General features: G+C 72.1%; 40 protein-coding genes and 3 pseudogenes. 22 read left to right on the top strand and 21 right to left on the bottom strand.

The annotated features are described in order from the left end of the window. Window positions 1-76: 76 nt before the first annotated feature. Entirely contained in the window at window positions 77-523 is a 447-nt protein-coding gene (locus SSP24_RS32780; RefSeq protein WP_141313607.1) for a hypothetical protein, read from the bottom strand. Between the two features lie 268 nt (window positions 524-791). Here SSP24_RS32780 and SSP24_RS32775 point away from each other — a divergent pair, with 268 nt between their 5' ends. From SSP24_RS32775 to fxsA, 4 genes are all read left to right on the top strand, one after another. Continuing rightward, a complete protein-coding gene (locus SSP24_RS32775; protein WP_141313606.1) occupies window positions 792-1,232 on the top strand; it encodes an Lrp/AsnC family transcriptional regulator in 441 nt (146 codons plus the stop codon). Between the two features lie 72 nt (window positions 1,233-1,304). Then, window positions 1,305-2,906 carry an amidohydrolase gene (locus SSP24_RS32770; RefSeq protein WP_141313605.1) on the top strand — a complete coding sequence of 534 codons (1,602 nt, stop codon included), beginning with the start codon at window positions 1,305-1,307 and terminating at the stop codon, window positions 2,904-2,906. A 559-nt stretch (window positions 2,907-3,465) separates the two neighbouring features. After that, window positions 3,466-4,266, top strand: a complete 801-nt coding sequence (locus SSP24_RS32765; RefSeq protein WP_141313604.1) for a polyprenol monophosphomannose synthase — start codon at window positions 3,466-3,468, stop codon at window positions 4,264-4,266. A gap of 125 nt (window positions 4,267-4,391) precedes the next feature. After that, on the top strand, window positions 4,392-4,946 hold the full coding sequence (gene fxsA, locus SSP24_RS32760) for an FxsA family membrane protein (RefSeq protein ID WP_141313603.1): 555 nt from the start codon (window positions 4,392-4,394) through the stop codon (window positions 4,944-4,946). A gap of 133 nt (window positions 4,947-5,079) precedes the next feature. Here fxsA and SSP24_RS32755 read toward each other — a convergent pair whose 3' ends face one another. The 3 genes from SSP24_RS32755 to SSP24_RS32745 all read right to left on the bottom strand — a co-directional run bounded on the left by SSP24_RS32755 (window position 5,080) and on the right by SSP24_RS32745 (window position 7,900). Continuing rightward, complete coding sequence (locus SSP24_RS32755) at window positions 5,080-5,454, bottom strand: RNA polymerase-binding protein RbpA (RefSeq protein WP_003977404.1); 375 nt, start codon at window positions 5,452-5,454, stop codon at window positions 5,080-5,082. A gap of 277 nt (window positions 5,455-5,731) precedes the next feature. After that, the gene (locus SSP24_RS32750; protein ID WP_141313602.1) at window positions 5,732-7,078 is read right to left on the bottom strand and encodes an MFS transporter; all 1,347 of its coding nucleotides are present in this window, start codon (window positions 7,076-7,078) and stop codon (window positions 5,732-5,734) included. 54 nt (window positions 7,079-7,132) lie between these two features. Then, entirely contained in the window at window positions 7,133-7,900 is a 768-nt protein-coding gene (locus SSP24_RS32745; RefSeq protein ID WP_141313601.1) for a glycerophosphodiester phosphodiesterase family protein, read from the bottom strand. A gap of 185 nt (window positions 7,901-8,085) precedes the next feature. Between SSP24_RS32745 and SSP24_RS32740 the strand changes: the two genes are divergently transcribed. Then, window positions 8,086-9,585 carry an SCO1417 family PLP biosynthesis transcription factor gene (locus SSP24_RS32740; RefSeq protein WP_141313600.1) on the top strand — a complete coding sequence of 500 codons (1,500 nt, stop codon included), beginning with the start codon at window positions 8,086-8,088 and terminating at the stop codon, window positions 9,583-9,585. A 272-nt stretch (window positions 9,586-9,857) separates the two neighbouring features. On the opposite strand, the gene SSP24_RS32735 is transcribed toward SSP24_RS32740, so the two are convergent. Continuing rightward, window positions 9,858-11,453 (bottom strand): ABC transporter ATP-binding protein, encoded by a 1,596-nt coding sequence (locus tag SSP24_RS32735; protein ID WP_141313599.1) that lies wholly within the window; start codon window positions 11,451-11,453, stop codon window positions 9,858-9,860. A gap of 55 nt (window positions 11,454-11,508) precedes the next feature. Then, window positions 11,509-11,703: a hypothetical protein gene (locus tag SSP24_RS32730; RefSeq protein ID WP_141313598.1), complete on the bottom strand. Its 195-nt coding sequence runs from the start codon at window positions 11,701-11,703 to the stop codon at window positions 11,509-11,511. Between the two features lie 295 nt (window positions 11,704-11,998). Here SSP24_RS32730 and SSP24_RS32725 point away from each other — a divergent pair, with 295 nt between their 5' ends. The 5 genes from SSP24_RS32725 (at window position 11,999) to SSP24_RS32700 (ending at window position 17,602) form a co-directional block, all read left to right on the top strand. Beyond that, window positions 11,999-12,391: an ankyrin repeat domain-containing protein gene (locus tag SSP24_RS32725; protein WP_141313597.1), complete on the top strand. Its 393-nt coding sequence runs from the start codon at window positions 11,999-12,001 to the stop codon at window positions 12,389-12,391. Window positions 12,392-12,715: 324 nt separating this feature from the next. After that, the gene (locus SSP24_RS32715) at window positions 12,716-14,128 is read left to right on the top strand and encodes a HEAT repeat domain-containing protein (RefSeq protein WP_141313596.1); all 1,413 of its coding nucleotides are present in this window, start codon (window positions 12,716-12,718) and stop codon (window positions 14,126-14,128) included. A gap of 194 nt (window positions 14,129-14,322) precedes the next feature. Then, entirely contained in the window at window positions 14,323-15,450 is a 1,128-nt protein-coding gene (locus tag SSP24_RS32710; protein WP_141313595.1) for a glycosyltransferase family 4 protein, read from the top strand. Beyond that, window positions 15,447-16,610 carry a glycosyltransferase gene (locus SSP24_RS32705; protein ID WP_141313594.1) on the top strand — a complete coding sequence of 388 codons (1,164 nt, stop codon included), beginning with the start codon at window positions 15,447-15,449 and terminating at the stop codon, window positions 16,608-16,610. Before SSP24_RS32710 ends, SSP24_RS32705 begins: the two co-directional genes overlap by 4 nt. Beyond that, window positions 16,607-17,602 carry an SGNH/GDSL hydrolase family protein gene (locus SSP24_RS32700; RefSeq protein WP_141313593.1) on the top strand — a complete coding sequence of 332 codons (996 nt, stop codon included), beginning with the start codon at window positions 16,607-16,609 and terminating at the stop codon, window positions 17,600-17,602. Before SSP24_RS32705 ends, SSP24_RS32700 begins: the two co-directional genes overlap by 4 nt. A gap of 40 nt (window positions 17,603-17,642) precedes the next feature. Here the strand turns inward: SSP24_RS32700 and SSP24_RS32695 are convergent, their stop codons facing one another. From SSP24_RS32695 to SSP24_RS32675, 5 genes and pseudogenes are all read right to left on the bottom strand, one after another. Then, window positions 17,643-18,512 carry a 5-oxoprolinase subunit C family protein gene (locus tag SSP24_RS32695; RefSeq protein WP_141313592.1) on the bottom strand — a complete coding sequence of 290 codons (870 nt, stop codon included), beginning with the start codon at window positions 18,510-18,512 and terminating at the stop codon, window positions 17,643-17,645. Window positions 18,513-18,712: 200 nt separating this feature from the next. Further along, window positions 18,713-19,318: pseudogene (locus tag SSP24_RS32690) on the bottom strand (5-oxoprolinase subunit B family protein); the annotation flags it as partial. Continuing rightward, the gene (locus SSP24_RS32685; RefSeq protein WP_141313590.1) at window positions 19,315-20,073 is read right to left on the bottom strand and encodes a LamB/YcsF family protein; all 759 of its coding nucleotides are present in this window, start codon (window positions 20,071-20,073) and stop codon (window positions 19,315-19,317) included. The pseudogene SSP24_RS32690 and the gene SSP24_RS32685, both read right to left, overlap by 4 nt. A 16-nt stretch (window positions 20,074-20,089) precedes the next feature. Next, window positions 20,090-20,911 carry a putative hydro-lyase gene (locus SSP24_RS32680; protein WP_141313589.1) on the bottom strand — a complete coding sequence of 274 codons (822 nt, stop codon included), beginning with the start codon at window positions 20,909-20,911 and terminating at the stop codon, window positions 20,090-20,092. Beyond that, a complete protein-coding gene (locus tag SSP24_RS32675; RefSeq protein WP_141313588.1) occupies window positions 20,908-22,227 on the bottom strand; it encodes an MFS transporter in 1,320 nt (439 codons plus the stop codon). The genes SSP24_RS32680 and SSP24_RS32675 overlap by 4 nt, the downstream gene beginning before the upstream one ends. A gap of 175 nt (window positions 22,228-22,402) precedes the next feature. Here SSP24_RS32675 and SSP24_RS32670 point away from each other — a divergent pair, with 175 nt between their 5' ends. The 4 genes from SSP24_RS32670 to SSP24_RS32655 all read left to right on the top strand — a co-directional run bounded on the left by SSP24_RS32670 (window position 22,403) and on the right by SSP24_RS32655 (window position 30,642). Next, window positions 22,403-23,098 carry a GntR family transcriptional regulator gene (locus tag SSP24_RS32670; protein ID WP_141313587.1) on the top strand — a complete coding sequence of 232 codons (696 nt, stop codon included), beginning with the start codon at window positions 22,403-22,405 and terminating at the stop codon, window positions 23,096-23,098. A gap of 92 nt (window positions 23,099-23,190) precedes the next feature. After that, entirely contained in the window at window positions 23,191-24,717 is a 1,527-nt protein-coding gene (locus SSP24_RS32665) for a hypothetical protein (protein WP_141313586.1), read from the top strand. A gap of 22 nt (window positions 24,718-24,739) precedes the next feature. Continuing rightward, window positions 24,740-25,612 (top strand): hypothetical protein, encoded by an 873-nt coding sequence (locus tag SSP24_RS32660; protein WP_141313585.1) that lies wholly within the window; start codon window positions 24,740-24,742, stop codon window positions 25,610-25,612. 56 nt (window positions 25,613-25,668) lie between these two features. Continuing rightward, window positions 25,669-30,642: a hypothetical protein gene (locus SSP24_RS32655; RefSeq protein ID WP_141313584.1), complete on the top strand. Its 4,974-nt coding sequence runs from the start codon at window positions 25,669-25,671 to the stop codon at window positions 30,640-30,642. A gap of 13 nt (window positions 30,643-30,655) precedes the next feature. Here the strand turns inward: SSP24_RS32655 and SSP24_RS32650 are convergent. Continuing rightward, window positions 30,656-31,960, bottom strand: a pseudogene (locus SSP24_RS32650) (GMC family oxidoreductase); the annotation flags it as partial. Between the two features lie 256 nt (window positions 31,961-32,216). Continuing rightward, entirely contained in the window at window positions 32,217-32,891 is a 675-nt protein-coding gene (locus tag SSP24_RS32640) for a hypothetical protein (RefSeq protein WP_141313582.1), read from the bottom strand. A gap of 419 nt (window positions 32,892-33,310) precedes the next feature. Between SSP24_RS32640 and SSP24_RS32635 the strand changes: the two genes are divergently transcribed. From SSP24_RS32635 to SSP24_RS32615, 5 genes are read left to right on the top strand one after another with little or no spacing between them, the layout of a single operon-like run. Next, window positions 33,311-36,412, top strand: a complete 3,102-nt coding sequence (locus tag SSP24_RS32635; RefSeq protein ID WP_141313581.1) for a sensor histidine kinase — start codon at window positions 33,311-33,313, stop codon at window positions 36,410-36,412. Beyond that, complete coding sequence (locus tag SSP24_RS32630) at window positions 36,409-36,846, top strand: roadblock/LC7 domain-containing protein (protein WP_141313580.1); 438 nt, start codon at window positions 36,409-36,411, stop codon at window positions 36,844-36,846. The genes SSP24_RS32635 and SSP24_RS32630 overlap by 4 nt, the downstream gene beginning before the upstream one ends. A gap of 9 nt (window positions 36,847-36,855) precedes the next feature. After that, entirely contained in the window at window positions 36,856-37,251 is a 396-nt protein-coding gene (locus SSP24_RS32625; protein WP_141313579.1) for a DUF742 domain-containing protein, read from the top strand. 24 nt (window positions 37,252-37,275) lie between these two features. Beyond that, entirely contained in the window at window positions 37,276-40,959 is a 3,684-nt protein-coding gene (locus tag SSP24_RS32620) for a hydantoinase B/oxoprolinase family protein (RefSeq protein WP_141313578.1), read from the top strand. Further along, window positions 40,940-41,545: a GTP-binding protein gene (locus SSP24_RS32615; RefSeq protein WP_141313577.1), complete on the top strand. Its 606-nt coding sequence runs from the start codon at window positions 40,940-40,942 to the stop codon at window positions 41,543-41,545. Before SSP24_RS32620 ends, SSP24_RS32615 begins: the two co-directional genes overlap by 20 nt. A gap of 84 nt (window positions 41,546-41,629) precedes the next feature. Here the strand turns inward: SSP24_RS32615 and glpK are convergent, their stop codons facing one another. From glpK to SSP24_RS32590, 5 genes and pseudogenes are all read right to left on the bottom strand, one after another. Continuing rightward, on the bottom strand, window positions 41,630-43,150 hold the full coding sequence (gene glpK, locus SSP24_RS32610; RefSeq protein ID WP_141313576.1) for a glycerol kinase GlpK: 1,521 nt from the start codon (window positions 43,148-43,150) through the stop codon (window positions 41,630-41,632). A gap of 29 nt (window positions 43,151-43,179) precedes the next feature. Continuing rightward, window positions 43,180-43,731: pseudogene (locus SSP24_RS32605) on the bottom strand (MIP/aquaporin family protein); the annotation flags it as partial. 413 nt (window positions 43,732-44,144) lie between these two features. Beyond that, window positions 44,145-45,797: a GGDEF domain-containing protein gene (locus SSP24_RS32600; protein ID WP_141313574.1), complete on the bottom strand. Its 1,653-nt coding sequence runs from the start codon at window positions 45,795-45,797 to the stop codon at window positions 44,145-44,147. 153 nt (window positions 45,798-45,950) lie between these two features. Then, on the bottom strand, window positions 45,951-47,141 hold the full coding sequence (locus tag SSP24_RS32595) for a lipid-transfer protein (protein WP_141313573.1): 1,191 nt from the start codon (window positions 47,139-47,141) through the stop codon (window positions 45,951-45,953). Next, on the bottom strand, window positions 47,138-47,563 hold the full coding sequence (locus SSP24_RS32590; RefSeq protein ID WP_141313572.1) for a Zn-ribbon domain-containing OB-fold protein: 426 nt from the start codon (window positions 47,561-47,563) through the stop codon (window positions 47,138-47,140). Before SSP24_RS32590 ends, SSP24_RS32595 begins: the two co-directional genes overlap by 4 nt. Window positions 47,564-47,744: 181 nt before the next feature. Between SSP24_RS32590 and SSP24_RS32585 the strand changes: the two genes are divergently transcribed. After that, entirely contained in the window at window positions 47,745-48,281 is a 537-nt protein-coding gene (locus SSP24_RS32585; RefSeq protein ID WP_141313571.1) for an NUDIX domain-containing protein, read from the top strand. Window position 48,282: 1 nt separating this feature from the next. Here SSP24_RS32585 and SSP24_RS32580 read toward each other — a convergent pair whose 3' ends face one another. Continuing rightward, window positions 48,283-50,640, bottom strand: coding sequence for a glycoside hydrolase family 31 protein (locus SSP24_RS32580; protein ID WP_141313570.1), 2,358 nt, complete (start codon window positions 50,638-50,640; stop codon window positions 48,283-48,285). Between the two features lie 212 nt (window positions 50,641-50,852). On the opposite strand from SSP24_RS32580, the gene SSP24_RS32575 reads away from it, so the two are divergent. Further along, on the top strand, window positions 50,853-52,820 hold the full coding sequence (locus SSP24_RS32575) for an acetoacetate--CoA ligase (RefSeq protein WP_141313569.1): 1,968 nt from the start codon (window positions 50,853-50,855) through the stop codon (window positions 52,818-52,820). A gap of 192 nt (window positions 52,821-53,012) precedes the next feature. Further along, window positions 53,013-53,960, top strand: coding sequence for a DUF8829 domain-containing protein (locus SSP24_RS32570; RefSeq protein WP_229866314.1), 948 nt, complete (start codon window positions 53,013-53,015; stop codon window positions 53,958-53,960). An 82-nt stretch (window positions 53,961-54,042) separates the two neighbouring features. Here SSP24_RS32570 and ptsP read toward each other — a convergent pair whose 3' ends face one another. Together ptsP and SSP24_RS32560 are read right to left on the bottom strand one after the other, a co-directional pair. After that, complete coding sequence (gene ptsP / locus SSP24_RS32565; protein WP_141313608.1) at window positions 54,043-55,713, bottom strand: phosphoenolpyruvate--protein phosphotransferase; 1,671 nt, start codon at window positions 55,711-55,713, stop codon at window positions 54,043-54,045. 79 nt (window positions 55,714-55,792) lie between these two features. After that, window positions 55,793-56,242, bottom strand: coding sequence for a PTS sugar transporter subunit IIA (locus tag SSP24_RS32560; RefSeq protein ID WP_141313568.1), 450 nt, complete (start codon window positions 56,240-56,242; stop codon window positions 55,793-55,795). Window positions 56,243-56,563 lie beyond the last annotated feature (321 nt).

The raw sequence follows: 56,563 nt of genomic DNA, 5'->3' as shown, positions 1-56,563 counted from the left end.
ACTGATCCTGCACCACGGCAGCCTGCGCGCCATGGTGCAGGGCAGTTACTGGGGTTGAGGCGCTGAGCGAGACCTCTCAGGCGGCGTGACGCCGCATGGCCGGGACCCTCATAGGGCGCGAGCCCGGGCCGCCGACGTGTGAGAAGGGCTGCATCCGCCAGTCCAGCCCCTGAGGGAGCGTCAACAGGAGGGCGGTGTCCTGCTCCTGGGGCTCGATGGACTCGTCCGCGGGGCGCGCGTCGGCGGCCCGGCGGCCCGTACCGGCGCAGACCGTGAGTCCGAACGGGTTCCACGGTGAGGCGCACAGCGCGTGCTCCGGGAGGACCTCCTCGTCCGCGAGCAGGGCGATGGGCTGTGCGCAGTCCGGGCAGATCACCCGGTACATCTCGAAGGTGTCGTACGCGTCGAGTTCGTCGACATCCTCGGCGTCGAAGACGTCGGGTTCGACGCCCTCCGGCGCGGGCTCGACAACCGGCTGCTGCCGCTTGGGTGCGGTACGACCAGGGCGCTTAAGACTCTGCATGGGATTCTCCCCCTCGGGCTGGGCCGTGAAGGCGCTGCGGCCTCGACCACAGCAAGCACTTCCCAACCGCTCTCCGGGGTAATCACGAGTTCATTACGGAGAATGTTCGAAGCCTGTGGCGTTCGTCACATGCCGCTCGCAGGTGCCATCCGCGGCGCATCCGTCCCCCGGGTGGCTCACGGGCTGCTCTCGGGGACATCACGAACCGGGCATGACCTGCGCCGCTGAGGTATCCCATGAGGTCAGGCGCACTGTAGGTTCTTGCGCCATGGAGGAGCTGGACCGACAGATCGTGCAGCTGCTCGTCAGGGACGGGCGGATGAGCTACACCGACCTGGGCAAGGCCACGGGGCTGTCCACGTCGGCCGTGCACCAGCGGGTGCGCCGGCTGGAGCAGCGCGGCGTCATCCGCGGGTACGCCGCGGTCGTCGACCCCGAGGCGGTGGGGCTGCCGATGACCGCGTTCATCTCGGTGAAACCGTTCGATCCCAGCGCCCCCGACGACATCGCGGAACGCCTGGCCGGTGTCCCCGAGATCGAGGCCTGCCACAGTGTCGCGGGCGACGAGAACTACATCCTCAAGGTGCGCGTCGCCACTCCGCACGAGCTGGAGGAACTGCTGGCACGGCTGCGGTCGCTGGCGGGGGTGTCGACGCGGACGACGGTGGTGCTGTCCACGCCGTACGAGGCTCGGCCGCCGAGAATCTGAGGGGCTGTGGTCGGAGGGGAGCCGGGGGCCCTGCGTTCACCGGGGCCCGCGTGAGGCGCGAGACTGTCTCTCATGAGTGAGCGCACCGCCCCGGCCAAAACCGTCCTGCTCCGTCGCGGAGAGGTCCACAGTCCCGCCGACCCGTTCGCGACCGCGATGGTCGTCGAGCGCGGCCAGGTCGCCTGGGTCGGCTCCGAGGGCGCGGCCGACGCCTTCGCGGACGGCGTGGACGAGGTGGTCGACCTGGACGGGGCCCTCGTCACCCCGGCGTTCACCGACGCGCACGTGCACACCACCTCCACCGGCCTCGCCCTCACCGGCCTCGACCTGTCCGGCACCGGCTCCCTGGACGAGGCGCTGGCCCGCGTACGGGAGTTCGCCGCGGCCCGCCCCCACGACCGCGTCCTGCTCGGCCACGGCTGGGACGCCGCACGCTGGCCCGGTGGCCGCCCCCCGACGCGCGCCGAACTCGACGAGGCCACCGGCAACCGGCCCCTGTACCTCAGCCGCATCGACGTCCACTCGGCGGTCGTCAGCACGGCCCTGCTCGACCTCGTGCCCGGCCTGGAACGGCAGGACGCCCCCCTCACCCGCGACGCCCATCACTCCGTACGCGCCGCCGCGTTCGCCGCCGTCACCCCGCAGCAGCGCACCGAGGCCCAGCGCGCCGCCCTCGCGCACGCCGCCTCCCTCGGCATCGGCTCCGTCCACGAGTGCGCGGGGCCCGACATCTCCTCCGAGGACGACTTCACCGGCCTGCTGCGGCTCGCCGCCGAGCAGCCCGGCCCGCGCGTCGTCGGCTACTGGGCCGAGCGCGATGTCGACAAGGCGCGCGAGCTGGGCGCGATCGGCGCCGCCGGGGACCTGTTCGTCGACGGCGCCCTCGGCTCGCACACCGCCTGCCTGCACGAGCCGTACGCCGACGCGGGCCACACCGGCACCGCCTACCTCGACGCCGCGGCCGTCGCCGCGCACGTCGTCGCCTGCACCGAGGCGGGCCTCCAGGCGGGCTTCCACGCGATCGGCGACGCCGCCGTGACCACCGTCGTCGAGGGTGTGCGCGCGGCCGCCGAGAAGCTCGGCCTGGCCCGCATCCGTGCCGCCCGTCACCGTGTCGAACACGCCGAGATGCTCACCCCCGACACCATCGCGGCCTTCGCCGAGCTCGGCCTCACCGCGTCCGTCCAGCCCGCCTTCGACGCGCTGTGGGGCGGCGCGGACGGCATGTACGCCCAGCGCCTCGGCGCCGAACGCGCCCGCCTGCTGAACCCCTTCGCGGCGCTGCTGCGCGCCGGGGTCCCGCTCGCCCTCGGTTCCGACAGCCCGGTCACGCCCCTCGACCCGTGGGGCACCGTCCGCGCCGCCGCCTTCCATCGCACGCCCGAGCACCGGGTCTCGGTCCGCGCCGCCTTCACGGCCCACACGCGGGGCGGCTGGCGGGCGATCGGACGGGACGACGCCGGCGTCCTGGTGCCGGGCGCGCCCGCGGACTACGCCGTGTGGCGCACCGGCGAGCTCGTCGTGCAGGCGCCCGACGACCGGGTCGCGCGCTGGTCGACCGACCCGCGCTCCGGCACCCCCGGGCTGCCCGACCTGACCCCCGGCTCCGACCTGCCCGTCTGCCTGCGCACCGTCGTGGGCGGCCGGACCGTGTTCGTGCGGCCGAGCGAGTGATCTCCCGGGGTGGCGCGACAGAGATCGACGCCCGAAACGGTGTCTCAGGACCTGCGTATCCACCGGGCCGACCTGCGCCCGGCGGGAATACCCGCAGGTGAAGCGGCTGTTGACAGGCGGCGGCCCGGGGCGGGTAGGTTCGGCCGAGTCCACCACGGGACGCTCGACCGGGCTACGTCCGCACACTCGTCGCGGCGCCGCTGGGTCAGGGACGGTGTACCGCACCGGGGCACCGCCACTGGGAGCCAGGCACAGCGACCGCGCCACGGCGGGGGAACGTTCCGGCCAGGTCGGCACGGTGTGACCCGGATGGGGCCCGGGCGCTCAGTAGACAACGGCTTCAGGTCGATCCGCAGCCAGCGGGTCCCAGGTCGGCCCGAAGGGCACCGGGCCCCCATCCGCAGCGAGTCCGTGCGCGGGGCGGGCCCGCATAGAGGGTCAAATGCAGATCCTTACCCCGCGCCCGCGGGATCAACACCGTCATACGAACGTCCTATCGCGTCAGCGCAGGCGGCGGCCACTATGGTGGACCTCTGCGTACGGACATGAAGGGGCAGCAGTGAACGACGGCGAGGGGACCCGCGCGGCAGAGGCCCAGGGGAGGCGCTTCGGCCCGCTCGGCACGGCCTTGGTGATCATTCCGACCTACAACGAGGCGGAGAACATCAAGACCATCGTCGGCCGGGTGCGGAAGGCGGTTCCCGAGGCCCACGTGCTCGTGGCCGACGACAACAGCCCCGACGGCACCGGCAAGCTCGCCGACGAGCTGGCCGCCGGTGACGAGCAGGTCCATGTACTGCACCGCACGGGCAAGGAGGGGCTCGGCGCCGCCTATCTCGCGGGCTTCCGGTGGGGCATGGAGCACGACTTCGGCGTACTGATCGAGATGGACGCCGACGGCTCCCACCAGCCCGAGGAGCTGCCCCGGCTGCTGACCGCGCTGAAGGGCGCCGACCTGGTGCTCGGCTCCCGCTGGGTGCCCGGCGGCCGGGTGGTGAACTGGCCCAAGTCGCGCGAGTTCATCTCCCGCGGCGGCAGCCTCTACTCGCGCGTGCTGCTGGACGTCCCGATCCGTGACGTGACCGGCGGCTACCGCGCCTTCCGCCGCGAGACCCTGGAGGGCCTCGGCCTCGGAGAGATCGCCTCCCAGGGCTACTGCTTCCAGGTCGACCTCGCCCGCCGTGCCGTCAAGGCCGGGTACCACGTCGTCGAGGTCCCGATCACCTTCGTCGAACGCGAACTCGGCGACTCCAAGATGAGCCGCGACATCCTGGTCGAGGCCCTGTGGCGGGTCACGTCGTGGGGCGTGGGCGAGAGGGTCGGAAAGCTGCTCGGCAAGGGCGGGCCTGCGCGGCCGTAGGGCACGCGCACACCGGCGTACGGGGCACAACAGGCCCGCCGTAGGCTCGCTGCTTGTCTGGTCGCTGGTCGCCGGGCGTCCCCGCGCTTATCCCGTGCTGAGCGGTCGCCAGGCACACTGGGGGCATGACGACTGGCGCATCCACCCCTCCCTACGCCACGCGGCCCCGGCGGTCGCGGCTGCGTACGTTTCTGCCGTTGGGCATCGCCGCGTGGCTGGTGCTGGAGATCTGGCTGCTGACCGTGGTCGCGGGCGCGGCGAGCGGGTTTACGGTGTTCCTGCTGCTGATCGCCGGGTTCGTGCTCGGCGCTGTGGTCATCAAGCGGGCAGGCCGGCGCGCCTTCCAGAACCTGAACGAGGCGCTGCAGCGCGGCGTGGCGCCGTCCAGTGGCGGCGGCAGCGGCCTGATGATGCTGGGCGGCCTGCTTCTGATGCTGCCCGGCCTGATCTCGGACGCGGTCGGCCTGCTCCTGCTGCTCCCGCCGGTCCAGAAGGCCGTCGGCCGCTACGCGGAGCGCACGGTGGACCGCAAGCTCCGCCGCGCCACCCCCGGCAGCCTCGGCGACGCCTTTCAGCAGGCACGCATTCACCGCCCGGACGGCAAGGTCGTGCAGGGTGAGGTCATCCGGGACGAGCCGGGCGACACTCCGCGGGAGCCGCGACCGCCGCTGAGCCGCTGAACCTGCCAGGCGCCCCGCTGACCGTGGGCGCCTGCCACACACCAATGACCGCGGGCGCCGTACGTCACACTCACGTACGGCGCCCGCGGTCATGTGGCGTGCGCTGTGAAACCCCGCCCAAGCCCCGTGTGAACTACGCGGACTTGCGGCTGTCTCGGGGGTGCACCGCAATGTTCATCGCGCCGGAACGCAGAACGGCGAGCCGCTCCTCGAGGACCTCTTCGAGCTCCTCGCGCGTGCGCCGCTCCATCAGCATGTCCCAATGCGTACGCGCCGGCTTGGCCTTCTTCTCCTCCGGACCGTCGCCATCCACCAGGAGTGCCTGGGCCCCGCAGACCTTGCACTCCCACTCCGGCGGGATCTCCGCCTCGACCGAGAAGGGCATCTCGAATCGGTGCCCCTTCTCGCATGCGTACTCCACGGCCTGGCGCGGGGCCAGGTCGATGCCGCGGTCCGTCTCGTAGCTGGTCACCACGAGGCGCGTGCCGCGAAGAGCTCGCTCACTCATGAATCGTGCCTCCCGGGCTTGTCGCCCACAGGACAGGTGTCGCTGTCGTCGTCATCCGGTCAACGTCCGGTCGGCGGTAAAGATTCCCGTTCGGAGTCCCGTTCCGGGTCATGCGTCGCCGTCGTAGCCGCCCATGTTGTACCCACCAGCGCCCGGTTTGTCACATCTGACAGCAGATGTCACCCAGCGTTTCGGCATCTTTGACGCGCAGTAACGGTACGCCTGGCAGGCCAAACGCGTACACTACAGCCCTTTCGCCGTGAGCGCTAAATCCGTTCTAGATCCGTTCCGGGACCGGGTTCCCCGCATCCGCGACGGCACGCCGCACCGGAACCCGCGCCAGCAGCACGAACCCGAGCACGAAGAACGCCACCAGCGAGATGATCGCGTCCCGGTAGCTCCCGGTCAGCTGGTAGGTGAGCCCGAACAGCAGCGGGCCCAGCCAGCTCATCCCGCGGTCGCTCAGTTCGTACGCCGAGAAGTACTCGGCCTCCTTGCCGGGCGGGACCAGGTGGGAGAACAGCGAGCGGGACAGCGCCTGGCTGCCGCCGAGGACCAGCCCGATCCCGGCCGCCAGCACGAAGAACCACACCGGCGCCCCGGCGGGCAGGAAGTACCCGGCGCCCAGGATGAGCGTCCAGGCGACCAGCGAGCCGAGGATCGTGCGCTGCGCGCCGTACCGCCGGGCCAGCCGCCCCAGTGCCAGCGCGCCGAACACCGCGAGGACCTGCACCAGCAGGACGGCGCCGATGAGCGTGGACTGGGCGAGGCCCAGCTCCTTCGAGCCGTAGACCGACGCCTGAGTGATCACCGTCTGGATGCCGTCGTTGTAGACCAGATACGCCAGCAGGAAGGCCAGCGTGAGCGGGTGGCGGCGCATGTCGCGGACCGTCGCCGCGAGCTGCCGCCAGCCGGTGACCGTCGTCCCGCGCGCGGGGGAGCGGCGGTCGCGCAGTCGTCGTAGCGGAATCAGCGCGAAGGCGCCCCACCACAGACCGGCCGAGGCCAGGCAGATGCGCACGGCCATGCTCTCCGAGATACCGAAGGAGTCGTGGGCGAGGTAGAGGACCAGGTTGGCGACCAGGACCAGCGCGCCCGCCGCGTAGCCGAAGGCCCACCCGCGCGAGGAGACCGCGTCGCGTTCCTCGGGCGCGGCGATCTGCGGCAGGTAGGAGTTGTAGAGCATCATCGCCACGGACTGCGCGGCGTTCGCCACGACCAGCAGGACACCGCCGAGCAGATAGCGGTCGCCGTCCAGCAGGAACATGCCCGCCGTGGCCGCGGCCCCGAGGTAGGCGGCGGCGCCCAGGAGGGGCTTCTTGCGGCCGGTGCGGTCGGCGGCGGCGCCCACCAGGGGCATCACCAGCACGGCCACGATCACCGACAGGGACACCGAGTACGCGAAGAAGGAACCGGCGCGGACCGGGATCCCCAGCGGATGGACGAAACCGTCCGCGTCCGCGGCCGACTCGGCGACCGACGTCAGATAGGGGCCCAGGAACACGGTGAGCACGCTCGTCGAGTAGACGGAGCACGCCCAGTCGTAGAAGTACCAGCCGCGCTGCTCGCGCCGCCGCCCGGCCGCGTCCTCGGCCGACGGTGTCCGCACGGTCTCGGTGCCCACCCGTGCCCCCCTCTTTCCCCATGAAGTGCCGTGCGCGGGGCGCGGCCGGGAGCGTCAGACCCAGACGCCCCGGTCTTCCATGACCTTGCGCAGCGTGTCGATGTGATCGGTCATGATGCCATCGACACCTAGGTCCAGGAGCCGGTGCATCCGCTCCGCCTCGTTGATCGTCCACACGTGCACCTGCAACCCGCGCGCGTGGGCGGCCCGGATGAACCGCCGGTCCACCACCTGGATGCCGGACTGCGTCTCGGGCACCTGGGCGGCGACCGCGGAGCGGCGCAGCGCCGCCGGCACGCCCCAGGAGCGCAGCCGCAGGTTGAGCACGCCACGCGTGCCGTACGACGTCGCCAGGCGCGGCCCGGCCAGGCGCTGGGCGCGGATGACGCGGGCCTCGGAGAAGGAGCCGACGCAGATCCGGTCCCAGGCGTCGGTGCGGTCGATCAGCTCCAGGAAGGGGTGGAGGGCCGACTCGGTCTTCAGGTCGACGTTCCAGCGCACGTCGGGGAAGGTCTCCAGCAGTTCCTCGAAGAGCGGCACCGGCTCGGTGCCCGCCACGCGCGCGTGCCGTACGTCGTCCCAGGGCAGGTCGGCGATCCGGCCGGCCCCGTCGGTTACCCGGTCCAGCGTCGTGTCGTGGAAGGCGACGATCCGTCCGTCCCGCGTGGCGTGGACGTCGGTCTCGATGTACCGGTAGCCCATCTCCACCGCGCGCCGGAACTGCAGCACGGTGTTCTCCAGACCGTCCGCGGCCCCGCCCCGGTGGGCGAAGGCGATCGGGCCCGGATGGTCGAGATAGGGATGACGTATGCGCGTGCTCACGGACGCAGTATGGCGCGCCGGGGTTGACCGGTGGCAACGACGGTGCTGACGCCGGATGCCGAGGGGGCGGCGAACACGTCGGCATGGGCCTCCCCCTGGTGGTGTCAGTGGCCTGGACCGTGGCACCCTGTGGCATGGGGGGAAGCCCCTGACAGGGCCAATTCGGGGAAGGTGGACTGATCACCATGGGGCAGTGGACCTCGGCGGTGGGTGCGGCGCAGCTGGCCCGGCAGCTCAAGTCGCAGCAGGACCGCCCGGCGGGCCCGGGTTCGCGCCGTCCGCCCGCCTATCGCGCGCTCGCCGACGGCATCCGGCTGCTGGTGCTCGAAGGGCGCGTGCCGGTGGCCGCACGGCTGCCCGCGGAGCGGGAGCTGGCGCTCGCCCTGTCCGTCAGCCGTACGACGGTCGCGGCCGCGTACGAGGCGCTGCGCACCGAGGGATTCCTGGAGTCCCGGCGCGGCGCGGGCAGTTGGACCGCCGTACCGGCCGGAAACCCGCTCCCCGCGCGCGGGTTGGAGCCGCTGCCGCCCGAGGCGCTCGGTTCGATGATCGACCTCGGCACGGCCGCGCTGCCCGCGCCCGAACCCTGGCTCACTCGCGCCGTCCAGGGCGCTCTGGAGGAGCTGCCGCCGTACGCGCACACGCACGGCGACTATCCGGCCGGGCTGCCCGCGCTGCGCTCGATGCTCGCCGAGCGCTACACCGCGCGCGGGATCCCCACCATGCCGGAACAGATCATGGTGACGACCGGTGCGATGGGCGCCATCGACGCCATCTGCCATCTCTTCGCGGGCCGTGGTGAGCGCATCGCCGTCGAGTCGCCGTCGTACGCCAACATCCTGCAGTTGATGCGGGAGGCGGGCGCCCGGCTGGTGCCCGTGGCGATGGCCGAGGGGCTCGCCGGGTGGGATGTGGACCGCTGGCGGCAGGTGCTGCGGGACGCCGCGCCGCGCATCGCCTACGTCGTCGCCGACTTCCACAACCCGACCGGCGCGCTCGCCGGCGAGGACCAGCGCCGGCGGCTGGTCGAGGCGGCCCGGTCGGCGGGGACCGTGATCGTCGCCGACGAGACGATGAACGAGCTGTGGCTGGACCCGGACGTCGAGATGCCGCCACCGGTGTGCGCCTTCGACCCGGCCGGGTCCACCGTCATCACCGTCGGCTCCGCCAGCAAGGCCTTCTGGGCCGGGATGCGCATCGGCTGGGTGCGGGCCGCGCCGGACGTCGTCCGCAGCCTGGTCGCCGCGCGCGCCTACGCCGATCTGGGCACGCCGGTGCTGGAACAGCTGGCCGTGAACTGGCTGTTCGGCACCGGGGGATGGGAGCAGGCCGTGGAACTGCGGCGCGCGCAGGCACGGGACAACCGGGACGCGCTGGTCGCCGCGGTGCGCCGGGAGCTGCCCGACTGGGAGTTCGAGATCCCGCACGGTGGGCTCACGCTGTGGGTGCGCACCGGGGGCCTGTCGGGCTCGCGGATCGCGGAGGCGGGGGAGCGGGTCGGGGTACGGGTCCCGTCCGGCCCGCGCTTCGGTGTCGACGGCGCCTTCGAGGGGTATGTGCGGCTGCCGTTCACCGTGGGGGGCGCGGTGGCGGAGGAGGCGGCGGTGCGACTGGCCGCGGCGGCTCGGTTGGTGCGGAGCGGGGGGACGGTGGGGGCGGAGGCGCCGCGGACGTTTGTGGCGTAGCAGCGGCGGATGTTTTGCCGGTGTAGGGCCGCGGAAGTTTGCGACCCGGGGACTGGCTGATCAGGCCCTCCGCCACTGCGGCCTCCGCGGGGACCGGTTCCGGCTCGGCTGCCGCCGGGACTCGGTCCGGCTCCGCGTCCGCCGGGATCGTTCCGGCTCGGGTGCCGCCGGGGCCCGGTCCGGTCCGCATCTGCCGTGGGTCGTGCGGGGCGTAACCGCCGCCGGACCTTCCTGGCGTTGCCGCCCTCCCGTCAGGAGTTCTCGCCGCCGGTTCAGGAGCTCTCCGCCACCGCGGCCTCCGCCGGGACCGGTTCCGCCTCGGGGGTCGTCGGGGCCCGGTCCGGTTCCGCGTCCGCCGGGGTCGTGCGGGGCGGGAGGAGGTCCAGTACCGCCTGGCGGTGGGTCTCGCTCGTGGCGTCGTCGTACGGGTCCGGGGTTGCCGGGACCTGGAGGCGGAGGACGGGGCCCGTGCCCAGGCGGGCGTAGCCGCGGCCGGGTGGGACCTGGGCGACCGGCGTGGTGTGTGGGGGCGCGCCCAGGATCGTCGTGAGCTGTTCCCTGGTGGCGGGGCCGAGGACCACCCGCGCGCGGGTGTGCTGCCGTACGGGGTCGCTCAGGGCGTCCAGGCTGTCGAACTGTTCGGCCACCACCACCGTGACGTTCGCGGCGCGGCCGTGCCGCAGCGGTACCTGGAGCAGGGACTGCGGGTCCGTGCGGCCGTCGGCGGCGGCCACGTGGGCCAGCGCGGTCGGGCGGTCCAGCAGGATCCACAGCGGCCGCTTGGTGTCGTCCGGCGGCGGATGGCCCGCCTGACGCGCGCGGTTGACGGCGATCAGCCGTCGTTCCGTCTCGGTCGCGGCCCACTCCAGGCTCGCCAGCGCCCCGGCCAGCGCGCACTCGACGGCCAGGACACCGTCCCGGCCGGTCAGGCAGGCGTACTCGCCGGTGCCGCCGCCCTCGACGATGAGGACGTCGCCGTACTCCAGGGCCTGGAGCGCCACGCAGCGCAGCAGGGTCGATGTGCCGCTGCCCGGCTGGCCGACGACCAGCAGGTGGGGCTCGGTGGAGCGGGTGCCGGTGCGCCACACAACTGGCGGCACGTCACGCTGCTCCTCGCCGTGGGTGACGGGCAGCGTGCGCTGGACCTCACTCGCGTCGGTGAAACCGAGGACCGTCTCACCGGGTGCCGTCACGAAGCGCTGGGCGGCGATGTCGGTAGCCAGCGGCGCGAGCACCGAGACCGTGAGCCGGTTGCCCTCCTCGTCCCAGACGAAGTGGTACTCGCGGCCGCGGCCCGACTTGGCCGTCAGCAGATGCTCGACACGCGCGCGTGCCTCCGGTTCGCCGTCCGGGAAGTACGCCGGGTACTTGATCACCAGGTGCGCGAACCGGCCCGTGGCGTCGAACTCGTACTCCGGGAACGCCTTCTCCCACTCCCCGCCGTGGGCGTACAGGGGTGCCGGGTCCTCGGCGACGGAGAAGAACGGGATGAGCGCCTCGTACAGCGACTGCAGGCGCTGCGTCTGGGTCTCGTCGGGCCCCTCGGGGGCCGGTGGGGTGCGGTCGCGGCCCTGCCAGGCCGCCGCCGCCATGAGCGTGATGCCGGCGAGCAGCGGGCCGTACGGCGCGAGCGCCACACCGAAGATCACCAGGGCCACCAGGAACAGAAGGGGGCCACGCTTGTCCTTGGGCGTGTCCGTCCACTTGCGCCCTCCCGCCGCCGCCAGCCGGCGCAGACCCCGGAAGATCGTGATCAGCGGGTGGAGGACGTCGGTGGCGCTGTCGGCCGCCGTCCGGGCCAGATCCCGGCTCCGGGCGAGCTGCGCGCCGCCGTTGCTCAGAATGCGGGGGAGGGGGCGCCGGGCCACGGGCTTCTCCTGAACGTGCGTGTGGGCGGGGTGCTGGGTCCGGGCGGGCGGGGCGTCAGAACTTGAGACCGCCCAGCAGGCTCGCCAGGCTTTCGCCGCCCGCCTTGATGCTCGGCGCGACGGCTGTGCTCGCGAGATAGAAGCCGAACAGGGCTGCGATCAGCGCGTGGGACGACTTGAGTCCGTCCTTGCGGCAGAAGATGAAGAGGACGACGCCGAGCAGGACGACGCCTGAGATGGACAGAATCATGAGGTCTCCTGGTGTCGAAGGGGACAGTCACCATGAGTACTTCCAGGATCACAGGATGTATCCATACGATAAAAGGTGCAACTGGGTGAAATCTGGTTGATTTCCTCCGGGCGGCCGAGCCGTGGCGGTTCCGGGGCGCAGGGAGCTTGCGTCCTAGGGGCGCATTGGTGATCTTTGCCTCGGGCGTGGCCCGTCATGTGCTCGCACAGCCAGTACGCTGGCGATTCACCCGTAGAGCCCAGCCGTGCGGTTGGCTGCTGTTCGTACTCGTACGTAGTGAGAGGTGGTCCGGCCGATGACCGAAGCCCCCGACCCCGAGGTCGTGGAGCTCGCGACCAAGATCTTCGACCTGGCCCGGCAGGGGCAGACCGAGGCGCTCGTGGCGTACGTCGACGCGGGCGTTCCGGCCAACCTCACCAACGACCGCGGCGACTCCCTCGTGATGCTCGCCGCCTACCACGGACACGCCGGGACGGTGCGGGCGCTGCTCGCCCGAGGCGCCGCGGCGGACCGCGTCAACGACCGAGGCCAGACCCCACTCGCCGGGGCGGTCTTCAAGGGCGAGGAAGAAGTGATCAAGGCCCTCCTGGAGGGCGGCGCCGACCCGGCCGCGGGCACCCCGTCGGCCGTCGACACCGCCCGGATGTTCGGCAAGACCGAACTGCTGGAACTGTTCGGCGCACACTGATCCGAACGCCCTGATCAGGCAGAAAAGGCTTGCTGGTCAGGTACGACACGGAAAACGGGGGAGGCGGTAAGGGGCCGCCGGAAATTTCGGTCGCGGCATCGAGAAGTGCCGGGTCATCATGACGTCGTGATTTACGGACGCGATGGCTGGGCAGGTGTTGCCGCACCGCGCGGGCCGTGATGCGGCCCGCATGGGCCACTGACGAGAGGCAGAGGAAGATGGTCTACAGCAAGCAGAAGACGGCGGGCGCCCCGACGTGTTGTTACGCGGCCAGGTAGAGCACGTTCCCCGGTTGCGTCGACGCTTGATGTGAGGCTGTTTCCCATGTTCGATCCGGTCATAGCGCCCAGCGGTACGCTGCTCGGCCTGCTTCAGCGGGGCCGCGGCGACGGTACGCTGCACGCGCTCACCGCCCCCCGCGCCGAGGCGCTCGCGGCCCTGAACCACTGTGTGCTGCGCGACCCCCGCCACGACTGGCAGGTGGAGAACCGCTCCCTGTACTACGCCCGCCTCTACCTCGACCTGAACGGCGAGCTGGACGCGATCGAGGCGCATCTCTTCGACCCCGAGGACGTCCTCGACACCGAGGAATCCCGCACCGGGCTCGCCCTCGCCGTCCTCGGCCACCTCGCCTCGTACGGCAGGCGCGACGCGCTCGCCCTGCTGCGCAGGTACGCCGCCCACGGCTCCAACTGGGCCTGGGCCCTGGATGAACTCGCCCTGCGCGACGACGACGCCGGGCTGCGCGCCCTGGCCACACCCGTGCTGGCCCGCTTCCCGGCCGACGCGGAGGGCGAGGCCGAGCTGGCCGCCGCCGTGCGGGACGCCTTCGAACCGAGGCCGTGGCGGCTGTGGGCGGAGGATCCTCGCGAATCGATCGGTACGCGCGTGCGTGCCGCCCAGGAAACCGGCTGCTTCGACCGCTGGCAGCGGCAGATGCGCTCCACCGGGCCCCGTCCGGGGTGGAGCGTGCAGGCCGTGTTCGAGTGGGCCCAGCAGGGCGTCGAACGCGGTGTGGCGCTGCACATCCCCGCTGCCCGCTGCCTCACCGCAGTCGCCGGACCCGAGGACCGGCCCGAGATCGTCCGGGCCGCCCAGGACGGCAGCGAGGGCGCCCGCAGCACCGCGCTGCGCTATCTCGCCGACAGCAACGATCCCGCCGCGCTCGACCTGATCGAGGCGGCCGTCGTCACCGGCCCGGCGCCGGTCGCGGAGGCCGCCGTCGACGCCTTCGAACGGATGCGCAGTATGGCCGCCGTGGACCGGGCGCGCGGCTGGGCCCGCCGCCCCGATCCGCTGGGCGCCGCCGCCGGACGCATGCTCGCCTGTCGGGGCGGCGCCAAGGACAGCGACCTGGTCCTCGGCGCGCTACGGGAGGCGGTGCGGGGCGAAGGGCCCGACGCGCCGACCCTGTGGACCCTCGTCGACGGCGCCGGACGGCTCGGCATCGGCTGTGCCGCACCGGTTTTGCGCCACGTCTACCGCGAGACCGCCTCGTCCCATCTGCGCGGCCGGGCCGCCCGTGCCCTCGCCGCCACCGACCCCTCCTTCCCGTCCGGTTTCGCCGTCGAGTGTCTCTGGGACTGCGAGGAGACCACCCGGGAGCTCGCCGCCCGGCACGCCGAGACCGGAGACACCCGCGTCGTCGAGCAACTGCGCCGGCTCGCCTCCGACCCGGCCGAGGAGGCGGAGGTCCAGACGGCCGTCCGCAGCCGGATCGGGCCCGACGCCATGTGAACGCCGCCCTGACCCACCCGCCGGGTGGCAGGGGACCGGAGTACCCGTTGGGTGAACAGCGGGTGACCCGGGGGGCAGCGGTGCATGGCCGCGCGCCGACGTGCTCGGGTGCGCAGCGCAACGCTCATGGATCGTTCCCCGTTCGGAAAGATCGACGTTGACGCGGCCACGTCCAGCGTGGCGACAACAGCCCTATGCGTGTCGTCATCGTGACCGAATCCTTTCCCCCCGATGTGAACGGCGTGGCCCACTGCGCGCTCCAGACCGCCCGACACCTCGTCGATCGCGGTCACGCTCCCCTCGTCGTCGCACCGGCTCCCGCTCCCGGCAACAAGGCAGGCGGTCTCGCGCCGTGCCCTGTCGTCCACATCCCCTCCCTTCCGCTCCCGGGCTATCCCCAGGTCCGTGTCGCCCTGCCCAGCCGGCGCCTCGCCGCCGTGCTGCTGACGCACCAGCCCGACATCGTGCACCTGGCCAGCCCCTTCATCCTCGGCGTCCGCGGCATGGCCGCCGCCGCCCGGCTCGGTATCCCCGCCGTCGCCGTCTACCAGACCGACCTGGCCGGATACGCCCGCACCTACGTCGGGGCGGGTGAGGCCGCGGCATGGCGGCGCATCCGCTCCGTGCACGCCGCCGCCGACCGCACCCTCGCCCCCTCCAGCGCCTCCCAGGGCGACCTGGAGGCCCACGGCGTGCCCCGGGTGCACCTGTGGCGGCGCGGTGTCGACACCGTGCGCTTCCGCCCCGACCTGCGCGACGACGCACTGCGCCGGGAACTCGCCCCGAACGGCGAGCTGATCGTCGGCTATGTCGGGCGGCTCGCGCCCGAGAAGCACGTCGAGCTGCTCTCCGGCGTCTGCGCCCTGCCCGGCGTGCGCGTGGTCGTCGTCGGTGACGGGCCGAGCCAGCCCGGCCTGGTCGAGGCGCTGCCCGGCGCGGTCTTCCTGGGCCGCCGCACCGGCGACGAACTCGCCCGGATCTTCGCCTCGCTGGACGTCTTCGCGCACACCGGCCCCTTCGAGACCTTCTGCCAGACCGTGCAGGAGGCCATGGCCAGCGGCGTCCCCGTGGTCGCGCCCGCCGCCGGCGGCCCCAGGGACCTGGTCGACCACGGCCGCACCGGGTTCCTCGTACCGCCGCGCGACGCGGACGCCGTCCGGGACGCCGTCGCCGCCCTGGCCGCCGACCCCGCGCTGCGCGCCGCCTTCGGGACCACCGCCCGCGCCACCGTCGAGGGCCGCACCTGGGCCGCCGTCGGCGACCAGCTCATCGCGCACTACGAGGCCGTCCTCGACGCGCGCAGGCCGGCGGTGGCGGCATGAACACCTCCCTGCGCATCGTCCGGCTGGCGAACTTCGTCGCCCCCGCCTCCGGCGGCCTGCGCACCGCGCTGCGCGAACTGGGCAAGGGCTTCAAGCTCGCGGGCCACGACCCCGTCCTGATCGTGCCGGGCGAGAAGTACAGCGACCGGGACACCGAGCAGGGCCGGGTGATCACCCTGCCCGGACCGGTGCTGCCCGGCACCGGGGGCTACCGCGTGCTCATCGACAAGCGCCGCGTCGCCGCCCTGCTGGAGGAGCTCGGCCCGGACCGCCTGGAGGTCTCCGACCGTACGACCCTGAGGTGGACCGGCAAGTGGGCGCGGCGTGCCCGGGTGCCCGCCGTGATGGTCTCCCACGAGACCGCCGACGGCGTGCTGCGCACCTGGGGCCTGTCGGAGAACTTCTCCCGGCGCGCCGCCGACGCCCTCAACGTCCGCACGGCCCACACCTACTCCAAGGTCGTGTGCACCACCGAGTTCGCCGAGCGGGAGTTCATCCGGATCGGCGCCCGCAACGTCGTACGGGCGCCCCTGGGCGTCGACCTGATGAACCGGCGCCCCACCCTGCGCGACGCGGCACTGCGCGACGTACACGCGCGTGGGGACGAGAAGCTGCTGGTGATGTGCTCCCGGCTGTCCGTCGAGAAGCGGCCCGGCACCGCGCTGGACGCCCTGGAGTCGCTGCGCCAGCGCGGCGTGCGAGCCGTGCTCGTGGTGGCAGGAAACGGGCCGCTGCGCCCGGGCCTGGAGAAGCGCGCGCAGGAGCGCGACCTGCCGGTGACCTTCCTCGGGCATGTCGCCGACCGCAGCCTGCTCGGCGCGCTCCAGGCCACCGCCGACGTCTGCCTGGCCCCCGGACCGGCCGAAACGTTCGGGCTCGCCGCGCTGGAGGCCATGGCCTGCGGCACGCCCGTCGTGGCGAGCGCGTCCTCCGCGCTGCCGGAGGTGATCGGATCCGCCGGGGCCACCGCGGCGGACAACGGGGACGCCTTCGCGGACGCCGTGGAGATGCTCCTCGACCGTCCCGAGCGCGAGCGCCGGGAGACCGCACGCGCGCGTGCGGAGTGCTTCGGCTGGGGTACGGCGGTGGACGCCTTCCTCGCCGCGCACGACGCGGCGGTGCCCGAGCGACCCTTCGTCCGTGCGGAGGGCGCGGCATGAGAGCCGTCCGTTACGTCGCTCTCGGGGACTCGCTGACGGAGGGGGTGGGCGATCCCGTGGGGAATGGGTGGCGCGGCTGGGCCGCGCTGCTCGCCGGCGGCCTGTCCGAACCGCCCGCCGCATTCACCAACCTCGCGGTCAGCGGGGCCCAGACCCGCGATGTGCTGGAGACCCAGCTGCCCGCCGCGCTGGCCCTGCGGCCGGACGTCGCGTCCGTCCTCGTCGGCGTCAACGACACCCTGCGCTGCACGTTCGACATCCACCACATCGCCGAACGCCTCGACAAGGTCTACGCGGCCTTCACCCGGCAGGGCACGGCCGTGCTCACCGCCTGCCTGCCCGACCCGGGCGCGATGCTCGGGCTGCCGGGCGTGCTGGCCAACCCGCTGGCCCGGCGGCAGCGCGCGGTGAACACCGCGGTCCACGCCCTGTCCGAGCGGTACGGGGCCGTGCACCTGCACGCCGCCGAGGGCGACTGGGTCGACGACCGGGCCATGTGGAGTTCGGACCGGCTGCACCCCGGGGAGCGGGGGCACCGGCAGCTGGCCATCCGGTTCCACGAGCTGCTGGCGAACGCCGGGATCGCGACCGGCGCCGCGCCCGCCGCCGAGCCCGAGTTCCCGCCGCCCACCAGGTCGGCGAGCCTGCTGTGGCTGGCCACCGCGGGCACCGCCTGGGTGCTGCGCCGGTGCAACGACCTGCTGCCCCAGCTGCTGCGCCTCGCCGCCGTCGAGATACGGCACCGCGCGCGCGGCACCAGCGCCCGGCTCGACCTGCGGTCGGCGAACGCCGTGTCGATGGCGCTGGCGGCGCTGTCGGTACCGGAGCCGAAGGCCGGGCAGCGCCCGGAGGCGGGGAAGCTGGTCGTGCCGGAGGGGCTGGTCCTGCCGGAGGGGCTGTCGGTGCCGGCCCAGCGCTCGGTGCCGGAGCAGCGTTCGGTGGTGGAGCAGCGCCCGGTGGCGGAGCAGCAGCCGGAGCCGGAGGCGGCGTAGGACTGAGGACCGACGGGGATTGGGGATTCCACCACGGGTGTCAACGACGGCGTACCGCCACGAAGCGGACCGGTGTCCCCGGTACCGCCTGTGCGGCCGCCGGGAGGTCCGCCGCGCGGACGACCGCGAGGACCGGGTAGCCGCCCGTGGTCGGGTGGTCGGCGAGGAAGACGACCGGCCGACCGTCGGGCGGGACCTGGACCGCGCCCAGGACCACACCCTCACTGGGGAGTTCGCCCGAGCGGGCCCGCTCCAGGGTGGGTCCCTCCGTGCGCAGCCCGATGCGGTTGCTTGCGGCGGACACGCGGTAGGTGCGGGAGATGAACGTCCGCACGGCCTCCCGCGTGAACCAGTCGTCGCGGGGCCCGAGCGTCACCCGCAGGACCAGTTCGGCCGGCGGCGCGGGCTGTGGGGCGACGTGCACGCGCGCGTGGGGGCCGACGACACGCCCCAAGGGAAGCACCGCGCCGTCCGTGAGCTGCGGCGGGCCGAGGCCCGACAGCAGGTCGGTGGAGCGGCTGCCGAGCACCGGCTCGACGGCGACGCCGCCGGAGACGGCCACATAGCTTCGTACCCCGCGAACCGCAGCGCCGACGTCCAGGACCGCTCCCGCGGGCACCCGCACCGGCGCGCCCCAGGCGACCGGGCGGCCGTCGACCGTGACCCGGCAGGGCGCGCCCGCGACCGCCACTGTGACCGTGGAACGGGGCCGCACCGCGCACCCGTTGAGGGTCGTCTCCAGGACGGCCGCCTCGGCCGGATTGCCGACCAGCCGGTTGGCGAGCGCCGCCGCGGGCGCGTCGAGCGCGCCGGAGCGCGGCACACCGAGGTGCGCGTGCCCGGGACGCCCCTGGTCCTGCACGGTGGTCAGCGCCCCGGCACGGACGACGGCGAGCGCACGGTCGGTCACGTGCGCCCCACCGGGCCTCGGCCGTCGGCGCCTACCGGGCTTCGGCCGTCGGCGCCCACCGGGCCCCGGCGGTCGGTGCCTGCCGTGTCCGGTCGATCGGCGTCCATCGGGCCTCGGCCGTCGGTCCCTGCCTTGTCTGGGCGATCGGCGTCCACCGGGCCCCTGTCATTGGCGTCCACCGGCCCCGGTCCGTAGGTGCCCACCGGGACGAACCGCACGCGCGTGCCCGGTGACAGCAGAGCGGCCGGTACTCGCGCGTGGTCCCACAGCACCGTGTCCGTGCTGCCGATCAGCTGCCAGCCGCCGGGCGACACGTGCGGGTACACGCCCGTGTACGGCCCGGCCAGCGCCACCGAACCGGCCGGGACCGAGGTGCGCGGAGTGGCGCGGCGCGGGACGTCGTAGTGCGGCGGCAGGCCGGTGAGGTAGCCGAAGCCGGGGGCGAACCCACAGAAGGCGACCCGGAACTCGGTGCCCGCGTGGATGCGTGCCACCTCCCGCTCGGTCACGCCCCACAGGGCGGCGACGTCCGCCAGGTCCGGGCCGTCGTAGCGCACCGGGAGCTCGACGACCTCCCCCGCGCGCGGGGGAGCGGTCGGCACGTCGGCGGAGGTCAGTTCGGAAGCCAGACGGACCGGGTCGGTCAGGCCGTCGAGGAGGACGGTACGGGCCGCGGGCACGATCTCGCGGACCGCGATCGACCCCTCGGCGCGGCGGCGCAGCAACTCCGCGTGCAGCGCCTGCGCCTCGTCGCCGGAGGACACCTCGACGAGCAGGGCGCTGTCGCCGACCGGCAGCACCCTCATGCGAAGGCCTCCACCCGGACACCGGCCTCTTCGAGCCGCCGCCGGACCCGCCGGGCCAGTTCCACCGCGCCGGGCGTGTCCCCGTGCAGACACAGGGAACGCGCGCGTACGTCGATACGGGCCCCGGAGTGGGAGGCGACCGTTCCGGAGCGGGCCAGGCTCACCGACCGTTCCACCACCGCCTCGGGGTCGGTCACGACGGCGCCCTCGCGGCCGCGCGGCACGAGGGTGCCCTCGTCGGTGTACGCGCGGTCCGCGAACGCCTCCGGCACGGCCGGGAGCCCCGCCTTGGCGGCCAACTCCAGCAGCCGCGAACCCGGCAGCCCCAGCACGGGCAGCGAGCCGTCGGCGAGGAGCACGCCGTCGACGACCGCACCGGCCTGCTCCTCGTCGTGCACCACGCGGTTGTAGAGCGCGCCGTGCGGCTTGACGTACGCCACCCGGGAGCCTGCCGCGCGGGCGAAGACCTCCAGGGCGCCGATCTGGTAGGCCACCTCGGCCGCCAGCTCCGCGGACGGCACGTCCATCGCTCGCCGCCCGAACCCGGCGAGGTCGCGGTAGGAGACCTGCGCGCCGATCGTCACCCCGCGCGCGGCGGCCAGCTCGCACACCCGCCGCATGGTGGCCGCGTCCCCGGCGTGGAAGCCGCAGGCCACGTTGGCGCTGGTGACGACGGACAGCAACTGCTCGTCGTCGGTCAGCCGCCAGCGGCCGAAGCCCTCGCCGAGGTCGGCGTTCAGATCGATCGCGGTCATGGGTCCCCTTCGCTGCTCAGGCCACGCGGTACTGCTCGTCGCGGGCGTCGGTGAGGAACATCTGGCCCGGTGCGTGCGTGATGGCGAACGGCGGGCGGGAGGCCATCACCGCCGCCTGCGGGGTCACCCCGCAGGCCCAGAACACCGGGATGTCGTCCGGCTCGGCGGCCACCGGATCACCGAAGTCGGGCCGGGCGAGGTCGTCGATGCCGAGCGCCGACGGATCACCGCAGTGCACGGGGCTGCCGTGCACCGCCGGGAGCAGACTGCTCTCCCGGATCGCCGCCGCCAGATGCTCGGGCGGCACCGGGCGCATGGACACCACCATCGGCCCGTGCAGCCGCCCCGCCGGGCGGCACTGACGGCTCGTGACATACATCGGCACGTTCCGTCCCTGCTCGATATGGCGCAGCGGTACGCCCGCCCCGGCCAGCGCCCACTCGAAGGTGAAGCTGCAGCCGATCAGGAACGACACCAGATCGTCCCGCCAGTGCCCGAGCACATCCGTCGGCTCGTCCACCAACTCGCCGTCCCGCCACACCCGGTAGCGCGGCAGATCGGTGCGCAGATCCGCCCCGGCGGCGAGCACCGTCGTCCACGAACCGGCGTCCGTGACGTCCAGCACCGGGCAGGGCTTGGGGTTGCGCTGGCAGAACAGCAGCATCTCGTAGGCCCAGTCGGCGGGCACCGCGATCAGGTTGACCTGGGTGTGGCCCGCCGCGACCCCGGCGGTGGGGCCGGTCAGTCCCGCGCGGAAGCGGGCCCGGGCCGTTTCCGGGGTCCACGCGTGCGCGTGCTGGTCGACGAGGGTCAGGGGGCGGTCGTCGATGCGGTTCACACCAGCTCCTTCCCACGCGTCTCGGGCAGCCCCAGCAGCGCCAGCGCCGCGAGACCGTAGCCGATCGCGCCGAAGACCAGCGCGCCGCCCACACCCCAACTGTCCGCCAGAAAGCCGACGGTGGTGGGGAAGACCGCGCCGACGGCACGACCGGTGTTGTACGTGAAGCCCTGCCCCGTGCCGCGCACGGCGGTCGGGTACAGCTCGCTCAGGAACGAGCCGAAGCCGCTGAAGATGGCCGACATGCAGAAGCCGAGCGGGAAACCCAGCACCAGCACAAGGGTGTTGGCGCCGCTGGGGATGTTCGCGTACGCCAGGATGCAGACCGCCGACAGCAGGGCGAACAGCCAGATGTTGCGCCGCCGGCCCAGCCGGTCGGTGAGGTAACCGCCCGTCAGGTAACCGATGAAGGCGCCGGAGATCAGGAACGTCAGATAGCCGCCGGTGCCGACGACGGACAGGTCACGCTCCGTCTTCAGGTACGTCGGCACCCAGGTCGCCAGCGTGTAGTAGCCGCCCTGGACGCCGGTCGAGAGCAGCACGGCGAAGAACGTGGTGCGCAGCAGGCCCGGCGTGTCGGACGTGCCCGGCCGGAAAATAGCCGCGAATGACCCCTTTTGCGGGCTCTTCTCGCGTGCGGCGACCGCCTCGGGAGCGTCGTGCACGCGGCGCCGCATCCAGATGACCAGCAGCGCGGGCAGCGCGCCGGTCCAGAACATCACACGCCAGGCCAGATCCTCGTCGAGGAACGAGAAGACCAGCGTGTACACGATCGCGGCGAGCGCCCAGCCGACGGCCCACGAACTCTGGATCACGCCGAGGGTACGGCCCCGGTGCTTGGCGCTCGCGTACTCGGCGACCAGGATCGCGCCGACCGCCCACTCGCCGCCGAAGCCCAGGCCCTGCAGAGCCCGGAAGACCAGCAGCGTCTCGTAGTTGGGCGCGAAGCCGCAGGCCACGGTGAACACGGCGTACGTGATGACCGTGATCATCAGCGCCTTGACCCGGCCGATCCGGTCCGCGAGTACGCCCGCGAGGGCACCGCCGATCGCGGACACGACGAGCGTGACGGTGGTGAACAGGCCGGTCTGGCCGCTGTCCAGGCCGAAGTAGGCGGCCAGCGCGACCATGCTCAGCGGGAGCGTGAAGTAGTCGTACGAGTCCAGCGCATAGCCGCCGAAGGCGCCCGCGAAGGCGCGGCGGCCGCGCGGGCCGAGGGCGCGCAGCCAGCCGAACGCGCCGTCGTCGTCGGCCTGTTCACCCTTTCCTGGACCGGTGTCCGTGGTCAGGGCCTGCGGTGGAGGGGTCGTGCTCATGTGCACCTCACAGTGGGAGGACGGAGGGCGCTGTGGACTGAGCCGTGCCGTGCGGAAGCTTGGCGGCGCCGCGGTGAGGGAGGGGCGGCGCCGTTCGTAGCAAGGTAGAGGATCGTTGAACGATCCCTCAATACTCATGTTGTTTCGTTCTTGTATCTGCGATTGAATTCCGGGCATGGCAGAGCAGCTGACGGGACTGGCCGACGATCGGGCCCTGCTGGGGCGCACCAGCACCGCCGAGCGGGTCTCGGACATCCTCAGGAGCCGGATCGCCGAGGGGTACTTCCCGCCCGGCACGCGGCTGTCGGAGGACAGCATCGGCGGGGCGCTCGGCGTCTCCCGCAACACCCTGCGCGAGGCGTTCCGGCTACTCACCCATGAACGTCTGCTGGTGCACGAGCTGAACCGGGGTGTCTTCGTCCGGGTCCTGGCCGTGGAGGACGTCGAGGACATCTACCGCACCCGGCGCCTGGTCGAGTGCGCCGTCGTCCGGGGGCTCGGCGAGCCGCCGTACGCGCTCGACGCGCTGGCGTCGGCCGTCACGGCGGGGCAGCGGGCGGCGGTCGAGCACGACTGGAAAGGCCTCGGCACGGCCAACATCCACTTCCACCGCGAGCTGGTCGCCCTCGCCGGTAGCGAACGCACCGACGAGCTGATGCGCAGCGTCTTCGCCGAACTGCGGCTCGCCTTCCACGTCGTGGACGACCCGCGGCGGCTGCACGAGCCGTACCTCACGCGCAACCGCCAGATCCTCCAGGCCCTTCAGGCGGGGGACAGGGCCGAGGCGGAGCGGCTGCTGGAGGTGTACCTCGACGACTCGCTCAAGCGGGTCGTGGAGGTCTACCGGCGGCGGGTCGGCGACGACGCGTAGAACGCCCTCGGGCCTCGGTGTGACCGGCCTGACGCTGGGTGGCATCTGCGTCGTTTGGGTCGTTGTCAGACCGAGGACCTAATCTGTGCACCGTGACTTCGCCTGCATCGACGGACAGTGTTCCGCCCCAGTTCAGCGCGGGGCCGCGCCCCGCCCTGGGGCCGGCCGCCGACGAGGGACTGGCGCGGCGGCTGCGTGCGCTCGCCTGCACCGCGCCGCTGCACGACCTCGACGCGCGCAAGGCCAACCTCGCGGGTGAGTACTCGGTCTACGGCATGGCGGAGGTCGCCCTCGCGGCGATCGACCTCGTCACGCTGAACATGGACTTCGACACCGGCGCCGACCACGACCAGGTGGTGACCCGGCTCGTCCCGCGCATCGCCGCGCAGGCCCCGCAGCGGCCGGTCGCCGAGCACGAGCGCGTGGCGCGCTGGGTGCTGGAGAACCTCATCAACGTCGGCAGCGTGGACCGCGGATTCCGCGCGGTTTACGGCACATTCGCGCCGGATGGGACATATGTCCGGCGGGACTACGACTTCAAGCTGATCGAGGAGGTGCCGGGACCCGGCGGCAGCGTCTACCTCCGCACGACCGACGAGGCGGTGAACGTGCTCGTCGGCGCGCTCGACACCGATGTCACCAGCGCTCAGATCGCGGCCGAGGTCAAGCTGGAGGTGCTGATCAACCGCGGCCGGCTCGCGGACGCCCAGCTGGCGGCCGAGCAGGCGCGCTACCGCACCGTGCAGTACTCGGAAGTGCTCCGCCGCGCCCTGGAGGCGACCCGGCGCAACGTCCGCGCGGTGGACTGGCTCAGCACCGTCCCCGACATGATCGCCGAGGCGCTCGACCACGTCGCCGACCGGTACCGGCACGAGAACGCCATCCTCACCAACATCCGCAAGGCCCGGGACGAGTCGGAGGACCCCGAGCACAAGCGGCGGGCCGCCGAGCTGGTCGACATCGTCAAGGACTGCATCCGGCGGCACACACAGTTGCAGTCGCGACTGCTGGAGGCCGGGCCGCTGTTCCGCGCCGAGCAGGACCGGCAGGCCTTCGCGACGCCGATGTCCACGGCGGGGATAGATCTGTACGGCCACCTGGTCGCGCCGGTGCTGCCGTTGCCGCTTCAGCAGGCGATCCGCGTCACGGACGCGTTCTTCGCCCGGGGGACCGGACTGCGCACGCCGGTGTCCGTCCGGGTCGGGGACCTGGTCGACATACTGCTGACGCCGCCGGTGGAGCGGGAGCACCTCGGGGCGGAGATGCCGGAGCCGGATCTGATCGCCACGCCGGACGACAGCCGGTTCAGCGAGGAGCAGTTGGCCGCGGCGAACGCGCTGCTGGACCTGCCGGCGGACGCGCCGCGCCGATTGTCGGGGCTGCTGGCCGAGGCCCGCCGGATCGACGCCGACCTGCCGTATCTGGTGGCGTTGATGGCGGTCCACGCGGCCAGTCCGCCGGTGGGGACGGCCTATCGGCAGGGGGAGGAGAAGCTGTTGTTCTCCGTGGACGACGGGACGGAGCTGGACGATCCCGAGTTCGGCGGGGCCGACCTGATCGTCGGCACGGCCCTGCTGGACGCGGCGGGGATGACAGCGGACCGGACGGAGGCCGCGTGATGATGTCTGAGGAGTTGCAGTCGTGAGCGAGCACGTTGAGCCGGAGGGCGCCGGGACGTCGGGGAGCGCCGCCGTCACCCCGGCCGACGCCGCCGACGCGGCTCGGCTCGTCGCGTTCGGATTGCAGCCGAAGCTGCTGCCCGCGCGCGATCAGGAGTACGCCGATCTGCTGCGGCGCCACCGGGAGGACCCGGCGTTCGCGCGGCTCGCGGACGCCGTGGCCGCAGGGCTGGGCCTGATCGTGCTGGAGGTGTCCCCGCGCGCGGGCATGGCCGTGACCGCCGCCGAGGACTCCGTGTTCGCCGTGCGGATGGGCGACTACGCGCGGCGCACGGCCGCCGACTCCGGCGACCGGTTCCTGCACGGGCTCGCGCATCTCGCCGTCGCCGCCATGGCGTTCCCGCGCCCCGAGGACCTCGCCGACGACGGGTACATCGGCCGCGTGACGGTCAACGGCGTCGACGCCTTCGTCCGGCAGGCCTGCCGGCGGCTGGAGGAGCGGGCGGCGGAGCAGGGGGAGAACACCGACCCCGCGACCGATGCGCCCGGGCTGGAGGCCGCCTGGCGGATCTGGGTCAGACGCAGCGCGACCGGTGCCACCAAGGACGCGCGCCGGCTCGCCGGGTCCACGACCGGGATCGTCGGCAAGGCCGTGGCCTTCCTCACCGACTCCGGGTTCCTGCAGCGGACGGGGGACGACAACGGCGGCACCTATCGGACGACCGCCCGCTATCAGCTCCAGGTGCGGGACATGGCCGGGAGCGCGGCCATGGCCGAACTGCTGGAGCTGGGGGTCGTCCCGGTGACTGACGGCACGCCGACGCTGCTGCCCCCGGAGGGCGGCGACGACCTGGAGCTGGTGGCCGATGCCGGACTGCCGTTCCACTCCGCCTGAAGTCGCACCCCGCGCCTGAACGTCCCTGATCTGCCGAAGACTTACGAGAGTCCGCCATGTACGAGCTGTCCCGGGTCCGCCTCTACTCCATCGGGCCCGCCGGTGCGCGCTACGCCGACACCGTGCTTGACCTGCGCAGTGTGGGCGAGCCCGTGCCCGATCCCGCGCCGACGCAGGCGGAGTTCTTCGAGGAGGAGCCGGTCGGCCCGCCGCGCCGGCCCGCGCCCGCCGGGGTGCTCTTCCTGGAGAACGGCGGCGGCAAGTCCGTGCTGCTCAAGCTGATCTTCTCGGTGATGCTGCCGGGACACCGGAACACGCTCGGCGGCGCCAGCTCCGGTGTGCTGCGGAAGTTCCTGCTCGCGGACGACTGCGGACATGTCGCACTGGAATGGCAGCACGTGCTGACCGGCGAGTGCGTCGTCGTCGGCAAGGTGAGTGAGTGGCGCGGGCGTCAGGTCTCCAACGACCCGCGGAAGTTCGCCGAAGCCTGGTACTCCTTCCGGCCTGGCCCCGGGCTGACCCTGGACAACCTGCCCGTCGCCGAGTCCACCGCCGTACGGCCGCCCGTGGAGGGCCAGTCGGGCGCGCAGGGGCGGCGGCGCACCATGAAGGGCTTCCGGGACGCGCTCACCGAGGCGGGCAAGGCGTATCCGCACCTCGAAGTGCACTGGGAGGAGATCCACGAGCGCTGGACCGAACACCTCGGCGACCTCGGCCTCGACCCCGAACTGTTCCGCTACCAGCGCGAGATGAACGCCGACGAGGGTGAGGCGGCCGGGCTCTTCGCGGTGAAGAAGGACTCCGACTTCACCGATCTGCTGCTGCGCGCGGTCACCGACACCCGGGACACCGACGGGCTCGCCGACCTCGTCAGCGGCTTCGGGAACAAGCTGGGGCGACGCGCCGAACTGATCGCCGAACGCGACTTCACCGCCGGGTCGGTCGACCTGCTCGGGAGGATCGTCGAGGCCGCCGAGGCACGGGCACGCGCGCGTGACATCCACGCCGGGGCCGAACGGCGCACGCGGACGCTGGCCCGGCGGCTGTCCGCCCGCGGCGCCCAGGAGCGGGTGCGGGCCGCCGACCTCGCCCAGCGGGTCACCGCGGCCGCCTACGCCGTGACCCACGCCGAGTCCGCGCGTGAGCGCAGCGCCCTGATCACCGCCGAACTCGCCTACCGCCACGCCTCGTTGGCGCTCGCGGCGGCCGAGAAGTCCGCGGCCGCGCAGAAGCGTGAGCTGGCCGACGCACGCACCCTGCACTCGGCCTGGCAGGCCGCCGAGGCGGTACTGCGCCACCGCGCCGCCGCCGACCGGGTCACGCGCGTGACCGCCGCGATCCAGGAGGCCGAACGGGACGCTGCTCCCGCGCTCGCCGCGCGGACCAAGGCCGCCGTGGATCTCGTACGAGCCCTGCACGCGGCCGCGGAGAGCGCCGAGTCGCTCGCCAACGAGGAGGAGGCGCGGTCCGCCGCACTCCAGGAGGTCAGCGACTCCGCGTACCGGGACTCCACCACCGCCGCCACCGACGCACAGCGGGCCCGCAGCGAGGCCGGGCACCTGCGGCAGCGCCTCACCGAGGTCGAACAGGAGACCGCCGAGGCGGTGCGCGCGGGCTGGCTCGACGACAGCGCCCCCGACGCCGACCCCGCCCGAGCCGCCCTCGCCGCCAGCGACGCGGAGAAGTCGGCCGTGGCCGCCTGGGACACGGCCCGTGAGGCATCCCGCCGGGCGAGCGAGCACGCGCGCGAGGCGGCGTCCACCGAGTCCCGGGCCGAGCTGACGGCGGCCCGCGCGGCGGACGCGGCGACCGCGGCGGAACGGGCGTACGACGCCGAGCGGCGGACGGCCGAGTCGCTCGCGGCGGAGGAACGGCTGGCGGAGCTGCTCAGCCTGCCCGGCTCCGGCGGCAGGGCGTCCGCCGGTGTACCGGCGCCCCGCGCGGGCGCCGACGCGGCGAGCGATGGCACGGCCGGGCGGCGGGGCACAGGGAACGTCACGGCCGCCGCGGACGGCCGTGCCGGGCGGCACGGTGTGGAGGACTTCGTGGCCCCCGCGGACGGTCGGTCCGGTCGGCAGGGTGCCGCGGACCATGCGACCTCCGCCGACGGCCGGGCTGGGCAGCACGGTGTGGAGGACTTCGCGGCGTCCGCGGACGGCCGGACGGCCGGGCGGCACGGCACGGAGAACGTCACGGCTGCCGCCGACGGCCGGGCCGGGCAACCGGGCGCCGCGGACCACGCAACCCCCGCCGACGCCGCATCCGACGCCCGCGCGCGTGCCACGCGACGCCCCGCCGGGGCAGTCCGGCCCCACACCGACGGCCCCCTAACCCCCGACGAACTCGACCGTTTCGCCGACGAGTTGCGTGAGCTGCTCGACGACGCCGTCTCCTCGGCCGAGCGGCAGCTGTTCGAGCTGCGCACCGCCGCTGCCGACGACGCCCGCATCCTGGGCGCGCTCGGTGACGGTGGCCTGTTGCCGCCCGGCCCGGATGTGCTGGCGACCGTGGAGTTCCTCGGTGAGCACGGCATCCCGGCCCTGCCCGGCTGGCGCTACCTCGCGCAGGCCGTCGACCCCGCAGACCACGCGCGCGTGCTGGCCGCCCGGCCCGAGCTGGTGGACGGCGTCATCATCACCGACCCGGCCTCGCACGCGCGCGCGCGGGAGGCGCTCGGCGACGCCGCGCTGCTGCCCCGGTCCGCCGTGGCCGTCGGTACGGCCGCTGCCCTGCTCGCGCCCACGCCGGCCCCGGACGCCGGAAGCGACGGGGACGTCTTCCTCGTACCGCCGAATCCCGCCATGCACGACGAGCACGCCGCCGACGAGGAACGGCAGGCGCTGCGCGCGCGGGCGACCGAGCGGGACGAGGAGATCCGCACGCTCGCGGCCCGGCTCGGCAAGGACCGCGAGCTGGCCGCGCGACTCGCCTCGTGGCGTACCGGCTGTCCGGCCGGGTGGCTGGTGGAGCTGGCGCAGGCCGCGCGGGACGCGCGCGCGTTCGCCGAGGAGGCCGAGGCCGAGCTGGCCGAGGCGCGGACCGTGCGAGCCGAGGCCGAGGAGGCCGCCGCCGAGGCCGCGCAGGTGCGTGAGCAGCGGCAGGAGGCCGCGCAGAAGGCCCGCCGCTCCGCCGACGCCCTCGCCGGGCTCGCCTTCCGGCTGCGCGAACGGGCCGGCTGGCAGGTCAAGCTGCGTGAACTCGCCGACGAGGCCACCGAGTCAGAGGCCCGCGCCCAGACCTGCCTGGAGCGGGCCCGCGCCGCCGACGAGGACCGGCGCGCCGCCCAGCGCGCCGCCGACGACGCCCGCCGCACCGCGCGTGCGCTGCGCGCCGAGCGCTCCGAGATCGCCGGTGCCCCCGACGACGTACCCGAAGACGACACGAACGCGCCCAAGGCGTCCCTGCCCGCCTTGCGGGAGGCGTACCGGGCGGCCTCCCAGGTGTACGAGAAGGTCGGCGTCGGTGCCGATCTGCGGGCCGAGCAGGCGCGGGCGGAGAGCGACGAGAGCGCGGCCCGCGCGGAACTGGACCGGCTGAGCAACAAGGTCCGCACGCGCGCGGAGCAGCTGTTGCAGTCCCCGGACGGGTCCGACGGGCCGTCCCGGCAGGCCGCCGCCGCGCGCGCGGAGGAGCTGGTGCAGCTGCTGGAGACCCGGATGTCCAGCGCGAGCGAGCAGCTCGGCCGGCTGCGCGGCGAGGCCGAACGGCACGCGCCCGAGGAGGGCGAGGCGCACACCGAGCTGACCGAGGAGCTCCAGCCGCGCGACGCCGAGCACGCACAGGCCCTGCTGCGCACGGCGACCGCAGAACTCGCCTCCCGCACCGAGGCGTTGACCCAGGCCCGTGAGGCACACGCCGAACTGCTCGACGCGCACCGCGCCGCGGAGGACGCCGCAAGCGGCTTCGACGAGATCGCCGCGCTGCTGCGCGACCTGCTGCGCGAGCACGCCGGGGAGGAGGAGCAGGAGGCGCCGGAGCCGTACCCGGGCAGCCTGGAGGACGCCCGACAGTCCGCCGCCGAGGCCCGCCGGTCGCTGCGCGGCTGCGCCGCCGACCTGTCCGCCGCCGAGGCCGCCGTGCGCGAGGCGAGCGACATCCTCGTACGGCACGCCAACTCCACCCGCTACGAGCAGGTACGCACCCCCGCCCGCCAGCAGATCCGCGAGCTGCCCGCGTCGGCGCTGCCCGAGCACGCGCAGAAGTGGGCCGACGCCTTCGCGCCCCGGCTGCGGGTCCTCACCGACGAGTTGGAGCAGCTGGAGCGCAACCGGGACTCGATCGTGGACCGGCTCCGAGGGCTCGTCGAGTCGGCCCTGGCCACGCTCCGGTCCGCCCAGCGGCTCTCCCGTCTTCCGGAGGGCCTTGGTGAGTGGTCCGGGCAGGAGTTCCTGCGGATCCGCTTCGAGGAACCCGACCAGGCCACCCTCACCGAACGGCTCGGCGAGGTCATCGACGAGGCGACCCGGGCCGCCGTCAAGAAGAACTCCGACCTGCGCCGCGACGGCATGTCCTTGCTGCTGCGGGGCGTGGCCGCCGCCCTTCAGCCCAAGGGCGTGGCCGTCGAGATCCTCAAGCCGGACGCCGTACTGCGTGCCGAGCGCGTCCCCGTCGGGCAGATGGGCGACGTGTTCTCCGGCGGCCAGCTGCTCACCGCGGCCATCGCCCTGTACTGCACGATGGCCGCACTCCGCTCCAACGACCGGGGCCGCGCCAAGCACCGGCACGCCGGCACCCTCTTCCTCGACAACCCCATCGGCCGCGCCAACGCGACGTACCTGCTGGAACTCCAGCGGGCGGTGTCGGACGCGCTGGGCGTGCAACTCCTCTACACCACGGGCCTGTTCGACACGACCGCCCTGGCCGAGTTCCCCCTGGTGATCCGCCTGCGCAACGACGCCGACCTGCGGGCGGGCCTGAAGTACATCAGCGTGGAGGAACACTTGAGGCCGGGGTTGCCGCAGCAGCCCCAGGCCGGTGAGGCGGTGCACAGCGAGATCACGGCGACCCGGATGTTCAAGAGGCCTGCTTAGTAGTCCGCCTTGATCAATCCGCGCACTTCTCGCCGATCATCATCGTCGTGACGCACGGATTGACGGTCACGAGATCCGGCATCACCGACCCGTCCGCCACCCGCAGCCCCTCGACCCCCTTGACCCGCAGGCGCGCGTCGAGCGGGGCCGAGGGGTCGTCGTCGGCGCCCATCCGCACCGTGCAGTACGGGTGGTAGACGTTGTTGTGGGTCTTGTGGATGTAGTCGAGCAGTTCGTCGCCGGTCCGCACGTCCGGACCCGGCGCCAGCTCCGCCCCCGACCAACCACTCAGCGCAGGTTGTTCAACGACCCTCCGGCGCCAGCCGCAGCCCGTACGTCATCACCCGCACATCGTGCTCGTGCGTGAAGTACCGCGGATCCACCCTCGGCTTGTCCCGGTAGTCCCGCGTCCGCAGCCGCACCGTGCCCGCGACTTCGCGCGCGTGACGTTCGGCGTGAGGCAGAAGGCGTTCTCCGACGTCGGATATCCCCACCGCGCCGTGTTCATGTCGAACGGCACCGACCCGTAGTGGAACATCAGGTCCGGCCGGTCCAGGCCCGGTTCGGTGTCGTAGAAGATGCCCGCCTCCCACCACTGGCTGGACGTGGTGGGCATCGGCTGCCGCGCCTCCCGCATGATGACGCCCTCGGGGTGGTCCTGGAGGTTCTCGCCCACGCCGGGGGCGTCCACCACGACCTCGACGCCGACCTCGCGCAGATGCGCGGCGAGCCCGATGCCGGACAGCATCAGCAGCTTCGGCGAGTCGATCGCCCCGCACGACACGATCACCTCGCGCCGGGCCCGTACCGTCCGCGTGTGGACGAGGTCGGGGTCCAGGTACTCGGCGCCCGCACACCGCCGCCCGTCCAGCACCAGCCGCTTGGCGCGCACGCCGGTCCGTACCTCCAGGTTGGGCCGCTTGCCCAGCACCGGGTGCAGGTAGGCCACGGAGGACGACTGGCGGACGTTGTTCTCGTCGGCGTTGATCTGGAACCAGTTGGCACCCCGGATCACCGTCCGCCCGGTGTTGAAGGGCACCGTGGGGATGCCCGCCTGGGCGCACGCCTTCAGCAGGGCCGTGCCGCACGGATCGTCGCCCTTGAGCGTGCGCAGCTTCACCGGGCCGGAACGGCCGTGGTGGTCGCCGGGGGCGTCGTTGTTCTCCAGCCGCCGGTACAGCGGGAACAGGTCGGCCGCACTCCACCCCGTACAGCCCTGGGCGGCCCAGTCGTCGAGGTCCTCCGCGGGGGCCCAGAAGGCGATACAGGAGTTGTGCGAGGAGCAGCCGCCGAGCACCTTGGCGCGGGCGTGGCGCAGCGGTGCGCGTCGCCGAGGGGGACGCCACCGCACCGGACGGGGGCGGCTTCCTCGCGCTGTACGAGCGGGAGGGGCGTACGACCGCCGTACTCGCGGTGGACCGTCCACGTCCGTTCATGCGCGTACGACGCCAACTCATATGCGGGGCGGGGAGCGTGGGGGCTTCATCGCAGAGCTGTTGAGCGCATGCCCCGTACCGCCTGTGCGGGCCGACCCAGCATGGCTGACCCAGCACGACCGGCCCAGCCCAACCGGCTCAGGAATGCGACAACTGCTCAGCCCCGCCCCGCCCGCGTATCCGCTCCAGTGCACGCTCGGCGACCCGTGCCTGCCGTCGGGCCCGGCGCCGTTCGCGGCGCAGCGCCCGCGCTGTGCTGCTCGGTACCGACACCACGCCGTTGCGCTGGTTCCACACCTGACGTGTCACCCACACGTCGAGCACACTCCATGTGGCCACCACGGTGCTGGCGATACTGCTGAGCACCATGGGGAACGCGAGCCAGGACCCGGCCAGGGTGCACAGGAACGCCACCATCGCCTGTATCAACGTCACGGCGATGATGAGCACTGCCCGCACCGCCGAAGTTCGCACCGGATCCGGCAACCGCCGCCGCTTCGCGGGCTCCTCGATCCACAACGGCCGGTAATACGACCGCTCTTGGGACGGCTCCGGCTCAACGGACCGCGCGGCGCCCTCGTATGCAGCCACCCCTCCGTCGCCTGCTTCAGCCGCCCCTCCGCCGCCTGCTTCAGCCACCCCTCCGTCGCCTGCTTCAGCCGCCCCTTCGCTCTCCTGCGTCTCCAGGTCCCCCTCCACCACCGTCAGTCCGACCGCCCGAATGTCGCGATCCGGCGCCTCGACGCCCCGCCGCGCCGTCATGTGTGCGACCGCACCCGTGCCGGGCGCCTCATGCCGCTCCGCCGTGCCCATCACCGTGTCACTCCCCACCGCCAGCAGACCGATCCGCCCCAGTCCGAAGACCCGACTCCCCAGTGGCTGCCCGGCTTGCGCTGTTTTACGCCGCCCGGGTGCAGGATGCGGCTCCTGTGGCCGATTCCGCCCCCATTTCCTGTAGAGAAGGACGAACGGGACGCCTCGAAGATTCCCAACCGGCGTAAAATTCCGGCCAAACACCCAGACTTGCGGACCGGATCCGGCTTCACGGGCGCCGCCGGATTCGAGGCGGCAATCTCCCGCAATGCCCGGACAACTCCCCATGACCGCCCGGCATACGGAAGCCCACCTTCCGGAACTCCCTTCGAGTTACGGGTGCGTCGGTAGTAGGCTCGCGCCGTTTGTTGACGCACATGTGTACCCCCTGCCGGTGGGGGGTCGAGCTGGGGGAGGCCATGCGCTTTCGCGGGAAGTCCATCCGCCGGAAGATCGTGGCGCTGCTTCTCGTGCCGTTGCTGTCCCTGAGCGCGATCTGGGCCTTCGCCACGGCACTCACAGGACGCGAGGCAGCCCAGTTGTTCAGCGCGTCGTCCGTCGTCGAGAAGATCGGCTACCCGACCGAGGACACCGTCCGGGTCCTTCAGCAGGAACGCCGCCAGACCCTGGTCCACCTCGCCGACCCCCGTGCCTCCGACGGACTCGCCGCGCTCAGACGCAGCCGCGCCGCCACCGACGAGGCCATCGCCAAGGTCCGTAGGAACGCCGGCAGTCCGGAGGTGCGCGAGGCCCTCGGCGAGACCTCGGGTGAACGGCTGACCGCAGTCCTCGACGCGTTCGACGGCATCGAATCCCTGCGTAACAGCGTGGAGGACGGCACCGTCAACCGCTCCCAGGCGCTCGACCTCTACAACCGCCTGGTCGACCCGTGCCTCGTCCTCCTCGGTGACCTCCATGTCGTCGACAACGTGGAGATGGACACCCAGTACCGCGCCCTCGTCAACCTGATCCGCGCCCGCGAACTCCTCTCCCGCGAGGACGCCCTCCTCGGCTCCGCCCTGGTCGTCGGCAAGCTCTCCCGCGCCGAGATCCGTGACATCTCCGACCTCGTGGCGCAGCGGAACGTCCTGTACGACACCAACCTGCCGCTGCTGCCCAGTTCGGAAAGTGAGCGGTACGAGCGCTTCTGGAAGAACGCCGCCACCGCCCCGCTGCGCGTCGCCGAGGAGTCCGCCGTGTCCGCCACGTCGGGTGACGCCGGCGGAGTCTCCGCGCAGACGTGGGACACCACGGCCGGCAACGTGCTCGACGAACTCGGCACCCTCGACGACGAGGCGGCGGACCGCTACCAGGACCGCCTCCGCCCGATCGCCACCGGCATCATCGTCCAGGCCGTCGTGGCCGGTGTCCTCGGTCTGATCGCCGTCCTGCTCTCGCTCATCGTGTCCATCCGCATCGGCCGTGGCCTCGTCCGCGACCTGCGCCAACTCCGCCTGGAGGCCCACGAGGCCTCCGGCGTCCGGCTGCCCAGCGTGATGCGCCGCCTCTCCGCGGGAGAGCAGGTCGACGTGGAGACCGAGGTCCCGCGTCTGGAGTACGACAAGAATGAGATCGGCGAGGTCGGCCAGGCCCTCAACACCCTGCAGCGTGCCGCCGTCGAAGCCGCTGTCAAGCAGGCCGAACTCCGCTCCGGCGTGTCCGAGGTCTTCGTCAACCTCGCTCGCCGCAGCCAGGTCCTCCTCCACAAGCAGCTCACACTGCTCGACACCATGGAGCGCAGGACCGAGGACACCGAGGAACTCGCCGACCTCTTCCGCCTCGACCACCTCACCACTCGTATGCGCCGGCACGCCGAGGGCCTGGTGATCCTCTCCGGCGCCGCGCCCTCCCGGCAGTGGCGCAAGCCCATCCAGCTCATGGACGTCGTCCGGGCCGCCGTCGCCGAGGTGGAGGACTACGAGCGCATCGAGGTCCGGCGCCTGCCCCGCATCGCCGTCACCGGCCCGGCGGTCGCGGACCTCACCCATCTCGTGGCCGAACTCCTGGAGAACGCCACCGTTTTCTCCCCGCCGCACACGGCCGTCCAGGTCCTCGGGGAGCGGGTGGCCAACGGCTTCACCCTGGAGATCCACGACCGCGGCCTCGGCATGGCGGCCGAGGCCCTCCTGGACGCCAACCTCCGGCTCGCCGAGACACCGGAATTCGAGCTCTCCGACACCGACCGGCTCGGACTCTTCGTGGTGAGCCGGCTCGCCCAGCGGCAGAACGTCCGCGTCTCGCTGCAGCCCTCCCCGTACGGCGGCACCACCGCCGTCGTCTTCATCCCCGACTCGCTGCTGACGGACGACGTGCCCGACACCAACGGCATCGGCTTCCGCCTCGACCGCCCGCGCCCGTCCAAGGAGGCCGAGCTCGAGGAGAGCCGCAGGACCGCGCTCTCCCAGGTGCCGGTACAACTGCCCGGCCTGCCCGCCCGGTTGCTGGACGGGCCGGTCGAACTGGAGGGCCCCGTCGACCTCGACGCCATCGACGACTTCCCGGGCGCCTTGGACGGCGAGGAGAGCGAACGCGGCGGGCTGTTCCGCCCGCGCCGCACCCTCACCCGCGCGGACGAGGACACGACCCGCGCCGACGCCCGTGGCGGACCTGGCCGGTCCGAAACGGACGATCATGTCAACCCCCCGGTGCCGTTGCCCCACCACCGCACACCCAAACTCGTCAGCTCGCACGGCCGCCCGGTCACCGACCAGCGGTCCCGGCGCTCGGACACCGACGAGGAGAACGCGACCGGCCCCGCCCCGCGTCGCCCGGACCAGGACCAGGACCGCACGCCACCTCTCCCGACCCGCCGCCGCGGCAGCTCCGCCCTCGGCCGAACCACCGGCCCAACCGGCCCCCTCAACGACGCGAACGAGCCTACGAACCGCGACTCCGGCGGGCTTTCGGAACACCCGGGCACGACCCTGGGCGACGTCGCTGAGGCAAAGGCCGACGTCTCCGAGGCAAAGGACTCCGGAGGGCGGCCCGGCCCCCTGGCCCACGACACCGGCGCGCCCGCCCCGTCTGCCGGGCGCAGCCCCAGCGACGGCGCCGAGCCTCCGCTTGCGCACCTCGGCGACGGCGCCGAGCCTGGCCCCAAGCCTCCGCTCGCGCACCTCGGCGACAGCACCGAGCCTCCCCTTCCCCACCTCGGCGACGGCCCCAAGCCTCCGCGTCGCCCCCTCGACGATCGCGCCGAGCCCCGGATCCATGACCTAGGTCCGGACGACACCGCAGCGCGCCCGCGCCCCGACGACCCCGGCCCCGGCTCCGAGGCGTCCGGCACCGGCCCCCTGCCACGCCGCGTCCGCCAGGCCAACCTGGCGCCGCAGCTGAGACAGGACCCCGTCCGCCGTACCGAGGACCGAACGGAGCCCGTGGAACGGGACGCCGACGAGGTACGCAGCCGAATGGCCTCGCTCCAGCGCGGCTGGCAGCGCGGCCGCCAGGAGAACGCCGCGGGCGACGACGCCCACCGCGGCACAGCACCACAAGGAACAACTAAGGGGGACGGTCGATGACCGCACCGAAGGCGACCGGCCAGACCGCGCACGGCAAGTCCGGCGAGCTCAACTGGCTCCTCGACGACCTCGTGGACCGCGTCGCGAGCATCCGCAAGGCCGTCGTACTCTCCGGCGACGGTCTGGCGACGGGGGTCTCCAAGGACCTCACCCGGGAGGACGGCGAGCACCTGGCGGCCGTCGCCTCGGGGTTCCACAGCCTCGCCAAGGGGGTGGGCCGGCACTTCGAGGCGGGAAGCGTCCGGCAGACGGTCGTCGAATTGGACGACGCCTTCCTGTTCGTCACGGCCGCCGGCGACGGCAGCTGCCTCGCCGTCCTGTCGGACGCCGACTCCGACGTCGGTCAGGTCGCCTACGAGATGACGCTCCTTGTGAAGCGGGTCGGCGTGCATCTGGGCACCGCTCCGCGCACCGATCTGCCCTCGGGCGGGTAGTGGGATGGCATGAGCGCAGACGGTCAGGCAAGAAGCCACTGGTTCGACGACGAAGCAGGACCGGTCGTCCGCCCCTACGCCATGACGCGGGGCCGCACCAGCCACGCGGCCCAGCACCGCCTCGATCTGATCGCGGTGGTCGTCACGGAACCCCATGTGGACGACCCGGAAGCGGACCCGACCCTGTCCCCGGAACACGTGGACATCGTCGAGCTGTGCCGTGACGCCCCGCAGTCGGTCGCCGAACTCGCAGCCGAACTCGACCTGCCCATCGGAGTGGTACGGGTCCTCGTCGGGGACCTCACGGACGCGGACCTGGTCCATGTGACACGGCCCGTACCCCCGGCCGAGCTGCCGGACGAGAGTATTCTGCGCGACGTGATCAACGGCCTCCGGGCGCTTTGAGCAGCGCGGAAGCGAGGTGGAGACGTGACAGGCTGGCAGTTCTGGGTCGACCGGGGCGGCACCTTCACCGACATCGTCGCGCGGCGCCCGGACGGACGGCTGCTGATCCACAAGGTGCTGTCCGACAACCCGGCACTCTCCCACTCTCGGCTTCGCGCGAGCGGTGGGACTCCCGCCCCCGACGCGGCCGTCGCGGGCGTGCGCGAACTCCTGTCCGGCTCCCGGGAGCCCATCGAAGCGGTGCGTATGGGGACCACAGTCGCCACCAACGCCCTCCTGGAGCGCACGGGTGAACGCACCCTGCTCGTCATCACCCGAGGCTTCCGCGACGCCCTGCGCATCGCCTACCAGAACCGCCCCCGGATCTTCGCCCGCCGCATCGAACTGCCCGAGCTGCTCTACGAGCGGGTCGTCGAGATCGACGAGCGCATCGCCCCCGACGGCACCGTCCTGACCCCACCTGACCTGGACGCCCTCGCCGAACCGCTCCGCCAGGCCTTCGACGACGGAATCCGCGCCGTCGCGGTGGTCTGCATGCACAGCCACCTCCACCCCGCCCACGAACAGGCCATCGGGGAGCTGGCCGCCCGCGTCGGCTTCCCGCAGATCTCGCTGTCCAGCGAGGTCAGCCCACTGATGAAACTCGTCCCTCGCGGCGACACCGCCGTCGTCGACGCCTACCTGTCGCCGGTGCTGCGCCGCTACGTGCAGCGCGTCGCCGACGAGCTCGAAGGCGTGCGGCTGATGTTCATGCAGTCCAACGGGGGGCTCGCCGAAGCCGGTCAGTTCCGCGGCAAGGACGCCATCCTGTCCGGGCCCGCGGGCGGCATCGTCGGCATGGCCCGGATGTCGCAGCTCGCCGGCTTCGACCGCGTCATCGGCTTCGACATGGGCGGCACCTCCACCGACGTCTCCCACTTCGCCGGCGAGTACGAACGCGTCTTCACCACCCAGATCGCCGGTGTCCGGCTGCGCGCGCCCATGCTGGACATCCACACCGTCGCCGCCGGCGGCGGCTCGATCCTGCACTTCGACGGCTCCCGCTACCGCGTAGGGCCGGACTCGGCGGGCGCGGACCCGGGCCCCGCCTGCTACCGCGCGGGCGGCCCCCTCGCCGTCACCGACGCCAACGTCATGCTCGGCCGCATCCAATCCAACCACTTCCCCCATGTGTTCGGCCCCGACGGCGACCAGCCCCTCGACGCGCCCCTCGTCCGCGACCGCTTCACCGCCCTCGCGCGCGAGATCCGCGAGCGGACCGGCGACGACCGCACCCCCGAACAGGTCGCCGAGGGCTACCTCCAGATCGCCGTCGCCAACATCGCCAACGCCGTCAAGCGGATCTCCGTTCAGAAGGGCCACGACGTCACCCGCTACGCCCTCACCACCTTCGGCGGCGCCGGCGGGCAGCACGCGTGCATGGTGGCCGACCTGCTCGGCATCCGAACCGTCCTCGTACCCCCCATGGCCGGCGTCCTCTCCGCGCTCGGCATCGGCCTCGCCGACACCACCGCCATGCGGGAGCAGTCCGTCGAAGCTCCCCTGGAAGCCGCCTCCATGCCCGCCGTCACCAAGACGGCGGACGACCTGGAGGCGGCGGCCCGTGCCGAACTCCTCGCCGAGGACATCCCCGAGAACCGCATCGAGGTCACCCGCCGCGCCCAGCTCCGCTACGACGGCACCGACACCACCCTCACCGTCGAGCTCACCGAGCCCGACACCATGAAGCACGCCTTCGAAGAACGTCATCGCGCCACGTACTCCTTCACGCTCGACCGCCCGATCGTCGTCGAAGCCCTCTCCGTGGAAGCCACCGGCATCACCGAACCCCCCGATCTCTCCGCTCTCGCCCCCTACGAGGCCACCCGCTCGGACCGCCCCACCGCCCCGCACACCGTCCGCCTCCACACCGGCGGCACCTGGCGCGACGTACCCCTCCACCGCCGCGAGGACCTGCCCCCGGGCGACACCGTCACCGGACCCGCGATCATCACCGAGTCCGGCGCGACGACCGTCGTCGACGACGGCTGGCGGGCCGCGGCGACCGACGACGGGCATCTGGTCATGGAACGCGCGGCGATTACACAGAGTTCCGATCTCGACACGAAATACGATCCGGTTCTTCTCGAGGTCTTCAACAACCTGTTCATGTCCATCGCCGAACAGATGGGCGCCCGACTCGAATCCACGGCGCAGTCCGTCAACATCAAAGAACGCCTGGACTTCTCCTGCGCCCTGTTCGACCCGGACGGAAACCTGGTGGCCAACGCCCCCCACATCCCCGTCCACCTGGGCTCGATGGGCACCAGCGTCAAAGAGGTCATCCGGCGCCGCGGCACCGGCATGCGGCCGGGGGACACGTACGCCGTCAACGACCCGTACCACGGCGGCACCCACCTCCCCGACGTCACCGTGATCACCCCGGTCTTCGACACCGGCAGCACCACAGACACGGAGCGTGACCGGATCCTTTTCTACGTCGCCTCCCGAGGTCACCACGCGGAAATCGGCGGCATCGCCCCGGGCTCCATGCCCGCCAACAGCCGCACCATCGAGGAGGAAGGCGTCCTCTTCGACAACTGGCTGCTCGCCGAGAACGGCCGCTTGCGCGAGGAGGAGACCCACCGCCTGCTCACCGAGGCGCCCCACCCCTCGCGCAACCCGAGGACCAACCTGGCCGACCTGCGGGCCCAGATCGCCGCGAACCAGAAGGGCGTCGACGAAGTCACCCGCATGATCGAGGACTTCGGCCTCGACGTCGTCCAGGCCTACATGCGACACGTCCAGGACAACGCCGAAGAAGCCGTACGCCGGGTCATCGACGCCCTCGACGACGGCGAGTACGCCTACGAGACCGACGCGGGCGCCGTCATCCGCGTACGCGTGCGCGTGGACCGCGACCACCGCTCCGCGACAGTCGACTTCACCGGTACGTCACCCCAGCTGGCCAGCAACTTCAACGCCCCGTACTCGGTGGTCAACGCGGCCGTCCTCTACGTCTTCCGCACCCTGGTAGCCGACGACATTCCCCTGAACGACGGCTGCCTGCGACCGATCCACATCATCGTGCCGCCCGGCTCAATGCTCTCGCCCGAGCCGCCCGCCGCAGTGGTCGCCGGCAACGTCGAGACCTCGCAGGCCATCACCGGCGCCCTCTACGCCGCGCTCGGCGTGCAGGCGGAGGGCTCCGGAACGATGAACAACGTCACCTTCGGCAACGAACGCCACCAGTACTACGAGACCGTCGCCTCGGGCTCCGGCGCGGGCGACGGCTTCCCCGGGGCGAGCGTCGTCCAGACCCATATGACCAACTCCCGGCTGACCGACCCCGAGGTCCTGGAGTGGCGCCTGCCCGTCCAACTGGAGGAGTTCTCCGTCCGGCGCGGCAGCGGTGGCGCCGGGCGGTGGCGTGGCGGCGACGGCGCGGTCCGCCGCATCCGGTTCCACGAGCCGATGACCGTCTCCACGCTCTCCCAGCACCGCAGGGTGCCCCCATACGGCATGGCGGGCGGTGAGCCCGGCGCCCTGGGCGCCAACCGCGTCGAGCGCGCGGACGGCACGATCACCGAACTTGGCGGCAGCGACGCGACGGACGTCGGACCCGGCGACGTACTCGTCATCGAAACCCCCGGCGGCGGAGGCTACGGGCCACCGCCCCCCGACACCCATCAAGCAGGAGAAGAGATCGATGATCTTCGGGCGTTCTGAGCGCGGCAAGCCCCCGGTCGAGCCCGTCACGCTCAAGATCCTGGTGGCCGGCGGCTTCGGAGTGGGCAAGACGACCCTCGTCGGCGCGGTCAGCGAGATCAGGCCGCTGCGCACCGAGGAACTGCTCACCGAAGCCGGGCGCCCGGTCGACGACACCAGCGGCGTGGACGGCAAGCACACCACCACGGTGGCCATGGACTTCGGCCGCATCACGCTGCGCGAGGACCTCGTGCTGTACCTCTTCGGCACGCCCGGTCAGGAGCGTTTCTGGTTCATGTGGGACGAGCTCTCCGAGGGCGCGCTGGGGGCCGTCGTACTCGCCGACACCCGCCGCTTGGCGGACTGCTTCGCCGCCGTCGACTACTTCGAGCGGCGCTCCATACCGTTCCTTGTGGGCGTCAACTGCTTCGAGGGCGCCGCCCGTTACCCGGCGGAAGAGGTGCGCCAGGCCCTCGACCTCGACGACGACGTACCGCTGCTGCTGTGCGACGCGCGTGACCGGGAGTCGGTCAAGGAGGTCCTCATCGGTGTCGTCCAGCACGCCATGGCACACGCGGCGGACCGCCGCCAGGCCCTGACGACCTGACGTACGCGCACGGCCCGTACCCCCGCCGACCGGGGTACGGGCCGCAGCCCAGGAACTCCGAGGACGCCGCACGCGCGCGTGTGCCTAGTCGACGCCGTCCTCAACCCAGCCGAAGCTCTTCTCGACCGCCTTGCGCCAGTTGTGGTACTCGCGGTCCCGCACCGACGCCTCCATGGTCGGCGTCCACTCCGCGTCCTTCTCCCAGTGCGCCTTGAGTTCGTCGAGGTCGTTCCACACGCCCGTGGCGAGCCCTGCCGCGTAGGCGGCGCCCAGGCAGGTCGTCTCGGACACCTTGGGCCGGATCACGGGTACGTCGAGGACGTCCGCCTGGTGCTGCATCAGGAGGTTGTTCTTGGTCATGCCGCCGTCCACCTTCAGGGTGGTGATGTGCACGCCCGAGTCCTGGTACATGGCGTCGACGACCTCACGCGTCTGCCAGCTCGTCGCCTCCAGCACCGCACGCGCGAGGTGCCCCTTCGTGACGTACCGGGTCAGCCCGGCGACGACCCCGCGCGCGTCGGAGCGCCAGTACGGCGCGAACAGACCCGAGAACGCGGGCACGATGTACGCGCCGCCGTTGTCCTCGACGCTCGCCGCGAGTGTCTCGATCTCGTCGGCGGTACGGATGATGCCGAGCTGATCGCGGAACCACTGCACGAGCGCGCCCGTTATAGCGATCGACCCCTCCAGGCAGTACACCGGTGCCTCACTGCCGATCTTGTAGCCCATCGTCGTCAGCAGCCCGCTCTTGGACGGCACCGGGCGGTTCCCGGTGTTGAGCAACAGAAAACTGCCCGTGCCGTACGTGTTCTTCGCCGCCCCCACGTCGTAGCACGCCTGCCCGAACACGGCCGCCTGCTGGTCGCCCAGCGCGGACGCCACGGGCACGCCCGCGAGCTGGCCCACGGCCGTCCCGTACACCTCGGCCGAGGACCGGATCTCGGGCAGCACGGACTCGGGCACATTCATCGCGGAGAGGATGGAGGGGTCCCATTGGAGGGTTTCCAGGTTCATCAGCATGGTGCGCCCGGCATTGGTGACGTCGGTGACGTGCCGACCGCCGTCGGTGCCGCCGGTGAGGTTCCAGATCAGCCAGGAGTCGATCGTCCCGAAGGCGATCTCACCCCGCTCGGCGCGGGTCCTGAGGCCGGGCACGTTGTCGAGCAGCCAGGCCGCCTTGGGTCCGGAGAAATAGCTGGCCAGAGGCAGCCCCGTCTGCTCGCGGAACCGGTCCTGGCCGTCCGAACCGCCCAGTTCGTTGCACAGCGAGGCGGTGCGGGTGTCCTGCCACACGATGGCGTTGTGCACCGGCTTGCCCGTCGAGCGGTCCCACAGCACTGTCGTCTCGCGCTGGTTGGTGATGCCGAGCGCGCTGAGCTGGTCGGCACGCAGTCCGGCCTTGGCGACCGCCCCGGCGACCACCGCCTGCACCTTGGACCAGATCTCGGTCGCGTCGTGCTCGACCCAGCCGGGCTTGGGAAAGATCTGCCGGTGCTCGCGCTGGTCGACGGCGACGATCGCGCCGTTCCGGTCGAAGATGATGCAGCGGCTCGACGTGGTGCCCTGGTCGATCGCGGCCACGTACTTCTCGGCGTTGTCCGTCATGGCTACCCCTTGGGCTCGGTTCAGAAAGTGTTCGGGATCGGCAGGAAGGTGTGCACTATGCGCGGGCCGAGATCGCGCGCCGGTTTGATCGCATAGCCGGTGGGCCCGCCGAGGGAGAGGCCGATGCCTACGACCAGCAGGGAGACGATCAGCGCGGTCGTTCCGGATTCGCCGAGCCCCTCGGTCAGCCCGAACGCCAGAATGGGCAGGACCAGGGCGATCGCCGCGAGGATCTCCTTGATCAGGTTGGCAGACGGATTCCGGATCTCCGGGACGGTGGAGAAGATGCAAAGCGTCGGCGTCGGCGTCGGCTCATCCACCGTGCCCTCGGTCGTGCCCCTCGTACGGACATTCGCCTGGAACTGGGCGAGATACACGAGGTAGGTGAGGACGGCGCCCAACATGGCACCGACGGGCTGCCCCAGCAGGTAGACCCAGCCCTTGCCCCACATGCCGGTGATCCACCCCGACGCCCGCGCTTTCGAATATCTGAGCGTGACCGCCGCGCATACGCCCGCACCGAACAGGATCAGGATCGCGGTACCGATGATCTCGCCGACGAAGATATCTCCGTTGCTCATGGCGGCTCCTAGGCCGTGAACGGGGTATTTGACCCTGGTCCTCCGTGCAGGGTGCCTCGCGTTGTTCCCGTGCCGATCAGTCGGAGCCAGGGAGGATCCCGCGCTCCGTCCGGCGTCCGTGACGAGCGTGCCGTCGCAGCCGACCGGGCGGGGGAGTGGGCCTCGGCTCAGAAGCCCACACGGCGCAGTGCCGGATTACGCCGAGAATGTACGGCGATGTCGGCTGACAACGGGAAGTGTTCACCGGCGCTCAGGGGGCGTCAAGTTCGCTGACGACACCCGTTCACGAGACCGCGCCCGCCCCGGCGCGCGAGACCGCGCTCGCAGGGGGCCGCCACGCTACGACGGCACCGTGCGACGCCGTTAACCCGTACGGGTGTGCCGGTCGGCCCGCACCGGCTCTCCGGGCGCTCTCAGCCCCTGCCGGGCTCCCCCACCGCACACCCGGCCTCGCTCGGCGTCGGCTCCGCGCCACGCCGGACCTCGTGCCCGGGCAGCCCGGCGTGGCCCAGCACCCAGCTCGCCCCGCTCAGCGACTTCGCGGCCTGCTTCAGGGGCGCCAGACAGGCCGCAGCCTCTCGGTGATCCGTCACGCTGCCCGGCGCGCACAGCACGGTGGCCAGGGACAGCGTCACCGGCCGCCCACCCGCCGACCACGGCGTGTCCAGGACGTAGGCCGCGAGCGGATCCAGCCCCTCCGGATCCGCGAGCACCAGGAAGTCGTCCCCGCCGATGTGCCCCACGCGTGTGCTCCCGGAAGCCGCGAGCTGCAGCGCCCGCCCCACCGAACGGATCAGCTCGTCGCCGGCCGCGAACCCGGCCCCGTCGTTCACCTGCTTGAAATGGTCGACATCCAGCCAGCTCAGCGCGAACGGGCGACCGTCCGCGATCCGCCGGTCCACCTCACCGGTGATCGCGTCCGACCCGGGCAGCCGCGTCAGCGGATTGAGCCCGGCCGCCTCCTCGACGCGCGTCTCGGCCAGCGCCCGTACGAGGTCCGCCAGCCGTACGACGCCCACACACCGCCCGTACGCGTCGACGACGGCCACGTCGTCCGACGTACGGTCCCGCCCGCCGTCCGCGACCACCTCCAGTACCTCCCAGGCGGTGGCGTCGATGCCCACCGTGCGCGGTGGATCACCCAGCTTGGCCGCAGGCCGGTCGGCGTACAGCGCGTGCCCGTAGCGGCCCGACATGGACAGCAGGAAGCGCGACCGGTGCACCGACCGCACGGGCACCCCGTCCCGGTCCACGAGCAGCACGCCGGACACATCCGGCGACCCGGTCAGCAGCGCCCGCACCTGGGCCGCGGACGCGTTCGCGGGCAGCAGCGCGGCCGGCCGGACGAACTCCCGCACCAGTGGTCCCGAGGGTGACGGCGCCTGGACCTCGGGGGAGCGGGGCGGAACGTATACGTCCACCGCCGGCAGCCTGGCCGGCGGCGCGAACAGCTCCCCCTGCGCCAGTTGTGCCCCGGCCCCCAACCCTGTCGCGAACTGCAGTTCGGTCTCCACGCCCTCCACGCACAGCAGCGCCCGCAGCTCGTCGCACAGGGTCCGCATCGCCCGCACCGCGGCCGGCCGCGCCAGCAGCGACGCGTCGAGCTTCACCACGTCCGGCGCGATGTCCGTGAGCAGTCGCAGCGGTACGTCCCCGTCCCCGACGCCGTCGGCGCTGATCCGGAAGCCCTGCTCGCGCAGCGCGGTCACCGCCTCCAGCAGCGCCTGCTGCGGCACATGCGTGTAGGGCGGGCCGACATCGATCGTCACCTCCCACGGCATACGTCCCGCCGCGCGCACGGCGGCGTGCAGCGAGCCGAGCCCGCCGAGGTCGGCGAGCGTCCCGGCGAACACGTTCACGTGCAGCGGCAGCAGCGACTCCTTGCGAACCGCCGCGCGCACCGCCAACACGGCCAGTTGGCTATCGAGTTCGGGATCCCGACGCGCCTCGGCCAGGATGTCGCCGGCCTCCGGGCGGGCGAGGATCTCCAGTGCCGCGATCCCGCCCGTGGACAAGTTGACCACCGGTTGGAAAGCGAAGCGGAGAGTATCCGACCAGGAGCGCACGGCAGCATGATGACGGCCCCAGAGAGCGCTGAGGCCCAGTTCATGAGACGTTCACGCAGGATTCCGGGCCGATCACACAGCGTACGAACAGCCTGCACGGGAGTGTGTGAGTGTACGACCGGGCGCCCGCACACCACAGGTACCGCCCGCTCCTCACCGCACCGCGATCACCGCGGACCCATGCCCGAACAGCCCCTGGTTGGCGGTGATCCCCACGCGTGCCCCGGCGACTTGGCGATCACCGGCCTGCCCCCGCAACTGCCATGTCACCTCGCAAACTTGAGCGATTGCCTGAGCCGGGACCGCCTCCCCGAAGGACGCCAGCCCACCACTCATGTTCACGGGTATGCGACCGCCCGGAGCCGTCTCGCCGTCCCGCAGCAGCTCCGCGCCCTCGCCCTGGCCGCACAGCCCAAGGTCCTCGTACCACTGCAACTCCAGTGCCGTGGACAGGTCGTACACCTCGGCGAGGGACAGATCGTCGGGCCCGATGCCCGCCTCCTCGTAGGCAGCGCGGGCGATCGAGGCCCGGAACGTCTCGGCGGTGGGATCCACCGCCACTGCGGAGTCCGTCGCGATCTCGGGCAGATCCAGCACGGTGTTGGGGTAACGCGGCGTCACCGTGGACACCGCCCGGATCCGCACAGGCTCCGCCACCCCGTGCCGACGCGCGAACTCCATGCTGGACAGCACCAGGGCCGCACCTCCGTCCGAGGTCGCGCAGATGTCCAGCAGCCGCAGCGGATCGGCGACCACCGGCGAGGCAGCGACCTCCTGAGCGGTGACCGGCTTGCGGTACCGCGCGTTGGCGTTCAGCGCGCCGAGCGCCGCGTTCTTCACCTTGACCTGGGTGAAGTCCTCCAGGGTGTCGCCATGGACAGCCATCCTGCGCCGCGCGTACAGCCCGAAGTACGTCGGATTGGTCGCCCCGAGCACTCTGAACCGCAGCCAGTCGGGATCGTCAGGCCGGTCACCTCCCGCCGGCCGGAAGAAGCCCTTGGGCGCGGCATCGGCACCCACCACGAGCACCACGTCGGCGAGCCCCGAGAGGATCTGTGCCCGCGCGGTGCTGATGGCCTGCGCTCCCGACGCGCACGCCGCGTACACGCTGGTGACCCGCGCCCCCTGCCAGCCCAGCGCCTTGGCAAAGGCGGCCCCGGCCACATACCCGGGGTAGCCGCTGCGTACGGTGTCCGCACCGACGATCGAGCCGACCTGCCGCCACTCCAGTCCCGCGTCGGCAAGCGCCGCGCGTGCCGCCGCCACTCCGTACTCGACGAATCCCCGTCCCCACTTGCCCCATGGGTGCATTCCCGCTCCCAGCACCGCCACATCCCCCGTCATATCGCCACCCCCGTCGGCCGCCAGTGCCACGTCGTCCAGATCGTCTCCGTGTCCTCGTGCAGCACGCCGGGAACGACCTCCACCTCCATGCCCACCGCCAGATCGGCGACGGTGAACCCGGGAGCCGCCTGTCCCAGCACCACCATCCGCTCGGACTCCAGCTCCACAGCGATCAACGCGTACGGCTCCCACGGAAGTTCCGGATCGGTCACGTAGGGTGACGGAGGCCGGTACCGGCTGTCCGTGTACGACCAGATGTACCCCCGCTGTGACAGCGGCACTTCCTCCAGATCGCCCCCGGGACATCCGGGATTGCGGCAGTGGACGTCCTCGCGGGGGAAGAAGACCGCGGCGCAGGCCGAGCAGCGCGTGCCCAGGAGTCGGAAGTCGTCCCCGTCACCGGTGAACCAACCATCGACCACGGGTGTTCGTGTACGCGACAAGGTCCCTCCCGCTGACAAGAACTGACGATGTGTCAGAAGTGTGCCACCGGATCCGGGGAAGCGCTAAGGACCTCGACGGCCCATCCGTGAAAGCCCAGCCCACGGGCCACTCGGCCACCTGCAAGAGACGCCCTCCGCAAGATCGGATACAGTCCGCCGCGTGTCCGAAACTCAGCACTCCGCCCCCAACTCCGCGCCGGACTCCCACTGTTCGAGCTGCGGATCGCCCTACGGAGAGGGCGTCTCCGGCTGGCCCCGCACCTGCCCGGCCTGCGGCACCGTCGCCTACCGCAATCCGCTGCCGGTCGCGGTCGCACTCCAGCCCGTGTACGACACCAAGGGCACCGCTCTCGTCGTCATCACCCGAACCATCGCCCCCGCGCGCGGGGGCATTGCCCTGCCCGGCGGTTACATCGGCGACCGTGAGGACTGGCGGCAGGCACTCGTCCGCGAGCTCAAGGAGGAGACCGGCATCGACGCGGCGAGCCGCGATGTCCGGCTCGTCGACGCGATGAGCTCTCCCGACGGTCATCTGCTGCTGTTCGGCGTCCTTCCGGAACGCCCTGCCGATCGCCTGCCCGAGTCCACCGCCACGGACGAGACGGAGGGCTGGCACCTTCTGCGCAGGCCCGAGGAACTCGCCTTCCCGCTGCACACGCTCGCCGTCCGGGCCTGGTTCGAGGGCCGGTACGTCTGAGTCAGCGCTCTCCGAGCCCGCGGACCCGCACCGGGTGGGGCGGCTCCCCGCCGCCCTCCCGCTCGACGACCACCCGCGAGCCCTCCCAACGCGTGACGTAACGCTCGATCTCCGGCTCCTCCCACCCGTCCCCGGCGTCCGGCACCACCAGCCCGGCCCCGGTCCGCCCCCGGGCGGGAGCCCACACCTCCAACTCCAGCCCGCCGTCCGTCCCGCGCGTGGGGATCACGGCACCCGCGCGCGCGAGCACCGGAATCCGCGACAACGGGGCGTCGACAAGAACCTGTGCCGGACCCTCGTACGCCTCCTCCGTGGCCGTGTCATACCAGAGCCCCCGCGGCAGCTGCACCGCACGCCGGTCCGCGCCCGGATCGAGGACCGGCGCCACCAGGAGACAGTCGCCCAGCAGGAAGGCGTCCTCACAGTCGCGCAGAGCCCGATCCTCGGGCGAGCCCCACCACACCGGCCGCACATAAGGCGCCCCTGTACGGCGGGCCAGGTGCGCCAGCGTCAGGAAGTACGGCAGCAGCCGCCGGCGTTCGACGAGCGCCACGCGCGCGTGCTCCAGCACCTCGGCACCGAACTCCCACGGCTCCCTGCGCCCCGCCCGCAGACTCGCGTGTGTGCGGAACAGCGGCAGATACGCGCCGAGCTGGAACCAGCGCAGATATAGCTCCGGCGAGGGACTCCCGTCGAAGCCGCCCACGTCCGGGCCCGAGTACGGCACTCCGCACAGCCCCAGCCCCATGACCAGCGACAACGAAGCGCGCAAGCCCGGCCAGCCGGTGGCGACGTCACCGGACCAGGTGCCCCCGTAACGCTGCATGCCGGCCCAGCCGGACCGCGAGAACAGAAACGGCCGCTGTCGCGGGGCCAGTTCGCGCAGCGCCTCGTAGCCCGCCCTGGCCATGCACAAGGCGTACACGTTGTGCGCCTCGCGGTGATCGCCGCCCCGCCCCTCCAAGTCGTGCCGGGCCGAACGCGGCAGCGTCGGCTCCCCGAACGCGGCGAACGACGTCGGCTCGTTCATGTCGTGCCAGAACCCCGAAAACCCCTGAGCGAGCCGCTCCTCGTAGAGGCCACCCCACCACTTGCGCACGCGCGCGTGCGTGAAGTCCGGGTACACCACTTCACCCGGCCACACCACACCGCGCACCGGCTGTCCCGACGCATCCCGCACAAAAGCGTCGTGGGCCGTCCCACTGTCGTACACCTCGTTGCCCGGCTCGGCCTTCACCCCGGCGTCGACGATCGACACCAGCCTGATCCCGTCCCGCCGCAGTTCCTCAGCGAGCGCCGGCAGCTTCGGGAACCGCTCCCGGTCCACGGTGAACACCTGATGGGCGTCGTAGTGGTCGATGTCCAGGTGCACCGCGTCGAGCGGCAGACCGTGCTCCCGATACCCCGTGATGATCCGCCGCACCTCCTGCTCACTGCCGAAGCCCCACCGCGCGTGATGGTGGCCGAGCGCCCACGCCGGCGGCAGCGCCGGCGCTCCGGTCAGCGAGGCCCAGGCGTGCAGCACGCGCGCGGGAGTGCCCACGATCACCCAGCAGCGCAGCGGACCGCCGTCCATGCGCATCTCGCACATCCCCGCCCGGTCGTGCCCGGAACCCGCCCCCTCCTCGCCCTCCCGCAGCGCCACCGTGCCGTCCCACGAGGTGTCGTGGAACACAAGATGCGTGCCGGCGTCGGCCACCACCAGCTGCACCGGCATGGTGATGTACAGCGGATCGTCGCCAGGTGCGAACGCCCGCCCCTGGTCGGTGTTCCACAGCCGGTACGTTCCGTCCCGCAGCCGGGGCCCCGACGAGCGTCCGCCCAGCCCGAAGAAACGCGCGTCGGCGGACACCTCGGACCGCTGCATCCAGCGCGCCCGCCCACCCCCGACCGGCTCCCACCACCGCGGCGGCAGATCCCGGCGCAGGGTCACGCCACCAGGGGTGCGCACCTCGACGGCGCCGTTCCGTGACACGACGACCGTCACACGCTCCGCCACGACCCGCCAGCCGCCGTCCTTGTCCGGCTCCAGCACCGCCCGGGGGTCGGGCTCAGGACAGCGCCCCGCGAGCGCATACGACGGCTCGGGACCCGCACCGTCCCAGCCCCAGAAGACGGCCCCGCTCACCGTGACGATGATCCGCAGCTCGGAGCGGGTGAACCGCAGAACGCCGCCCCCCAGGCCGGGCGTCACCTCCTGCACCTGTCCGGGCACCCGCGCGCGTTCGGCGCCCCGCCGAGGCAGGCCGGTGGCGTCCGCACGGCGCCTGCGCCACGCCGCGCGGACGGTACGCAACCCCTGAGCCGCCCCCGCGAAACCGACCGCCTTCACCGAATGCACCAGGTCACGACCGTCCATGCTGCTCACCCTGCCACTGACCGGCGTACACGTGTGTGTCGTTCAACTGCCGTTCACCCGTGCCGGGACCACATCTTCATGACACGGACTATGTGGGCGGCACCCTGGTGCAGAAGTCGATCACATGGCATCGTCCGTGTCAGCCGCGTCACGCGCACACCCCAGCCCGTGCGCGAGCGACGCACACGACGCGCACAGTCCGGGAGCCGCCCATGTCGATCGTGAACCCCCAGCCGCTCTGGCAGCCAGATCCGGAACGCATCGCCCAGGCGCAGATCACCAAGTTCCAGGCATGGGCTGCCCAGCACCACGGCGCGCCGGGCGAGGGCGGCTACACCGCGCTGCACCGCTGGTCCGTCGACGAACTGGACACGTTCTGGCGAGCCGTCACCGAGTGGTTCGACGTACGGTTCGCCACGCCCTACGCGCGCGTGCTGGCCGACCGATCAATGCCCGGGGCGCAGTGGTTCCCCGGCGCGACCCTGAACTACGCCGAACACGCCCTGCGAGCTGCCGCGACCCGCCCGGACGAAGCGGCCCTCCTGTACGTCGACGAGACCCACGAACCACGCCCGGTCACCTGGTCCGAACTCCGCCGCCAGGTCGGCTCCCTGGCCGCCGAACTGCGCGCCCTCGGCGTACGCCCCGGCGACCGCGTCAGCGGCTACCTCCCGAACATCCCCCAAGCCGTCGTCGCCCTCCTCGCCACCGCCGCCGTGGGCGGCGTCTGGACCTCCTGCGCCCCCGACTTCGGCGCCCGCAGCGTCCTCGACCGCTTCCAGCAGGTCGAACCCGTCGTCCTGTTCACCGTCGACGGCTACCGCTACGGCGGCAAGGAGCACGACCGCCGCGACATCGTCGCCGAACTGCGCCGCGAGCTGCCCACCCTGCGCGCCGTCGTCCACATCCCGCTCCTCGGCACGGAAGCTCCCGAAGGCGCCCTCCAGTGGTCGGCCCTGACCAGCGCGGACACGGAACCCGTGTTCGAACAGGTGCCCTTCGACCACCCCCTGTGGGTGCTGTACTCCTCCGGCACAACCGGCCTCCCCAAGGCCATCGTCCAGTCCCAGGGCGGCATCCTCGTCGAGCACCTCAAGCAGCTCGGCCTGCACTGCGACCTGGGCCCCGAGGACCGCTTCTTCTGGTACACCTCCACCGGCTGGATGATGTGGAACTTCCTCGTCTCCGGCCTCCTGACCGGCACCACGATCGTCCTCTACGACGGCAGCCCCGGCTATCCCGACACCGGCGCCCAATGGCGGGTCGCCGAACGCACGGGAGCCACCCTCTACGGCACCTCCGCCGCGTACGTCATGGCCTGCCGCAAGGCGGACATCCACCCCGGGCGGGACTACGACCTCTCACGCGTGCAATGCGTGGCCACCACCGGCTCGCCCCTTCCGCCCGATGGCTTCCGCTGGCTGCACGACGAGGTCCGCCACGACCTGTGGATCGCCTCCGTCAGCGGCGGCACGGACGTGTGCTCCTGCTTCGCGGGGGCCGTACCGACCCTTCCCGTGTACATCGGCGAACTCCAGGCCCCCGGACTGGGCACCGACCTGCAGTCCTGGGACCCGAGCGGCAAACCCCTGACCGACGAGGTCGGCGAACTCGTGGTCACCAACCCCATGCCGTCCATGCCGATCTACTTCTGGAACGACCCCGACGGCAGCCGCTACCACGACAGCTACTTCGACACCTACCCCGGCGTCTGGCGCCACGGCGACTGGATCACCGTGACGTCCCGAGGCTCCGTGATCATCCACGGCCGCTCCGACTCCACACTCAACCGGCAGGGCGTGCGGATGGGCTCGGCCGACATCTACGAAGCCGTGGAACGCCTGCCCGAGATCAGGGAATCCCTCGTCATCGGCATCGAACAGCCCGACGGTGGCTACTGGATGCCCCTGTTCGTACACCTGGCCCCCGGAGCCGTCCTCGACGAGGCCCTCCTGAACCGCATCAAGCAGACCATCCGCGAGCAGCTCTCACCCCGCCACATCCCCGACGAGATCATCGAGGTCCCCGGAATCCCGCACACCCTCACCGGAAAGCGCATCGAAGTCCCGGTCAAACGCCTGCTCCAGGGCACCCCGCTGGAAAAGGCGGTCAACCCCGGCTCGATCGACAACCTCGACCTGCTCCACTTCTACGAGGACCTCGCCCGCAAGCGAACCTGACTCCTCACCCGCGCAAGCCCAGCCCCGCAACCGGCCTCGGACTCACCGACCGCGACGTCGACGTCCGAGGCCGCTGCTCGCCCAAAAGCTGCCGTGACCTGCGCTTTCCCTCCGCCGCCGACTCGCTCGGACCCCGTTGTCAGTGCGGCCGGTTACTGTGAGTGAGCACTGATCGACTGCACAGGGGGAAACATGGCGCACACCGACCACCAGACCATGCGACGCGTCCTGCACCGCGAAATCGCCGGCACGATCGGCCTGCTCACGGACGAGTACGACTTCCAGGCCATGCGGCGCTACCGCAGCTTCACGTTCGACGACCACGAAACCTACTTGCGGCAGGTGGAAGCCCTGCTCAAAACACGCGCCGCCGAGGGCAGCCACACCACCGTGGCCCTCTTCGACCCACAGGAGTACGCCGACTTCTGCGAGCACGGAGGCCTCGACCCCGACCTCCCATCGAGCCGCACACGCTTCACAGCCGAACTGGCCACCACCGGCCCCACGGTTCCCTACGAAGGCCAGAAGCTCGCCGACCTCGTCCCGGTCCTCGTCGACGAAGCAGTACGCCAGGCGACCTGGGAGTACGCATCTACACTCCTGGCCCGCGTCGGCGCCTGCGCGACCTGCGGCGAGGACATCGGCCGCACGGCCTTCGCCCGCGCCTCGAACCTCCTCGTCCGCATCCTCGACACGGCCCCGCCCGGCAACCGGCACCTCGTATGCAGCGTCTCCAGCACACCGGAAACCCTCGTCGCCGCCCTCCACGCGGACCAGGACGCCGACGGCACCACACAACTCGACGAGGCCGAGGCCCTCGAATTCACCACCGTCCTGGCCCTGGGCATCGCCACCCAGCGCCCCGGCGGACTGGTCATGCGGACCACCGCCCCCGGCACATCCGACCGCATCTACGGCTGGCGCCTGCGCGGAGACGGCCTCGAACCCCTGATCGCCGGCGAGGTCTTCGACGCCTACTGCACCGACGTCGAGTCGGGTGACCTCATCTCTCCGGAATCAGGTGTCGACTACTGCGAACCACCCGACCTGGGAGAGGACGCAAGGGCCGGAGAGGCAGGAAAGACGGGAGAGACCGGAGAGGAAGGAGAGCAGGGACCGGCCGCGGAGCATCGCCACTGACCATCCGCTCACGGACACGGACGGGGCGCCCCACCCGCAGGTGGAGCGCCCCGGAAGAGGAGCCGTCGACGGCTCGGTCCGCCTACTCGCCGGACAGCACCGCCCGAGCCGCGTTGCGCGCATCCTCGGCAGTGTCGGCCGCCCGAGCGGCCGCCGCGGCCCGCTCGCACTGCGCGAGCGTGTACTTCGCCAGCGTCGCCCGGACATAAGGAATGGACGCCGCACCCATAGAAAGAGAGGTGACACCGAGACCGGTCAGCACACACGCCAGCAACGGGTCGGACGCGGCCTCACCGCAGACACCACAGCTCTTGCCCTCGGCCTTCGCCGCCTCGGCGGACAGCGCGACCAGATCGAGCAGCGCGGGCTGCCACGGGTCCTGAAGCCGGGACACCGCGCCCACCTGACGGTCGGCGGCGAACGTGTACTGCGCCAGGTCGTTCGTCCCCAGCGACAGGAACTCGACCTCCTGAAGGATCGAACGCGCCCGAAGCGCCGCCGACGGAATCTCGACCATCGCGCCGAACTTCACCTGCAGCCCGGCCTCCCGGCACGCGTCCGCGAACGCCTTGGCGTCGATGCGGTCCGCCACCATCGGGGCCATCACCTCGAGGTAGACCGGCAGACCCTCGGCCGCCTTCGCCAGCGCGGTCAGCTGCGTACGCAGCACCTCCGGGTGGTCGAGGAGGGAGCGCAGACCGCGCACGCCCAGGGCCGGGTTCGGCTCGTCGGCCGGAGTCAGGAAGTCCAGCGGCTTGTCCGCACCGGCATCCAGCACCCGCACGACAACACGGCCCTCGGGAAACGCCTCGAGAACCTGCCGATAGGCCTCGACCTGCTTCGCCTCCGCGGGCGCCTTCTTGTCGTCGTCCAGGAAGAGAAACTCGGTCCGGAACAGGCCGACACCCTCGGCGCCGGCCTCAACCGCGGCCGCCACGTCCGCGGGGCCGCCGATGTTGGCGAGCAGCGGCACCTTGTGACCGTCTGAGGTGGCACCCGGCCCGGTCGACGCGGCCAGCGCTGCCTTGCGCTCGGCGGCCGCGGCTTCCAGCTGAGCCTTCTTCTGGTCGCTGGGGTTCACGAAGATCTCGCCGGTGCTGCCGTCCACCGCGATCATCGTGCCCTCGGCCAGCTCACCGGCACCCGGCAGCGCCACCACGGCCGGCACGCCAAGCGCCCGGGCCAGAATCGCGCTGTGGCTGGTCGGCCCACCCTCCTCAGTGACGAAACCGAGGACCAGGGTGGGGTCCAGCAGCGCCGTGTCCGCCGGCGCGAGATCCCGCGCGACCAGGACATACGGCTCGTCGCTGTCCGGAACACCTGGCATCGGTACACCGAGCAGGCGTGCGACGATACGATTCCGCACGTCATCGAGGTCCGCGACGCGCCCGGCGAGGTACTCACCGGCACCTGCCAGCAGGTCCCGGTAAGCCGCGAAGGCGTCGTAGACCGCGCGCTCGGCGGTGCTGCCGACGGCGATCCGCCGCTCCACATCCGCCATCAGCTCGGGATCCTGGGCCATCATGGCCTGCGCCTCGAGCACCGCCTGGGCTTCGCCCCCCGCCAGATTGCCGCGCGCCATCAGGTCGGCCGCCACAGCCTCCACAGCCTGACGGGCGCGCCCCTGTTCGCGCTCCGCATCCTCGGCCGGGATCTGCTTGGCAGGCGGTTCGAGCACCGCCGTTCCCATGTGCCGAACCTCGCCGATCGCCACCCCGTGGCTCACACCGACGCCTCGCAGCGTTGTCTCCATCTCACCCGTCTCCGATAGTGCGGCGGGTCCCGCCGCCGCGGTGGTTGTCGTAGGTGCCGTCATGACGACGGCCATGACATCACTTCCAGGCGAAGAGGATGTCGCCCGCCTTGACGTCGCCGTCCTCACGGAGCTCGGAGAGGGACTCGGCCGTGGCTTCCAGCGCCACGATCGGGCACACCGGCGACTTGCCGGCGGCCTCGACGGCGGTCGGGTCCCAGCGCACGATGCCCTGACCGCGGGTCACGGTGTCGCCCTTGTTCACGAGCAGCTCGAAGCCCTCGCCGTTCAGCTGCACGGTGTCGATGCCGAGGTGGGTGAGTACACCGTGTCCCTCCGCGTCCACGACGACGAAGGCGTGCGGGTGGAGGGAGACGATGACTCCGTCCACGGGTGCGACGGCCTCGGAGGGCTCACGCACGGGGTCGATGGCGGTGCCCGGGCCGACCATGGCCCCGGAGAAGACCGGATCCGGCACGGCGCTCAGTCCGATGGCGCGTCCGGCGAGCGGGGACGTCACGGTGGTCATGGGAAGCCTCCCAGGGGTGGAGATTCATGTGTGGGCCGTCAGCGCTTGACCCGGACGGCACGCTGTTGAGCAGCGTATGTCATGGGAAGTCCCGGTTCCGTTCGAGAGCTCCCGGTAAGAGGTCTAGACCACTCTACCCTAATCGATTTGCACCCACTCTGCGGCCCCGTGTACAGTCGTACCCCTGCTTGAGGCTGAGTGATGTGAACAAGCATCGCTGCCTGGCAGCATCCAACTTGTCAGATCCTATCTCTGGGTCTCCTTCTGCATGCCCGCAGGACGGTGGTCAGGGAGACGGAAAAACACTGATAGAGTTTGGAG

The sequence above is a fragment of the Streptomyces spinoverrucosus genome, from assembly GCF_006539505.1.
GTDB lineage: Bacteria > Actinomycetota > Actinomycetes > Streptomycetales > Streptomycetaceae > Streptomyces > Streptomyces spinoverrucosus.
This window is presented reverse-complemented; position numbering and strand designations above follow the sequence as displayed.

What these genes read in the sequence shown, in the direction of transcription:
- SSP24_RS32780 (WP_141313607.1), bottom strand. Translation starts at nt 523, where the DNA reads ATGCAGAGTCTTAAGCGCCCTGGTCGTACCGCACCCAAGCGGCAGCAG.
- SSP24_RS32775 (WP_141313606.1), top strand. Translation starts at nt 792, where the DNA reads ATGGAGGAGCTGGACCGACAGATCGTGCAGCTGCTCGTCAGGGACGGG.
- SSP24_RS32770 (WP_141313605.1), top strand. Translation starts at nt 1,305, where the DNA reads ATGAGTGAGCGCACCGCCCCGGCCAAAACCGTCCTGCTCCGTCGCGGA.
- fxsA (WP_141313603.1), top strand. Translation starts at nt 4,392, where the DNA reads ATGACGACTGGCGCATCCACCCCTCCCTACGCCACGCGGCCCCGGCGG.
- SSP24_RS32755 (WP_003977404.1), bottom strand. Translation starts at nt 5,454, where the DNA reads ATGAGTGAGCGAGCTCTTCGCGGCACGCGCCTCGTGGTGACCAGCTAC.
- SSP24_RS32740 (WP_141313600.1), top strand. Translation starts at nt 8,086, where the DNA reads ATGGGGCAGTGGACCTCGGCGGTGGGTGCGGCGCAGCTGGCCCGGCAG.
- SSP24_RS32730 (WP_141313598.1), bottom strand. Translation starts at nt 11,703, where the DNA reads ATGATTCTGTCCATCTCAGGCGTCGTCCTGCTCGGCGTCGTCCTCTTC.
- SSP24_RS32725 (WP_141313597.1), top strand. Translation starts at nt 11,999, where the DNA reads ATGACCGAAGCCCCCGACCCCGAGGTCGTGGAGCTCGCGACCAAGATC.
- SSP24_RS32715 (WP_141313596.1), top strand. Translation starts at nt 12,716, where the DNA reads ATGTTCGATCCGGTCATAGCGCCCAGCGGTACGCTGCTCGGCCTGCTT.
- SSP24_RS32710 (WP_141313595.1), top strand. Translation starts at nt 14,323, where the DNA reads ATGCGTGTCGTCATCGTGACCGAATCCTTTCCCCCCGATGTGAACGGC.
- SSP24_RS32705 (WP_141313594.1), top strand. Translation starts at nt 15,447, where the DNA reads ATGAACACCTCCCTGCGCATCGTCCGGCTGGCGAACTTCGTCGCCCCC.
- SSP24_RS32700 (WP_141313593.1), top strand. Translation starts at nt 16,607, where the DNA reads ATGAGAGCCGTCCGTTACGTCGCTCTCGGGGACTCGCTGACGGAGGGG.
- SSP24_RS32685 (WP_141313590.1), bottom strand. Translation starts at nt 20,073, where the DNA reads ATGACCGCGATCGATCTGAACGCCGACCTCGGCGAGGGCTTCGGCCGC.
- SSP24_RS32675 (WP_141313588.1), bottom strand. Translation starts at nt 22,227, where the DNA reads ATGAGCACGACCCCTCCACCGCAGGCCCTGACCACGGACACCGGTCCA.
- SSP24_RS32670 (WP_141313587.1), top strand. Translation starts at nt 22,403, where the DNA reads ATGGCAGAGCAGCTGACGGGACTGGCCGACGATCGGGCCCTGCTGGGG.
- SSP24_RS32655 (WP_141313584.1), top strand. Translation starts at nt 25,669, where the DNA reads ATGTACGAGCTGTCCCGGGTCCGCCTCTACTCCATCGGGCCCGCCGGT.
- SSP24_RS32640 (WP_141313582.1), bottom strand. Translation starts at nt 32,891, where the DNA reads ATGGGCACGGCGGAGCGGCATGAGGCGCCCGGCACGGGTGCGGTCGCA.
- SSP24_RS32635 (WP_141313581.1), top strand. Translation starts at nt 33,311, where the DNA reads ATGCGCTTTCGCGGGAAGTCCATCCGCCGGAAGATCGTGGCGCTGCTT.
- SSP24_RS32630 (WP_141313580.1), top strand. Translation starts at nt 36,409, where the DNA reads ATGACCGCACCGAAGGCGACCGGCCAGACCGCGCACGGCAAGTCCGGC.
- SSP24_RS32625 (WP_141313579.1), top strand. Translation starts at nt 36,856, where the DNA reads ATGAGCGCAGACGGTCAGGCAAGAAGCCACTGGTTCGACGACGAAGCA.
- SSP24_RS32615 (WP_141313577.1), top strand. Translation starts at nt 40,940, where the DNA reads ATGATCTTCGGGCGTTCTGAGCGCGGCAAGCCCCCGGTCGAGCCCGTC.
- glpK (WP_141313576.1), bottom strand. Translation starts at nt 43,150, where the DNA reads ATGACGGACAACGCCGAGAAGTACGTGGCCGCGATCGACCAGGGCACC.
- SSP24_RS32595 (WP_141313573.1), bottom strand. Translation starts at nt 47,141, where the DNA reads ATGACGGGGGATGTGGCGGTGCTGGGAGCGGGAATGCACCCATGGGGC.
- SSP24_RS32580 (WP_141313570.1), bottom strand. Translation starts at nt 50,640, where the DNA reads ATGGACGGTCGTGACCTGGTGCATTCGGTGAAGGCGGTCGGTTTCGCG.
- SSP24_RS32575 (WP_141313569.1), top strand. Translation starts at nt 50,853, where the DNA reads ATGTCGATCGTGAACCCCCAGCCGCTCTGGCAGCCAGATCCGGAACGC.
- SSP24_RS32570 (WP_229866314.1), top strand. Translation starts at nt 53,013, where the DNA reads ATGGCGCACACCGACCACCAGACCATGCGACGCGTCCTGCACCGCGAA.
- ptsP (WP_141313608.1), bottom strand. Translation starts at nt 55,713, where the DNA reads ATGGAGACAACGCTGCGAGGCGTCGGTGTGAGCCACGGGGTGGCGATC.
- SSP24_RS32560 (WP_141313568.1), bottom strand. Translation starts at nt 56,242, where the DNA reads ATGACCACCGTGACGTCCCCGCTCGCCGGACGCGCCATCGGACTGAGC.